The organism is Alcanivorax sp. HI0007 (genome assembly GCF_001635525.1).
In the GTDB taxonomy this organism is placed as follows: domain Bacteria; phylum Pseudomonadota; class Gammaproteobacteria; order Pseudomonadales; family Alcanivoracaceae; genus Alcanivorax.
Window position 1 is genome coordinate 1 of record NZ_LWEJ01000085.1, and the last position, 57018, is coordinate 57018.

The 57018-nt window shown below is 58.9% G+C and carries 58 protein-coding genes, 2 tRNA genes and 1 riboswitch (1 of these 61 only partly in view); of the genes, 22 read left to right on the top strand and 38 right to left on the bottom strand.

Going from position 1 to position 57018, the window contains the following annotated elements; all coding sequences use genetic code 11:
• Positions 1-205 precede the first annotated feature (205 nt).
• Positions 206-562 carry a hypothetical protein gene (locus A3714_RS04530; RefSeq protein WP_063508260.1) on the top strand — a complete coding sequence of 119 codons (357 nt, stop codon included), beginning with the start codon at positions 206-208 and terminating at the stop codon, positions 560-562.
• A gap of 233 nt (positions 563-795) precedes the next feature.
• Here A3714_RS04530 and A3714_RS04535 read toward each other — a convergent pair whose 3' ends face one another.
• The 3 genes from A3714_RS04535 to A3714_RS04545 form a co-directional block, all read right to left on the bottom strand.
• Complete coding sequence (locus A3714_RS04535; protein WP_063508261.1) at positions 796-993, bottom strand: AlpA family transcriptional regulator; 198 nt, start codon at positions 991-993, stop codon at positions 796-798.
• Positions 994-1042: 49 nt separating this feature from the next.
• Positions 1043-1753 (bottom strand): inovirus Gp2 family protein, encoded by a 711-nt coding sequence (locus A3714_RS18390; RefSeq protein ID WP_082844632.1) that lies wholly within the window; start codon positions 1751-1753, stop codon positions 1043-1045.
• Positions 1754-2129: 376 nt separating this feature from the next.
• Positions 2130-3245, bottom strand: a complete 1116-nt coding sequence (locus A3714_RS04545) for a winged helix-turn-helix domain-containing protein (RefSeq protein WP_196220376.1) — start codon at positions 3243-3245, stop codon at positions 2130-2132.
• A gap of 422 nt (positions 3246-3667) precedes the next feature.
• Between A3714_RS04545 and A3714_RS04550 the strand changes: the two genes are divergently transcribed.
• Entirely contained in the window at positions 3668-4366 is a 699-nt protein-coding gene (locus A3714_RS04550; RefSeq protein ID WP_035249049.1) for a hypothetical protein, read from the top strand.
• 346 nt (positions 4367-4712) lie between these two features.
• On the opposite strand, the gene A3714_RS04555 is transcribed toward A3714_RS04550, so the two are convergent.
• The 10 genes from A3714_RS04555 to guaB form a co-directional block, all read right to left on the bottom strand.
• Positions 4713-4789 (bottom strand) — tRNA-Pro (locus A3714_RS04555).
• A 374-nt stretch (positions 4790-5163) separates the two neighbouring features.
• The gene (locus A3714_RS04560) at positions 5164-5523 is read right to left on the bottom strand and encodes a MerR family transcriptional regulator (protein ID WP_035249051.1); all 360 of its coding nucleotides are present in this window, start codon (positions 5521-5523) and stop codon (positions 5164-5166) included.
• Positions 5504-5806, bottom strand: a complete 303-nt coding sequence (gene ihfA / locus A3714_RS04565) for an integration host factor subunit alpha (RefSeq protein WP_062817366.1) — start codon at positions 5804-5806, stop codon at positions 5504-5506. The genes A3714_RS04560 and ihfA overlap by 20 nt, the downstream gene beginning before the upstream one ends.
• A gap of 25 nt (positions 5807-5831) precedes the next feature.
• Positions 5832-8207: a phenylalanine--tRNA ligase subunit beta gene (pheT, locus tag A3714_RS04570; protein WP_063508263.1), complete on the bottom strand. Its 2376-nt coding sequence runs from the start codon at positions 8205-8207 to the stop codon at positions 5832-5834.
• Between the two features lie 98 nt (positions 8208-8305).
• On the bottom strand, positions 8306-9325 hold the full coding sequence (gene pheS / locus A3714_RS04575) for a phenylalanine--tRNA ligase subunit alpha (protein ID WP_063508264.1): 1020 nt from the start codon (positions 9323-9325) through the stop codon (positions 8306-8308).
• 262 nt (positions 9326-9587) lie between these two features.
• The gene (gene rplT / locus A3714_RS04580; protein ID WP_062817369.1) at positions 9588-9947 is read right to left on the bottom strand and encodes a 50S ribosomal protein L20; all 360 of its coding nucleotides are present in this window, start codon (positions 9945-9947) and stop codon (positions 9588-9590) included.
• Positions 9948-9973: 26 nt separating this feature from the next.
• Positions 9974-10168, bottom strand: a complete 195-nt coding sequence (gene rpmI / locus A3714_RS04585) for a 50S ribosomal protein L35 (protein ID WP_062817370.1) — start codon at positions 10166-10168, stop codon at positions 9974-9976.
• A 38-nt stretch (positions 10169-10206) separates the two neighbouring features.
• A complete protein-coding gene (infC, locus tag A3714_RS04590) occupies positions 10207-10752 on the bottom strand; it encodes a translation initiation factor IF-3 (RefSeq protein WP_369799169.1) in 546 nt (181 codons plus the stop codon).
• Between the two features lie 354 nt (positions 10753-11106).
• Positions 11107-12678, bottom strand: a complete 1572-nt coding sequence (gene guaA / locus A3714_RS04595; protein WP_063508265.1) for a glutamine-hydrolyzing GMP synthase — start codon at positions 12676-12678, stop codon at positions 11107-11109.
• A 97-nt stretch (positions 12679-12775) separates the two neighbouring features.
• On the bottom strand, positions 12776-14245 hold the full coding sequence (guaB, locus tag A3714_RS04600) for an IMP dehydrogenase (RefSeq protein ID WP_062817379.1): 1470 nt from the start codon (positions 14243-14245) through the stop codon (positions 12776-12778).
• 479 nt (positions 14246-14724) lie between these two features.
• Here guaB and xseA point away from each other — a divergent pair, with 479 nt between their 5' ends.
• Positions 14725-16083 carry an exodeoxyribonuclease VII large subunit gene (gene xseA, locus A3714_RS04605; protein WP_062817380.1) on the top strand — a complete coding sequence of 453 codons (1359 nt, stop codon included), beginning with the start codon at positions 14725-14727 and terminating at the stop codon, positions 16081-16083.
• Here the strand turns inward: xseA and A3714_RS04610 are convergent.
• The 12 genes from A3714_RS04610 to ndk all read right to left on the bottom strand — a co-directional run bounded on the left by A3714_RS04610 (position 16028) and on the right by ndk (position 30273).
• Positions 16028-17959, bottom strand: a complete 1932-nt coding sequence (locus A3714_RS04610) for an ATP-binding protein (protein ID WP_063509319.1) — start codon at positions 17957-17959, stop codon at positions 16028-16030. The genes xseA and A3714_RS04610 overlap by 56 nt on opposite strands.
• Positions 17956-18813 carry a hypothetical protein gene (locus A3714_RS04615; RefSeq protein WP_063509320.1) on the bottom strand — a complete coding sequence of 286 codons (858 nt, stop codon included), beginning with the start codon at positions 18811-18813 and terminating at the stop codon, positions 17956-17958. Before A3714_RS04615 ends, A3714_RS04610 begins: the two co-directional genes overlap by 4 nt.
• Before the next feature lie 2 nt (positions 18814-18815).
• Positions 18816-20897 carry a TonB-dependent siderophore receptor gene (locus A3714_RS04620; RefSeq protein ID WP_231867825.1) on the bottom strand — a complete coding sequence of 694 codons (2082 nt, stop codon included), beginning with the start codon at positions 20895-20897 and terminating at the stop codon, positions 18816-18818.
• A 74-nt stretch (positions 20898-20971) separates the two neighbouring features.
• Positions 20972-22378, bottom strand: coding sequence for a ribosome biogenesis GTPase Der (gene der, locus A3714_RS04625; RefSeq protein ID WP_063509321.1), 1407 nt, complete (start codon positions 22376-22378; stop codon positions 20972-20974).
• 128 nt (positions 22379-22506) lie between these two features.
• The gene (gene bamB, locus A3714_RS04630; protein ID WP_062817384.1) at positions 22507-23646 is read right to left on the bottom strand and encodes an outer membrane protein assembly factor BamB; all 1140 of its coding nucleotides are present in this window, start codon (positions 23644-23646) and stop codon (positions 22507-22509) included.
• Positions 23646-24287: a tetratricopeptide repeat protein gene (locus tag A3714_RS04635; RefSeq protein WP_062817385.1), complete on the bottom strand. Its 642-nt coding sequence runs from the start codon at positions 24285-24287 to the stop codon at positions 23646-23648. Before A3714_RS04635 ends, bamB begins: the two co-directional genes overlap by 1 nt.
• Before the next feature lie 177 nt (positions 24288-24464).
• On the bottom strand, positions 24465-25733 hold the full coding sequence (gene hisS, locus A3714_RS04640; protein WP_082844742.1) for a histidine--tRNA ligase: 1269 nt from the start codon (positions 25731-25733) through the stop codon (positions 24465-24467).
• Positions 25734-25784: 51 nt separating this feature from the next.
• Positions 25785-26903 carry a flavodoxin-dependent (E)-4-hydroxy-3-methylbut-2-enyl-diphosphate synthase gene (ispG, locus tag A3714_RS04645; RefSeq protein WP_062817386.1) on the bottom strand — a complete coding sequence of 373 codons (1119 nt, stop codon included), beginning with the start codon at positions 26901-26903 and terminating at the stop codon, positions 25785-25787.
• A 20-nt stretch (positions 26904-26923) separates the two neighbouring features.
• Positions 26924-27838 carry a RodZ domain-containing protein gene (locus tag A3714_RS04650; protein ID WP_062817387.1) on the bottom strand — a complete coding sequence of 305 codons (915 nt, stop codon included), beginning with the start codon at positions 27836-27838 and terminating at the stop codon, positions 26924-26926.
• Entirely contained in the window at positions 27835-28617 is a 783-nt protein-coding gene (gene pilW / locus A3714_RS04655) for a type IV pilus biogenesis/stability protein PilW (protein ID WP_062817388.1), read from the bottom strand. The genes A3714_RS04650 and pilW overlap by 4 nt, the downstream gene beginning before the upstream one ends.
• Complete coding sequence (rlmN, locus tag A3714_RS04660) at positions 28614-29759, bottom strand: 23S rRNA (adenine(2503)-C(2))-methyltransferase RlmN (RefSeq protein WP_062817389.1); 1146 nt, start codon at positions 29757-29759, stop codon at positions 28614-28616. Before rlmN ends, pilW begins: the two co-directional genes overlap by 4 nt.
• 82 nt (positions 29760-29841) lie before the next feature.
• Positions 29842-30273: a nucleoside-diphosphate kinase gene (gene ndk / locus A3714_RS04665; RefSeq protein WP_062817390.1), complete on the bottom strand. Its 432-nt coding sequence runs from the start codon at positions 30271-30273 to the stop codon at positions 29842-29844.
• Positions 30274-30582: 309 nt separating this feature from the next.
• Here ndk and sufB point away from each other — a divergent pair, with 309 nt between their 5' ends.
• The 7 genes from sufB to A3714_RS04700 all read left to right on the top strand — a co-directional run bounded on the left by sufB (position 30583) and on the right by A3714_RS04700 (position 36958).
• Positions 30583-32022, top strand: coding sequence for a Fe-S cluster assembly protein SufB (gene sufB / locus A3714_RS04670; RefSeq protein WP_062817391.1), 1440 nt, complete (start codon positions 30583-30585; stop codon positions 32020-32022).
• A gap of 141 nt (positions 32023-32163) precedes the next feature.
• Positions 32164-32919 carry a Fe-S cluster assembly ATPase SufC gene (gene sufC, locus A3714_RS04675; RefSeq protein ID WP_063508919.1) on the top strand — a complete coding sequence of 252 codons (756 nt, stop codon included), beginning with the start codon at positions 32164-32166 and terminating at the stop codon, positions 32917-32919.
• The gene (sufD, locus tag A3714_RS04680; RefSeq protein ID WP_063508918.1) at positions 32916-34142 is read left to right on the top strand and encodes a Fe-S cluster assembly protein SufD; all 1227 of its coding nucleotides are present in this window, start codon (positions 32916-32918) and stop codon (positions 34140-34142) included. The genes sufC and sufD overlap by 4 nt, the downstream gene beginning before the upstream one ends.
• The gene (locus A3714_RS04685; RefSeq protein ID WP_063508917.1) at positions 34142-35356 is read left to right on the top strand and encodes an aminotransferase class V-fold PLP-dependent enzyme; all 1215 of its coding nucleotides are present in this window, start codon (positions 34142-34144) and stop codon (positions 35354-35356) included. The genes sufD and A3714_RS04685 overlap by 1 nt, the downstream gene beginning before the upstream one ends.
• A 149-nt stretch (positions 35357-35505) precedes the next feature.
• Positions 35506-35865 carry an iron-sulfur cluster assembly accessory protein gene (locus A3714_RS04690; protein ID WP_063508916.1) on the top strand — a complete coding sequence of 120 codons (360 nt, stop codon included), beginning with the start codon at positions 35506-35508 and terminating at the stop codon, positions 35863-35865.
• Position 35866: 1 nt separating this feature from the next.
• The gene (gene sufT, locus A3714_RS04695; protein WP_062817396.1) at positions 35867-36412 is read left to right on the top strand and encodes a putative Fe-S cluster assembly protein SufT; all 546 of its coding nucleotides are present in this window, start codon (positions 35867-35869) and stop codon (positions 36410-36412) included.
• A gap of 99 nt (positions 36413-36511) precedes the next feature.
• Positions 36512-36958, top strand: coding sequence for a SufE family protein (locus A3714_RS04700; RefSeq protein WP_156478296.1), 447 nt, complete (start codon positions 36512-36514; stop codon positions 36956-36958).
• A gap of 28 nt (positions 36959-36986) precedes the next feature.
• On the opposite strand, the gene A3714_RS04705 is transcribed toward A3714_RS04700, so the two are convergent.
• The 4 genes from A3714_RS04705 to iscR form a co-directional block, all read right to left on the bottom strand.
• On the bottom strand, positions 36987-37550 hold the full coding sequence (locus tag A3714_RS04705) for a heme NO-binding domain-containing protein (RefSeq protein ID WP_063508915.1): 564 nt from the start codon (positions 37548-37550) through the stop codon (positions 36987-36989).
• 334 nt (positions 37551-37884) lie between these two features.
• Entirely contained in the window at positions 37885-38451 is a 567-nt protein-coding gene (locus tag A3714_RS04710) for a heme NO-binding domain-containing protein (RefSeq protein WP_063508914.1), read from the bottom strand.
• Between the two features lie 95 nt (positions 38452-38546).
• A complete protein-coding gene (locus A3714_RS04715; RefSeq protein ID WP_063508913.1) occupies positions 38547-39698 on the bottom strand; it encodes an IscS subfamily cysteine desulfurase in 1152 nt (383 codons plus the stop codon).
• A gap of 135 nt (positions 39699-39833) precedes the next feature.
• Positions 39834-40298: a Fe-S cluster assembly transcriptional regulator IscR gene (gene iscR, locus A3714_RS04720; RefSeq protein ID WP_062817401.1), complete on the bottom strand. Its 465-nt coding sequence runs from the start codon at positions 40296-40298 to the stop codon at positions 39834-39836.
• A gap of 215 nt (positions 40299-40513) precedes the next feature.
• Between iscR and A3714_RS04725 the strand changes: the two genes are divergently transcribed.
• Positions 40514-40590, top strand: a tRNA-Met gene (locus tag A3714_RS04725).
• Positions 40591-40680: 90 nt separating this feature from the next.
• On the opposite strand, the gene A3714_RS17690 is transcribed toward A3714_RS04725, so the two are convergent.
• The 9 genes from A3714_RS17690 to A3714_RS04775 all read right to left on the bottom strand — a co-directional run bounded on the left by A3714_RS17690 (position 40681) and on the right by A3714_RS04775 (position 46969).
• A complete protein-coding gene (locus tag A3714_RS17690) occupies positions 40681-41304 on the bottom strand; it encodes a hypothetical protein (RefSeq protein ID WP_063526063.1) in 624 nt (207 codons plus the stop codon).
• Positions 41305-41403: 99 nt separating this feature from the next.
• The gene (locus A3714_RS04735; protein WP_063508911.1) at positions 41404-42642 is read right to left on the bottom strand and encodes a type II toxin-antitoxin system HipA family toxin; all 1239 of its coding nucleotides are present in this window, start codon (positions 42640-42642) and stop codon (positions 41404-41406) included.
• A complete protein-coding gene (locus A3714_RS04740; protein WP_063508910.1) occupies positions 42635-42874 on the bottom strand; it encodes a helix-turn-helix domain-containing protein in 240 nt (79 codons plus the stop codon). The genes A3714_RS04735 and A3714_RS04740 overlap by 8 nt, the downstream gene beginning before the upstream one ends.
• Positions 42875-43548: 674 nt before the next feature.
• Complete coding sequence (locus A3714_RS04750) at positions 43549-44076, bottom strand: hypothetical protein (RefSeq protein ID WP_063508908.1); 528 nt, start codon at positions 44074-44076, stop codon at positions 43549-43551.
• A 164-nt stretch (positions 44077-44240) separates the two neighbouring features.
• Entirely contained in the window at positions 44241-44453 is a 213-nt protein-coding gene (locus tag A3714_RS04755; RefSeq protein ID WP_063508907.1) for a hypothetical protein, read from the bottom strand.
• A 282-nt stretch (positions 44454-44735) separates the two neighbouring features.
• Positions 44736-45347, bottom strand: coding sequence for a TPM domain-containing protein (locus A3714_RS04760; RefSeq protein WP_062817405.1), 612 nt, complete (start codon positions 45345-45347; stop codon positions 44736-44738).
• Positions 45348-45361: 14 nt separating this feature from the next.
• Positions 45362-46078 (bottom strand): YgcG family protein, encoded by a 717-nt coding sequence (locus tag A3714_RS04765; RefSeq protein WP_231865978.1) that lies wholly within the window; start codon positions 46076-46078, stop codon positions 45362-45364.
• Positions 46075-46665: a LemA family protein gene (locus A3714_RS04770; protein ID WP_062817406.1), complete on the bottom strand. Its 591-nt coding sequence runs from the start codon at positions 46663-46665 to the stop codon at positions 46075-46077. Before A3714_RS04770 ends, A3714_RS04765 begins: the two co-directional genes overlap by 4 nt.
• Positions 46649-46969, bottom strand: coding sequence for a GIY-YIG nuclease family protein (locus tag A3714_RS04775; protein WP_062817407.1), 321 nt, complete (start codon positions 46967-46969; stop codon positions 46649-46651). The genes A3714_RS04770 and A3714_RS04775 overlap by 17 nt, the downstream gene beginning before the upstream one ends.
• 69 nt (positions 46970-47038) lie before the next feature.
• Between A3714_RS04775 and A3714_RS04780 the strand changes: the two genes are divergently transcribed.
• The 11 genes from A3714_RS04780 to uca all read left to right on the top strand — a co-directional run.
• Entirely contained in the window at positions 47039-47434 is a 396-nt protein-coding gene (locus A3714_RS04780) for a hypothetical protein (RefSeq protein ID WP_062817408.1), read from the top strand.
• A gap of 191 nt (positions 47435-47625) precedes the next feature.
• Positions 47626-47988, top strand: coding sequence for a HopJ type III effector protein (locus A3714_RS04785; RefSeq protein WP_062817409.1), 363 nt, complete (start codon positions 47626-47628; stop codon positions 47986-47988).
• A 71-nt stretch (positions 47989-48059) separates the two neighbouring features.
• The gene (locus A3714_RS04790) at positions 48060-48602 is read left to right on the top strand and encodes a glutathione peroxidase (protein WP_103917608.1); all 543 of its coding nucleotides are present in this window, start codon (positions 48060-48062) and stop codon (positions 48600-48602) included.
• A gap of 78 nt (positions 48603-48680) precedes the next feature.
• Complete coding sequence (locus A3714_RS04795; protein ID WP_062817484.1) at positions 48681-48995, top strand: hypothetical protein; 315 nt, start codon at positions 48681-48683, stop codon at positions 48993-48995.
• 82 nt (positions 48996-49077) lie between these two features.
• Positions 49078-49863 (top strand): dienelactone hydrolase family protein, encoded by a 786-nt coding sequence (locus A3714_RS04800; RefSeq protein ID WP_063508460.1) that lies wholly within the window; start codon positions 49078-49080, stop codon positions 49861-49863.
• A 232-nt stretch (positions 49864-50095) separates the two neighbouring features.
• Positions 50096-50237, top strand: a riboswitch (guanidine-I (ykkC/yxkD leader).
• A gap of 56 nt (positions 50238-50293) precedes the next feature.
• Positions 50294-51358, top strand: coding sequence for a putative urea ABC transporter substrate-binding protein (locus A3714_RS04805; protein ID WP_063508461.1), 1065 nt, complete (start codon positions 50294-50296; stop codon positions 51356-51358).
• A gap of 61 nt (positions 51359-51419) precedes the next feature.
• Entirely contained in the window at positions 51420-52238 is an 819-nt protein-coding gene (locus A3714_RS04810; RefSeq protein ID WP_063508462.1) for an ABC transporter permease, read from the top strand.
• Positions 52239-52240: 2 nt separating this feature from the next.
• Positions 52241-53032 (top strand): ABC transporter ATP-binding protein, encoded by a 792-nt coding sequence (locus A3714_RS04815; protein WP_063508463.1) that lies wholly within the window; start codon positions 52241-52243, stop codon positions 53030-53032.
• Between the two features lie 16 nt (positions 53033-53048).
• On the top strand, positions 53049-53765 hold the full coding sequence (locus A3714_RS04820) for an urea amidolyase associated protein UAAP1 (RefSeq protein ID WP_063508464.1): 717 nt from the start codon (positions 53049-53051) through the stop codon (positions 53763-53765).
• Between the two features lie 10 nt (positions 53766-53775).
• Entirely contained in the window at positions 53776-54417 is a 642-nt protein-coding gene (locus tag A3714_RS04825; RefSeq protein ID WP_063508465.1) for an urea amidolyase associated protein UAAP2, read from the top strand.
• An 86-nt stretch (positions 54418-54503) separates the two neighbouring features.
• A protein-coding gene (uca, locus tag A3714_RS04830) for an urea carboxylase (protein ID WP_063508466.1) crosses the window boundary here: on the top strand, positions 54504-57018 show its 5' portion. It continues 1073 nt past the right edge of the window; 2515 of the gene's 3588 nt are visible here — the first part of the coding sequence; it begins with the start codon at positions 54504-54506; the stop codon falls past the right edge of the window.

The following is a 57018-nucleotide window of genomic DNA, read 5'->3' on the forward strand; positions in this document are numbered from 1 at the left end:
AGATACCATCGAAGAAACGCCACACGAGAACATACAGTCCGCCCTCTACCTAATTTACAACGAAAACTTCGACACACTATTTGCTTATGAAGATGCCCTACAGCAAATAGCGGAGCTTTGATCATACTTCAATAAGACCCAGTCGCTGACTAGAACGGGCAGCGAATCTGCCCGTTTTATCATCTCCTCAAACTAGGACAACTCAATGAGCAAAGATATTGACATCGAAAAATACACCTCCGAAGACATCACTACTGAAAAGCTCTCCGAACTCATTGCCAAGAAAGCTTCCTTTCAAATTGTCGCGGTCAAGAACATCAGCTCCGTGGTAAATAAAGTCGAGGGAGCCATTGAAAAAAAAGGGCTACGTTGCCGCGTGTACACAGAATACAGAGCGGCCTCCTTAGCCAGCTTCGCTATCCCGACTGGCTTTACCCAGGTTACTGGCTTTGCCTCAGTGATTGGCATCGCCGCTCATAATCTCGCCACTTTCAACCCTGATTATGAGATAGGCAAGAACAAACCTGCCGGCAAAGTGACAGTGCTGTATAAGAAAGATTAGCGCCTTATTGGTAACAGCACCGTCACGTCGTGTGTGGATACCCGAGCAGAACATCCTCTCGGATAGTCCCCGTTTTCCTCGCCTACTACGCTCCAAGGTCTCGATCAATTGGCATTAAACCTCCCCGGTCCTATTGGTACCGGGGTCTACCATTACAAATTGGAGCCCCCTCCTGCTTTCATCTGATACAAAACCTCGCAGCCATCCATGAACCACGAAAGCCCAATAGCCGGTCAATGAGGCACTTCCTGGCAATCCCTCTCCTCAATCCTCTCCAAAATCCAGGCCTCGATTTCATCAGATACCCAGCCAACCGTTCTTCCACCAAGCGGTACTGGCTTGGGGAATACACCCTCAGCAATACGCTTGTAGATCGAAGAACGGCCAAGACCGGTATCTCGTATCACTTCTGTTAGCCTCATGAATCGCATGAAATTCTCCTCGTCATTCGTTCATGCGATAGCGCAGCAACGTAAAAACTTACTCACCTCCTCTCTGGCTACAGCCAAAGTTCCTAAACCCATCGTCATAAAGCTTGGTATCCACCTTTGCCAAGTAGCTCATGCGCCTGAACACCTCATGATATTGCGCGGTATACATAGACGATCCTTTTGAAATCAGCTGGACCGGGCTATCAGGGAAATGGACTAAACCGATTCCTTGACTCCCAGTCAGACCAAGAGTGCGACCCCAAGCTCGCTGAATACGCTCTGCCATGTTGCTAACTGCTTGTTCTTCCGCCAACCACCAGGGGAAGTCCGGCTCTTGCTGACCTAAGATACGCCCCAACGCGGAGTAAGCATCCCTATTGACCATAATGGCAATATGATAATGGGGCTGCCCTTCCCCACCGAACTCGCGACACCAGATCATACGAACATGGCAGTCATGAACCCGTTTTCCCTGGCCGCGCTTACGCTTCGAGTCGCACCTGATCTGCGAACGAAGAGAGTTGATGAAGCCGCTTGCCTGCCCCCCTTTGGGACCTGACCAACCGTACGGCAGCCTAGCAACGAAATGGATGACACAGGTTCGTGGATGCTCATTTAAGGCCCGGTCCAAAGTAGACCGGATAGATTTGAGGTAATTCACCGCGAGTGGACGGTCAGGCCTTGCCAGTACCGGCAAGCCCTCCCAGACTGATTCATAGTGGAGTTTGAGGTTGGTGTTGCTTGAATGTCGTTTTCTCATTGTCTGGCACCTATGGTTTCTTCATAGGTACCAGCGCACTGGTTGAAATTTACTCATGAGCAGGCTGGTTTGGTCCAGCCTGCCTGTTACTCAACCAACTGCACTTACCAGCCTTCACAAGTGGGCTGGCTAAGTGACTTTATGACTATATATATCTATTACCGACACTCAGAGCGGGTTATCAAGTACTGAAAGCCCACAACAGGGCCTTTACCCCACAGACGGGAGCCCAAATAGCGCTATCCAGTTAAAACAATCGATTACGAGTTCTGGAACGGGGTTATCGTACCCAGAAGGCCCACAAACCAATAACACTATTGAGCTTGAAGGCTGACATCAATTCACAGCTTAAATCAGTGCTATCCACGGTATGTAACTACCCCTCATCCTCAATACCAACTTCCGTGTCTACAACCTCCTTTTTGGTCTTTACACTTGGCTTAACAAGCAGGCCAATTTCATACTGCTCTTTTGTAGACAAGTCTACACGGTTGATTTCCTTAGTTGATTTTACATAATCGATTGAAGCCCCTTGGTAAATCCCCGGAGTAACATTTCTGCCTGGCGGCGGCGCAACCACAGCCTTTAAAATCAACAACTTACCATTCTCTGTTGATCGCAATATCGATATCCTACCATCTGGTGGCATAAGCAAACGCATCACCCCTAGTTTTTTGCTTAGCACTTCAGATTTCATGCACGCAGCCCTCCATATCCAGCCAGATAGGAACATCGCCGCTCTAGAGGCCGCCTCATCGCTACCCTTTCTCTCCTTTACACATAGCAATGCCTCCATTTCTAAGCGCAGATTGATGCTTGGTTCTGGTAGAAATTGACTGCCAATGAATAAGTATCTATCGGTCAATATTTGACCTACATAATCGTCTAAAACAGCCTGCAGATATTCTTCAAGCCCATCGAGCACAGCATCTTTGAGTCTTTTAGCAACGTCATCTTCACACTTCACCGGCAACAAATAGTTTCTACGGTCATATTCAATGGCAACGTAGGAATCATCCTCACAACCATTACTGAGAATCCTTATCAACTGAGGAATCTCTCGGCCCGGGTGGTACTGATCTTTTTTTTGTATATGAAGGACAAACGCCCGACCACACCAGCTAGCCTCAAAAATAGGGTGAGCCAGGTTGAGAAAATAGATGCTCGGGCACTTGCCGATTCCTATATCACTCACAATCCCAGCAACCACATCTCGCATGTACCCTAAGCGCCAAAGCTTCCTCAAATGCCGGCGTACTCTTTGAACTGACATCCCCACCTGCTTGGCCAAGCCAAAAGTCGAACAATTTCTGACTACACCGCAGGAATCCGCCTCAGTCAGCAACACTATAAGAACCAGCTTGCTACCGACACTCAGGGCATCAGGGTTGGGAGGGCCAAAAGTACGACCTTTCTTTCTCGTGACCTCCAACCCTCCAGGTGAGGGAATACTGAGCAGTGACTTTACCAGCCCCTCATGTCCCACACTCACTGGCCCAACCTGGAGATTCAACCGATCGGCAACGAGCTTTGAAAGTCGATAATCGTAAGACGGCCTTCCGGTCCTACCTTCAACGCGCCGGGCATCAAGAAGACCTTGGTCAACCAGTACCCCTATCGAATGACGGGCTAATCTCTCACTAACTCCCAACTTCCCCGCCAAACGGTCCAGAGACGTTTGAGCCCATTCGCCTATACCAAATTGATAGATAAAGGCAGTCAAAAAATATCGCTCAGCGGCCTGCAGCTCTTCAGACGACAAGCAGTTAAAGCTGGATACTAGAGCATTGCCAAGGTACATATTTGCACAAATGATATCTATTTTTGCCCATTATCAATTATGATCATATTTACGTCAATTCATACGGTATGATTTACTTGTCATGAAAATCTCAAGCATTAGGAGCATTGAAAGTGAAGAAACCAATCCCACCGAAAGAGTGGCTTGGCTCCGACAAGGACAAGTCAGATTGGGCCAGGCACTATTTGCGAAACAACCCCCCATCAGCCCTTTCAGTAAAAGCTCCCCACGAAGAGAACGAGCCGACCTTGATGACACTGGAAAGAATTTGGAATAACGGATTGGGGGCAGATGCTTTTGCACGCATCAAACGAGCATGGAATGCTTACAGCTACCGGAAGAACAAAAACAAGCGGACTTTCAGTTTTGTGCTACCCGTAGAAGAAGCTCTGTTTTTGAAACGTACGTCCAAATATCTAAAGGTGTCACAAAGCGCCCACCTGACAGCTCTGATTTGCCAGGATAGAACACATATCGAGAAACTGAGAAATGAGCATCAACAAAGACTCGAAGGCGCCAGAAAAACGCGCAATTCACTGGTAGAGGACAGAAAAACCAAAGAGCTAGGTCGCCTGCGGAAAGAAAATACGAGGCATGCGGGCATTCTCAAGCAATATGAAGAACTTATAAGAAAGCTAGTAGAGAAAGACCTTGTAAGGCAGGAATTAGAAAGGCAGGGATTGCAGGACCCCATACAACTCGATGCGAACAAAAGGGACGACCTGGACTCTCAAGCCAAAAAGCTGGCAGCAAGACACCTTGAGGATGCTCGAATTGACGCGTCTCGCACTTCTAACTACTCAGCGCCCTGACACCACCTCCAAGTGATCCACCCAACGCTGCAACTACAAGCGTCACCCAGCCTCATAGCTATGGAGTACCCTCAACCCCTTTTCTAGAGTGATCCGGCACAGCTTCAGCCATCTTGCCGGGCATCCAATACGCGCCAGGCCTTTGTAAACGGACCGCCTGACCAATCAGGGAAAACTAAAGGTCAGTGGCGCGTAAAGTAAAGGAGACAGGCCAGCCACAGGGATTAGCTATTGAGAAACGGTGACGGAACGGTGACGAAACACAGAAAAGCATAAGCGACGCCTAAAAACCAAAAAGGCCAGTCATCCATGACTGGCCTATCTCTTTGTTTTTCCGACCTTAATTTGGTCGGGACGGGAGGATTCGAACCTCCGACCCCTTGCACCCCATGCAAGTGCGCTACCAGGCTGCGCTACGCCCCGAGATGTGCTTGGCAGGCAGAGCTACCAAAGCGGCGGCAATCATAGCGGATTTGGTGGGGGGATGGAACCGGTAAAGTGCTGATTGGTCAGGGTTTGAGCGATGGGGGCAAGTTTCATGTTGCAAGGGGCAACGCGGGAGAGGCCGTGCCGACTGGAGTGCCTCGGCCCGCTTCCATTAGCGTCGGAGCGCGGGGTGAGCGGTGGCTATGTGTTTGGGCAATAGGGTCTTTTCTGGTGGGCCCGGTGAGGGCTGCTGGCTCTTCGCCATGCGAGCATGGGCTCCAACGGCGACTCGCGGGTATGAAAAAGCCCCGGGAGCGGGGCTGCCGGGGCTTTTTCGCCATCGGGGATGGCGGGGAACGGTTGGTGCCGGATCAGGAGGCTTTGAGGACGTCGAGGACCTCTTCCATCTCCACGATCATCTGCTTGATGAGCTGGTGGTACTGGGTGGCCTGTTCGGCATTGGCGCCGCCGGTGAGCTGCTGGCGGGCACCGCCGATGGTGAAGCCCTGATCGTACAGCAGGCTGCGGATCTGGCGGATCATCAGCACGTCCTGGCGCTGATAGTAGCGACGATTGCCACGGCGCTTGACCGGCTTGAGCTGGGGGAATTCCTGCTCCCAGTAGCGCAGCACGTGGGGCTTTACGTCACACAGGTCGCTGACTTCACCGATGGTGAAATAACGTTTCCCTGGAATCGCCGGCAATTCGTCGTTATGACTTGGTTCCAGCATAGGCCTCAACCCGTTGTTTTAATTTTTGTCCTGGACGGAAGGTGACAACCCGGCGGGCGGTGATGGGAATTTCCTCACCGGTTTTCGGGTTGCGCCCTGGCCGTTCACTCTTGTCCCTGAGATCAAAGTTGCCGAAGCCGGAGAGTTTCACGGGCACGTTGTTTTCCAGCGAATGGCGGATCTCTTCGAAGAACATCTCCACCATTTCTTTCGCTTCACGTTTGTTCAGGCCAAGCTCTTCGAACAAACGCTCGGCCATGTCCGCTTTGGTCAGCGCTCCCATCAATAGCTCCCTAACCCTTCCTTAATCAGTCCCTTAAGGCGGCGTTAAACTGTTGTTTTAACTGGGATACTACGGCATCCACCAGGTCGTTTACCTCTTCATCCTTAAGAGTGCGCGAACGGTCCTGGAAGGTCAAGCCCAAAGCAAGGCTTTTACGATTTTCACCGATGCTATCACCTTGATATATATCAAAAATCCGAACCCCTGTGAGACGTTCGTCACAGGCATTGCGGACCGCCGCCACCAGCTCGCCGGCGGGCACGTTGTCTTCCACGACAAAGGCCAAATCGCGACGCATGCGGGGCTGGTCGGAGACTCCGGCAAATGCCGGTAATACGCCCTGCTGCAGGGGCGCGAGGGCCAGTTCGAAGGCGTACAGCTGGGTCGGCAGGTCCAGATCGGCGGCCAGACGCGGGTGGATGCGACCCAGGTAGCCGACCACCTCGCCATCGCGTTTGAGGGCGGCGGTCTGGCCCGGGTGCAGGGCCGGATGCTCGCCGGGCTCGAAGCGGAAGGCGTCGGCGTCGGACAGGGTCAGTAGCGCTTCCACGTCCCCTTTCAGGTCAAAGAAGTCCACCGGACGCTTGCCTTCCCAGTTCTGCGGCTGGGCGCTGCCGTAGAGCAGGCCGGCGATCATGGGAGTCTGTTCCAGCCCCTGCTCGGTCGGTACGAAGCGCAGGCCGGTTTCGAACAGGCGCAGGCGGTCGGCCTGGCGGTTCAGGTTGTGGCGGGCGGTGCTGAACAGGCCGGCCAGCAAGGTGGTGCGCATGACGCCCAGGTCCGTGGAGATGGGGTTAAGCAGCGGCAGCGGCTCCACCCGTGGCTCTACCTGCTTGAGCAGACCCGGCTCCACGAAGGTGTAAGTGATCGCTTCCAGATAACCACGGTCAATCAGGGCATCGCCCAGGCGGCGCTGGTTGACGGTCTGCTCGGCCATCGGCTCGCCGGAGGGGGAACCGGCCGGCACCCGGCTGGGCAGCTTTTCATAGCCATAGATGCGCGCCAGTTCCTCGATCAGGTCGGCTTCGATGGCCATGTCGAAACGCCAGCTGGGAGCGAGCACCATCCATTCCTTGCCGCTTTCCTGGGTGGACACTTCCATGCCCAGGCGGCTGAGGATGTCTTCAACCTGTTCGGCGGGCAGGCCCATGCCCAGCAGGCCTTCGATGCGGTCGGCACGCAGGGTGATTTCCGCCTGGCGCGGCAGCTTGCTCTCGTCTACCGCTTCGCTGACCGGGCCCGGTTGGCCGCCGGCGATCTCCAGGATCAGGGCGGTGGCCCGTTCGATGGCCTCGTTCTGCAGCTGCGGGTCCACGCCCCGCTCGAAGCGGTGGGAGGAATCCGTGTGCAGGCCGTAGGAGCGGGCCTTGCCGGCGATGGCCAGGGGCGCGAAGAAGGCGCATTCCAGGAAGATGTCCCGGGTGTCGCTGGTGACGGAGGACGGCTTGCCGCCCATGACACCGGCCAGGGCCAGGGCATCGCTGTCGTCGGCGATGACCAGGGTGTCGTCGCGCAGGGTCAGCTCCTGGTCGTCCAGGGTCAGCAGTGCTTCCTCGGCCTTGGCCTTGCGCACGGTGATGCCGCCGTTGAGCTTGGACAGATCGAAGGCATGCAGGGGCTGGCCCAGCTCCAGCAGCACGTAGTTGGTCACGTCGACGATGGGGTCGATGGTGCGCAGGCCAGCGCGGCGCAGGCGCTCGATCAGCCACAGGGGGCTGTCGGCGTTCACGTTGACGCCCTTGATGACCCGGCCCAGGTAACGGGGGCAGCCCTCGCTGTCCGCCAGGGTGACGCTGAGGGTGTCGTCGATGGCCGGGGCCACCTTGTCGATGTTCATGTTGGCCAGCGGGCTCTGGTTCATCACCCCCACTTCCCGGGCGATGCCACGCACGCTCAGGCAGTCGGCACGATTGGGCGTCAGGTCCACTTCGATGACCGCATCGTTGAGCTGCAGATAATCACGGACATCGGTGCCCACCGGGGCGTCTTCCGGCAGTTCCATCAGGCCATCGATGAGGTCTTCCAGGCCCAGCTCGGAGGCACCGCAGAGCATGCCGTTGGATTCCTGGCCGCGCAGCTTGGCTTTCTTGATCTTGAAGTCGCCGGGCAAGACCGCGCCCACCTGGGCGAAGGGAATTTTCAGGCCGGTGCGCACGTTGGACGCGCCGCAGACTACCTGCACGGTGTCGGTGCCATTGGTGACCTGGCAGACGCTGAGCTTGTCCGCATCCGGGTGCGGTTCGCAGCTTTCCACCTGACCGACCACCACGCCGGTGAAGGCCGGGGCGGCGGGTTCCACGGCGTCCACTTCCAGGCCGGCCATGGTCAGTTGCTTCACCAGGGTGTCGGTATCGATGGCGGGGTTGACCCATTCCCGCAACCAGGCTTCGTTAAAACGCATTGTCGAATTCCTTTAAATCATGGGAGTTTCTGTATGGCCGCCGGGGAATTCGCCTTGTGAACAAGGCGCCAACGGCGGCATCTTGGTACAGAAACGCCTTAACCGAACTGGGACAGGAAGCGGGTGTCGTTTTCGAAGAACATCCGCAGGTCGTTAACGCCGTAGCGCAGCATGGTGAGACGCTCCACACCCATGCCGAAGGCAAAACCGCTGTATTCACTGGCGTCCACACCGCCGTGCTCCAGCACCTTCGGGTGCACCATGCCGCAGCCCATCACTTCCAGCCAGCCGGTATGGGAACACACCCGGCAGCCTTTACCGCCACAGCTGACACAGCCCACGTCCACTTCGGCGCTGGGCTCGGTGAACGGGAAGTAGCTGGGGCGAAAACGCACCGGCAGGTCTTCCACTTCGAACACAAACTTGAGGAATTCCGCCACGGTGCCGCGCAGGTCGGCAAAGGTGACGTCCTTGTCCACCAGCAGCCCTTCCACCTGGTGGAACATGGGAGTGTGGGTCAGGTCGGAGTCACAACGGTATACCCGGCCCGGGGCAATGATGCGGAACGGCGGTTTGCCCTGCTCCATCACCCGTACCTGCACCGGCGAGGTGTGGGTACGTAGCAGACGGCCGTCACCGAAGTAGAAGGTGTCGTGCATGGCCCGCGCCGGGTGGTGGGACGGAATATTCAGGGCTTCGAAGTTGTGGAAGTCATCTTCCACTTCCGGCCCTTCGGAAATATCAAAGCCGAGACGCAGGAAGAAATCTTCAATGCGGCGACGCATGCGGGTGACCGGGTGCAGGTTGCCGGGCAGTTCGCCCCGGCCCGGCAGGGTCACGTCCACGGTTTCACTGGCCAGCTGCTGGGCCAGGGCCGCTTCTTCCATGGCATGCTTGCGGGTGGCGATGGCATCCTGGACTTTCTGTTTGCCCTCGTTGATCACCGCACCGGCCTGGGGGCGCTCTTCCGCGCTCAACTTGCCAAGGCCCTTCATCAGGGCGCTGATCTCGCCTTTCTTGCCCAGGTACTTCACCCGGACATCGTCCAGGGCCCGGATATCGCCAGCCTGTTCGACGTCTGCCAGGGCAGCATCAACCAGGGCGTTGAGATTTTCCATTGAAGACTCCGCAGTCTTTAGAAAACGGCAAGCTGCAAGCTACAAGCTGCAACGCGGTTCAGAACCCTGCCAACCGACTACCACTTGAGCCGCGCCGACACATTGCGGCACGGGGAAAGCGTTTTCGTGTGGCTGCATGGAGGAATCGTGTTGCAGCTTGCAGCTTGTCGCTTGCCTCTGGTCTTTTTTCAAACAAAAACGGGGGAAGAGCGCGAGCTCTTCCCCCGTTGAGTATGCTGTTTTGTCTAGGACGAAACAGTAATCAGGCGGTGAGACTCGCTTTGGCTTTTTCGGCCAAAGCGCTAAAGGTTGCCTGATCGCGGACAGCGATGTCCGCCAGTACTTTACGGTCAACTTCGATGGACGCTTTTTTCAGACCATCGATCATGCGGCTGTAGGACAGGCCGTTCAGACGCGCAGCGGCGTTGATACGAACAATCCACAGACGACGGAACTGACGCTTGCGAACCTTACGGTCGCGGTACGCGTACTGACCGGCTTTGGTAACGGCCTGAACCGCTACACGGAATACACGGCTGCGGGCACCGTAGTAGCCTTTAGCCTGCTTGAGAATCTTCTTGTGCCGGCGACGGGCCTGCACACCACGCTTTACTCGTGCCATTTTTCAGTCTCCAAAAACCGTATCAGTTATGCGTAGGGCATCATGCGTTTAACCAGAGCTACATCAGAATCATGTACCTCGGTTTTCGGACGCAGCTGACGGATAGTCTTGGAAGACTTCTTGGTCAGGATGTGGTTTTTGAATGCCTGCTTGCGCTTGAAACCGGAGGCGGTTTTCTTGAAACGCTTGGCAGCCCCACGATTTGTCTTGATTTTAGGCATGGTACCTTCTCAAGTTGGTGAATTAATTAAACAGTCGATCAGGACTGCTTCTTCTTTTTGCCCGGGCTGAGCACCATGATCATCTGGCGCCCTTCCATGTTCGGACGTTGCTCAACGGAACCGTATTCTTCCAGGTCCTTCTCGACACGTGCGAGAAGCTCCCGGCCCAGTTCCTGGTGAGCCATCTCCCGGCCGCGGAAACGGACGGTGATTTTCGCTTTGTCGCCGGCCTCGAGGAAACGAATGAGGTTACGCAGTTTCACCTCATAGTCACCAATGTCGGTGCCGGGACGGAATTTGATTTCCTTGACCTGGGTCTGGCGCTGTTTCTTGCGCCCTTCCTTGGCCTTCTGTTTGGCTTCAAACAGGTGTTTGCCGTAATCCATGATTCGGCAAACCGGCGGTTCCGCACCAGGGGAGATTTCCACCAGATCCAGCTGTTTTGCGGTGGCTTTCTCCAGCGCTTCCTGCAGGGTCACAATACCGACCTGCTCACCGTCCACATCAATCAACCGTACTTCGGTTGCCTGGATTTGCTGATTTATATTGGCGCGCTGCTCGCGGCCTTTGCCTCCACGCTTAATGTCGTGAACCTCCAATCTGTTATCGAAAACGAGACGAGTCGCCTCATCGCCTCAGTAAATAGGCGCGCATTGTATGCCACCACAACGGGCACAACAACCCCGACCCCTGCGGCCGGCGTGCGCAACTGACTGAAACGGAATGAATTCTGGCCGGTTGAGCGGTCTCTCTCCTGCCAGGCCACTGCATAACAGCGCCTGAAAACCGGCAAGGGAGCGTATTTTAAGCAAATCCGGACACTTTTCAAGCGCCCGGAACGGTATATTCCCATGGCTGGCGGCGGGATGCTTGCCGCCGGGAAGGCGAATCGCACCGCCAGCCACGCTCCTACAGGGTGGGTTAAGCCGGTTTCAGACTTATTCCCACTCAATCGTGGCCGGTGGCTTGGACGAGATGTCGTAGGTGACGCGGCTGATGCCGGGGATCTCGTTGATGATCCGGCTGGAGACCAGCTCCAGGAACTCATAGGGCAGATGCGCCCAGCGAGCGGTCATGAAGTCGATGGTTTCCACCGCGCGCAGGGCCACCACGTATTCGTAGCGACGGGCATCGCCCACCACGCCCACGGACTTGACCGGCAGGAACACGGCAAACGCCTGGCTGGTCTTGTGATACAGGCCGGCAGCGCGCAGCTCTTCAATGAAGATATGGTCAGCCAGGCGCAGGGTGTCGGCGTATTCCTTTTTCACTTCACCCAGGATGCGCACGCCCAGGCCCGGCCCCGGGAAGGGGTGACGGTAGACCATGTCATAGGGCAGCCCCAGCTCCAGGCCGATCTTTCGCACTTCGTCCTTGAACAGTTCACGCAGGGGTTCTACCAGCTTGAGCTTCATGTCTTCCGGCAGGCCGCCCACGTTATGGTGGCTCTTGATCACATGGGCGCCACCGGTCTTGCTGGCGGCGGATTCGATCACATCCGGGTAGATGGTGCCCTGGGCCAGCCAGTTGGCGTTCTTCAGCTTGCCGGCTTCCTCGTCGAAGATGTCGATGAAGGTGTTGCCGATGATCTTGCGCTTCCTTTCCGGGTCCGCTTCGCCGGCCAGCTTGCCCAGGAAGTTGTCTTCCGCGTCCACGCGGATCACTTTCACGCCCATGTTGTCGGCGAACATTTCCATGACCTGGTCACCTTCCTGGTGACGCAGCAGGCCGTTGTCCACGAACACGCAGGTGAGCTGGTCGCCAATGGCCTTGTGCAGCAGCGCCGCCACCACGGAGGAATCCACCCCGCCGGACAGGCCCAGGATCACTTCATCGGTGCCCACCTGCTCGCGGATGGTGTCGATGGCATCGTTGATGATGTTGCTCGGGGTCCACAGGGCTTCACAGTCGCACAGTTCACGCACGAAGCGCTCCAGCAGACGGCCGCCCTGCAGGGTGTGAGTCACTTCCGGGTGGAACTGGATGCCATAGAAGCGTTTTTCGTCGTTGGCCATGCCAGCGATGGGGCAGCTGCCGGTGGTGGCGGTAGTGACGAACCCGGCCGGCATTTCGCCGACACGGTCACCGTGGCTCATCCAAACATCCAGGTATTCCTTGCCCTGTTCTTCGTGGTCGACAATGCCGTCCAGCAGGCGATTCTTTTCCGCCTTTTCCACGCGCGCGTAGCCGAATTCATGCTTTTCACCGGCAATCACCTTGCCGCCCAGCTGCTCGGCCATGGTCTGCATGCCGTAGCAGATGCCCAGCACCGGGATACCGGCCTCGAACACCGCTTCCGGGGCACGGGGGGTTTCTGCGGCGGTGACGGATTCAGGGCCACCGGACAGGATAATGCCCTTGGGCGCGAATTCGCGGATCTCCTCGGCGGTCATGTCGAAGGCCCGGATTTCGCAGTACACGCCGATTTCCCGCACCCGGCGGGCAATCAGCTGGGTGTATTGGGAACCGAAGTCCAGAATCAGGATGCGCTGGGCATGGATATCTTTCATGGCTCGCTTTCCGCTGGCGCCTGGCTGGCAGGCTGTAAATACAAGGGCCGGCAGCGCCGGCCCTGAATCAATAAAACATGTCGAAGCGTGATGGACTTCAGCCCACCGGGTAGTTCGGCGCCTCTTTCGTGATCGTCACATCGTGCACGTGGGATTCCTTCATACCCGCGTTGGTGACTTTCACGAATTCCGGCTTGGTGCGCATCTCTTCGATGGTGGCACAGCCGGTGTAACCCATGGAGGCACGCAGGCCACCCATCAGCTGGTGAACGATGGCACTCATGGGGCCCTTGTAGGGTACCCGGCCTTCGATGCCTTCCGGCACCAGCTTCTCGATACCGGCGGCAGCATCCTGGAAGTAACGGTCGGAGGAACCGGTGGAGCCGGACATGGCGCCCATGGAACCCATGCCACGGTATGCCTTGTAGTAGCTGCCCTGGAACAGTTCCACATCCCCCGGCGCTTCTTCCGTGCCGGCCAGCAGGGAGCCGATCATGATGGCGCTGGCGCCGGCGGCAACGGCCTTGGAAATGTCACCGGAGAAGCGGATGCCGCCGTCAGCGATCAAGGGAACATCGGTGCCCTTCAGCGCTTCGGCCACATCAGAAATGGCCGTAATCTGCGGCACGCCGATACCGGCCACGATACGGGTGGTACAGATGGAGCCCGGGCCGATGCCCACTTTCACAGCATCCGCACCGGCGGCAACCAGATCCTTGGCGGCGGCGGCGGTGGCAATGTTGCCGCCGATCACCTGCACCTCGGGGAAGTGCTTCTTCACCCAGGCCACCCGGTCGATTACGCCCTGGGAATGACCGTGGGCGGTATCCACCACGATCACGTCCACACCGGCTTCTACCAGAGCGGCAACGCGCTCGTCGGTACCGGCACCGGTGCCAACGGCTGCACCGACCCGCAGGCGTCCCTGGGAGTCCTTGCAGGCGTTGGGGTATTTGGCTGCTTTTTCGATGTCTTTCACGGTAATCATGCCGCGCAGCTCACCGCTGCCATTCACCACCACCACTTTTTCGATGCGGTGTTTGTGCAGCAACGCCTGGACTTCATCTGCACCGGCGCCTTCCTGCACGGTCACCAGCCGGTCCTTGCCGGTCATGATGTCTTTCACGCACTGGTCGTAATTAGTGATAAAGCGAGTGTCACGGCTGGTCACGATGCCCACCACCTGATCGCCTTCCACGACCGGCACACCGGAGATCTTGTTGGCTTCGGTGATGCGCAGCAGCTCGGCCACGGTGGTGTCCGGGCTGACGGTGATCGGATCTTTGACAACGCCGGATTCGTATTTCTTTACCATCCGCACGTTACGGGCCTGGTCGGCAATTTCCATGCTTTTATGGAGAATGCCGATGCCCCCTTCCTGGGCCATGGTAATAGCCAGGCGGTGCTCGGTGACCGTATCCATGGCTGCTGACGCCAGCGGAATATTGAGGGCGATGTCCCGGGTCAGTTTCGATTTCAGGGACACATCCTTGGGCAGCACATTGGAATGGGCGGGTACAAGCAGAACGTCGTCGAACGTCAATGCTTCTTGCACGATTCTGAGCATATTGCACCGTAGGAAGTGAGAGGGTTCCCGGCCAGAACCGCTGATTGGGGTTCTGTCGGGCGCACCCGGAGTTAAGGAGGAGGACCGGGTGCCGCCGGTTAAGGCGGCAGTGGGAGTCTCTGAATAGCCCCTTGCGTGCTCAGCGTGGCCTGAAGCGTGCAGCTGTTGTGCTTTGGCTCGACGGGAAGGGTGGTTCCCTTTTCAAGAGCCAAAGCGCAGCAGATGTGCGTTTCAGGCCTCGCCCTTCGGGTCTTCCAGGCTGGCCCACACTCGTTGTTGCACTTTCTCGACAGGCAACCAGCCTGCCTTCAAAAGTGCGCCTAGATTGTGAGCCAGCCTGAAAGACTGAGTACGCAAGGGGCTATCCAGAGACTCCCTGGGCCACCCCCGGAAATTAGGCGGGCGATTATACGTCAAACCCACCGTGGTACACAATCAGAGCGCTGGCAAGGTCGGAGGAAAATCGCTACCCTCCCGCGATGACCTTTTCATCCCGCGCCGAACCGCTATCGATCAGCCGACTGAACCTGGAAGCCCAGGGCCTGCTGGAAGGCTCCTTTCCGCTCATCTGGCTGCAGGGAGAACTGTCCAACTTTTCCCGTCCGGCTTCCGGCCACTGGTATTTCAGTCTGAAAGATTCGCGTGCCCAGATTAATGGGGCCATGTTTCGAAATCGCAACCGGCTGCTCGACTTTAATCCCCAGAATGGCCAGCAGGTGCTGGTGCGCGCCAAGGTCACCCTCTACGTGCCCCGCGGCAACTTCCAGATCGTGGTGGAGCACATGGAGCCCGCCGGACAGGGGGCACTGAAAGCCCAGTTCGAGGCGCTGAAGGCCCAGCTGCAGGCGGAGGGCCTGTTCGCCCAGGAACACAAACGCGCCCTGCCCGCCTGGCCTGGCCAGATCGGCGTGATCACCTCCCCCAGCGGCGCCGCCATCCGCGATATCCTGCAGGTACTCAAACGTCGCTGTCCGTCCATTCCGGTGGTGATCTACCCGGCGGCGGTTCAGGGAGACGATGCCCCGGGGCAACTTTGCCAGGCACTGGATCTGGCGGTTCGCCGGGACGAATGTGACGTGCTGATCATCGGTCGTGGCGGTGGCTCCCTGGAAGATCTGTGGGCTTTCAACGATGAGGCCCTTACCCGGGCCGTGGCCGCCTGCCCGATTCCCATCGTCTCTGCCGTGGGCCACGAGGTCGACACCGGCCTGACCGACTTTGCTGCGGATATGCGCGCACCGACCCCGTCCGCCGCCGCCGAACTGGTGAGCCCGGATCTGTCGGTGGTCACACAACGGCTGGGCGGCCTGCACCGGCGTCTGCGCTGGGTGATGGCCCAGCAGCTGCGCGCGCCCCAGGAACGGCTGCGTCACCTGAGCCAGCGCCTGCGCTCGCCGCGCCACTCTCTGGAACAGAGCAGCCAGCGACTGGATGAACTGCAGGGGCGCCTGCAGCGGCACATGCAACAACGGCTGGCACTGCTGCAGAGCCGCCTGCGCCCCAGTCAACAGCGGCTGGTCAGGCAGTCTCCACAACGGTTGCTGGCCGACCGCCAGCAACGGCTGCAGACCCTGGAAAAACGCTTGCCCCAACCCTTGCTGCGTCTTATCCAGCAACAGCAAGTGCAGTTGGGCAATCTGGGCAAACGGCTGCACACCGCCAGTCCCCTGGAAACCCTGGGACGCGGTTACAGCATTACCTTCAAGGGCGAACAGGCGGTGCGTTCCGTTGCGCAGATTGCGGCCGGCGATATGCTCACCACCCGCCTGGCGGACGGCGAGGTCAGCGCCCGGGTTGAGCGTGTTCAGGGGTCAGATAAGGGCTCAGCACCCGAGTAAGCTGCTGGCGCCGAAAGGGTTTTGCCAGGTGGGCGTTCATGCCTGCCACCATGCAGCGGTCGCGCTCTTCGTCCATGGCATTGGCGGTGAGCGCCACCACCGGGATCGGCGCCCGCCCCCGTTCGCGCTCCCATTGCCGCAAGGCCCGGGTGGCTTCCAGGCCATCCATCACCGGCATCTGCACATCCATGAGAATGCAGTCAAAATCCCGCTGACGGACTTTTTCCAGGGCTTCGTGCCCGTTTCTGGCGGTCACCACGGTGACGCCCATATGTTCCAGCAAACGCCGCGTCACCAGCTGATTCACCTCGTTATCCTCCACCAGCAACACCAGGCCGAACAGCAGCCCGCCGCGGCGGTCTTCCTCGTGCGCGGGTACCGCCAGCGGCGCCGGCGCCTGGCTGCGATAGAGCAAGCGCAACGACAGGGTAAAGGTGCTGCCCCCACCCTCCGCACTGCTCACGGTCAGGGTGCCGCCCAGCATTTCGCTGAGCCGGCGGGCGATGGCCAGCCCCAGGCCGGTGCCCCCAAAGCGCCGGGAGGTGGACGAATCAATCTGCGAGAAAGCCTTGAACAGGTCGCTCTGGCGATGCTGGGGGATACCGATCCCGGTGTCATGTACCGCCAGGGTCAGATCCAGCCAGTCATCGCGAATCTGCTCTGCGGTGATTTCCAGGGCCACGCCTCCTTCCTGGGTGAATTTCACCGCATTGGAAATCAGGTTGTTGAGCACCTGCCGTAACCGGGTCGGGTCGCTGCGCACCATTTTGCCGGCCAGCATCCCGGCATTGTCCAGACGCAGGTACAGCCCCTTGCTCTCCGCCATGTAGCGGAAGGTGGCCACACAATTTTCCAGCAATGGCAACAGCTCGAAAAAGACCGGATCCAGATCCATGCGCCCGGCTTCGATGCGGGAAAAATCGAGGATGTCGTTGATCACATCCAGCAGATGCCCGGTGGATTCCAGCGCTGCGCGGGTGTATTCGTTTTGCTCTTCGCTCTGGGCGGTTTCTTCCAGCAATTGCAGCATGCCCAGCACCCCGTTCATGGGCGTGCGCAGCTCGTGGCTCATCATGGCCAGAAAGTCGCTCTTGGCCTGGCTGGCCGTCTGCGCCTGACGATGGGCATGGCGCAGTTTATCGATGGCCGTCTGCTGCTCCCGATGGGCCCCTTCCAGGCTACCGGCCAGCTCGTTGATATCATCCTGCAGCTCGGCCAGCTCGCCGCGCAGATAACTGCTGCCACGCACCTGATAATCGCCATTGCGCAGGGTGCGCAGCAAACCGGAGAGATACCCCAGGGGGGAGGCGATCTGGCGAGCCAGATAATGGGCGATCCACAGGCCAATGATGATGGCGAACAGGGCGGGGAGCAGGCTTGCCAATAAGATTTCTTTCTGCCGCGCCAGTAACCGGGCGCTGGACATGCCCAGCACGACTTCACCGATCCGCTCGGGATTGCTGTCTGCGGCCTTTTCCTGGAGCGGGTCACCGTCGGAGACCGGCTGGCGGTAGATGCCAGAGTGGAATTCCAAAACATCGCTGTGATCCTGCTTCTGGTCTCGCCCTTCGTAGAGCAACACCTTGCCCTCGCCATCGTGGAAGACCACGTACTGCAGGTCCGCCTGCTGCATGGCCAGCCGTGCCTGACGGCGCAGGTCATTGTAGTTGCCTGCCAGCACCCCGTACTCCGAGGAGGAGGCAATCTGCTGGGCCAGATAACTGCCCAGTTCCCGCAGCTCCCGGTCCGCATCCTCGAAGCGCTGCCAGGTCAGGGCAACCAAGAGCAGCAGCAGCATGATCAGAGCCGGTACCAGGCCGAGAAGCTGCAGCTGCTTGCGGATTCCCGCCCCCTTTTTCACGGTGCCTTTTCTCATGGAGAGGCCTCCATGGCGTCACGGAGGGATTCGATGTCGTGGAAAACCATGTCAAAGCTGTTAGCCACGTGTTCGTTGACGGCGATGGTCGGGGTGTGAACAAAGCCGGAGCGGCGTAACCGCCGGCTGTTGTGAAAGAACTGCAGATGCACCAGCGTCTCCGCCACCAGATCCGCACCACTGGCATACAGACTGGCCACACTGCCCGCCTGGACATAGGCCTGGTCCGGACCGAACACAGGCCGGCGCAACCGGTAGCTGGTCAGCAGAATCAGCTTGGCCGTATCGGGACCGAACAGCTGGCCATCCACCGGCAGTAACAGGGCGTCGAAGTCGGCCAGGCGCTCCCGGAGCCGATCCCCCAACACTTCAACCGACGACACGGGCAACAGGGTGAGGCCCAGCCGCCCCTGATAATCCTGAACCATGCCCGGGGTCCAGGCACTTTTCGGGCCGACAATGACTCCCACCCGGCGGGCCAGAGGCATCATCACTTCCAGCATGGCTAACTGATCGTGCAACGCCACCCCCGCCCAGATGCCCTGACACTGGCAACGCTTGCGCTGAGCCAGGGCAACTGCCGAGCGGCTCACGTAGACGCCGAGCAAGGGCTTGTCCAGTTTCTGGGCGCGACGGAACTGTCGATCACCGATGGCGATCAGCAGTTCTGCCTGTTGCGGATCCGCCACCCGGCTCAGGGGTGGTATGGCGGCGGCGTCCAGCGCCTGAATAAAACTGTCCCGGAAGGGACCCTCATCGGCGAGAACGTGAATCGGCAACAGGGTCTGGGCACACAGGGACGGGGCCAGCCAGGCCAGCCACACCAACAGGATGAGGCGTCCCTGCCTGTTCATCCCTAGATCCTCACCGCCAGTCCCAACCAGAAACGGTCTTCCTGATAACGGTTTTCCTGGAAGACCACGGGCTGCTTGTTCAGAGCATGCTGAACGACCCCTTTCCATTCCAGCTCCGTGCCGCCTACGCGATGCCGCAAACGCACCTGCAGGTCCACACGCTCGAACACATTGTCGTTGTAGTCGTTGGCGAGATAATAGGCGCTGGACAGGCCCCAGTTGTCGCTCAACTGCCAGGCCCACAGGGCACTGGCACTATCCCGGGCAGCCAGACGTCCTTCTGTCTTCTTGTTGACGCGGGTATGGATGTGGGCCCCGGTCAGTCTCAGTAAATGGTTCACGCCCGGCCGCCAACTCAACTGGGCTTCGGTACCCTGATGGTCCACACGGCCTTCGTTATTGGGCTCGAACTCGAAGGGGTTGAGGGCATGGCTGAGCAGGTCGGTGAGTGCTTCCTGGAAATAGCGCACATCCAGCTCCAGGCCGGAGAACTGCCCATAGTATCCCAGCTCCCAGGAGCGAATGCGCTCCGGCTTGAGCGTGCCAGGGCTGGTCTGGGTGATAAAGAAATTGGCCGGGGACCAGCCCAGCAGGGCTTCCGTATTGGCCGCAAAAGGCGGCGACAGCTCGCGGGCCCGAATATTGGTCCGCGCCTGGTCCTCATAAATATCCGGGGTGCGCAGGGCCTTGGAAAATACATAGCGGAAACTGTGGCCCGGCGCGGCTCGCCAGTTCAGCCCCAGGCGGGGGCTGAAATGCTGCCCGGAAATGCGATCCCGCTCCCAATAGCCGCCCAGATTCAGGGTCAGCGGACGAAGCAGATCCACTGCCAGGTTACCGAAAGCGCGGTAGCTGACGTTGTCGTAGGTGCCGGACAGATAGCTGTCGGAGCTCACCCGGTCATGGCGCAAATTCAGGCCGCTGACCAACCGCACCCGGTCGCCCATCTGCAGGGTATCCTGGATTTCCAGGTCATAGCGTTCTTCCTCGATATCCAGCGCACTGCCGGCACAGAAAGGTGCATTGGCTGCCTGCAAGGTCGCGTAGCGGTTGGCGAAATCCGGATCCGTCTGGGCCGCCGCAAAGGTGGCCCCCACATCCCGATCATTTTCCAGATACAGCTCGCGCAGCTCCCGGGAAAACAGCACACCCCCGCCCGGCCCGAACTGGCCGGTGAGCGGATCCCGGTAGCACACGGAAAAATCGGTCACATCCCGGGTGTACTGGCCATAGCTGGTCACTTGCAACTGGTGGGACTGATTGAAGGTGTGTTGCCACTGCACGGAGGCAAAGGTGCGCTGGCCCTGTTGCACCGGGTCCTGCTGGTAGCTGCCGAGATCCTGCACCCCCGCTTCCTGCTGGCGCTCCAGCCGGCTCTGGCTGCCGCCGGCCTGCAGGATCAGGGTATTCTGGCCATCCAGTTCATGAACCCATTCCCCATTGAGGGTTTCAATCCGCTTGGCGTCGTTGAGCTCGCGGCCTTCAAAGGGTTCGTCGTAACCGTCATCGGCGCGGCGGGACAGGGACGCCCGCCAGGCACCGCTGTCCGTGCGGCCGGCGGCGGAGGCATAGCCATCACGGATGCCGTTATTGCCGCCCTGTATCGCCAGGGTGTGTTTGCTGATATCACGGGGATCGCGGGTAATGATGTTGATGACCGCGGTAAAGGCGTTGGCACCATAGGCGGCGGCGGCGGGCCCACGGGTGACTTCGATGCGCTCCACATCACGGATATCCACCGGCATGTCATTCCAGTTCACCCGTGCCAGGCCGGGCTGATACTGGCTACGGCCATCCAGCAGCACCAGCATGCGGCGTGAGTCCCGGGCCTGGGTACCGTGGTAGGCCACCGTGGGCACGTTGCCATCCACTTTGACGGCTGACATGCCCGGCACCAGCCGCAGCACCTCATAAAGCTCACGGGCGCCGCTGGCTTCGATCAGATTACGGTCAATGACGGTGACGCTGGCAGGCGCCTCGGACTGGGGCTGGCTGAGACGGGCGGGGGTCAGCACCATGGCCGGGGCATCCGCCAGTGGCATCATGGGCTCCATGGCCTGCACGCTCTGCCCACAGGCCACCACCAGCAAACCTTGCCCCCAATGTTTGCCCCACGATCCCCGACGTTTGATGCGACCCCCTTCCCCGTGCTGCGGGGTTACTTCTTGAAGCGCTTTATCATGCGCTTGCGTTTGTGCACCTGGCGATCCGTCAGTACGTTCTTGCGCCCTTCAAAAGGATTGGAACCGGATTTGAATTCCAGCCGGATGGGCGTGCCGTCCAGTTTCAAGGCTTCCCGGAAACGGTTTTCCAGAAAACGCTTGTAGCTGATTGGCAACGATTCGGTACGGTTGCCGTGCAGGATGATGGTGGGCGGATTGTTGCCGCCCAGATGCGCATAACGAAGCTTGGCACGGAAGCGGCCATTACGCGGCGGCGGATGGCCGGCGGTAATGCTTTCCATGATCCGCGTCATCTCGTTGGTACCCACCTTGATAAAGGCGGAATCCCAGGCTTTTTCGATCATGCCCCACAGATCGCCCACCCCGGTACCGTGCAGGGCGGAGATAAACTTGATCTTTACCCAGGGGGCGAATTCCAGGCGCCGTCCCAGCTCCACGCGCACCCGTTCCTTGTGGTCCGCATCCAGCCCATCCCATTTGTTTACGGCGATCATCAGGGCACGGCCACTATCGAGCACATAACCCAGCAGGTGCAGATCCTGGTCGGTGATGCCTTCACGGGCATCGATCACCAGCACCACCACCTGGGCCGCGTCCACCGCCTGCAGGGCCTTGATCACGGAGAACTTTTCCACCATTTCGGCGACCTTGCCACGGCGCCTTACCCCGGCGGTATCGATCAGGGTATAGGCCTTGTCCATGCGCTCGAAGGGGATCTCGATGGAATCCCGGGTGGTGCCGGCGTGATCGAAGACCACCACACGCTCTTCCCCCAGCATGCGGTTGATCAGGGTGGACTTGCCCACATTGGGCCGGCCCAGCACGGCCACACGAATGCTGCCGTCGTTGGTATCCACCGGTTCGCCCTGTTCATCGTAATAGGGCTCCAGGTCCGGAAAGGCCGCCAGCACGGTTTCGATCATGCTGCGCACACCCCGGCCATGGGCAGCTGCGATGGGCAACACCTCATTGAGGCCGAGGGTATAGAAATAGGCCATGGCCGTATCCGGGTCGATGCCATCGGTCTTGTTCACCACCAGATAGGTGGGCTTGGGCAGCTTGCGCAGCTCCATGGCGATCTGCTCATCGGCGGCGGTCAGACCGGCCCGGCCATCCACCAGGAACAACACCAGGTCCGCCTCTCCCACCGCCATCAATGACTGCTCTGTCATGGGCGCATCAATGCCATCATCGTTCTCGCCGATACCGCCGGTGTCCACCACGGTGTACAGGTAGTCCCCCAGTCTGCCGTCACCGTATTTGCGGTCACGGGTCAGGCCCGGGTAATCCGCTACCAGGGCGTCACGGGTTCGGGTGAGTCGGTTGAACAGGGTGGATTTGCCCACATTGGGCCGCCCCACCAGGGCGATGACCGGTTTCATAGATGTCTCTGCAAGGATGTCTGGGCGCTATGGTAACGCAATTCGGTGGTAGAGGCGGAGAGAAGAAAATCAGGAAAACAGGGGAAGGCACAGAGGGAGCGGCCACTGCGCCGCTCCCTCTGTAAAGATTAACGTTCTTTCAGTTGGTACGCGGCCAGTTTGCCATCATAGCTGAGCACGTAGAGCACACCGTCGTAGCTGACCGCGGTGCCGGCAAAGCCATCACGATCATGACGTTTGCGGGCGACGAGGCTGCCGTCATCCACATCCAGCCAGTGCAGGTAGCCCTCGAAATCGCCAACCGCCAGGTGGTTGCCTTGCACAGAGGTCCCGGTAAGACGGCGACCATAGAGCTTGTCTTGCTTCCACAGAACGCTGCCACTGCGCATATCCACTGCGCGCACCACGCCCTTGTCGTCTGCCACGAACAGGCTGCCATTGCGGGTGCTGATGGTCTGGGCGCTGGACATTTCCTTGTCCCAGTACGGACGACCGTTTTCCTGGTCGACCACGGCGACCTTGCCCTGGAAGGTCACCGCGAACACACCGCCGCCTTCCACGATCAGGTTACCGTCCACATCCACCAGACGATCCAGTTCGGAACGCCCGGTGGGCTCGGCAATACGCTGTTCCCAGAGGGGAACGCCATTTTCCAGATCCAGCGCCGCCAGCTTGGCATTGGCGAAGCCGGCATAGACTTTGCCGTTGTCCAGGGTAGGCTGCGCCAGGCCGCGTAACGTCAGGGTCGGCACAGGGGTTTCATAGTCCCAGATCTGTTCCCCGGTCTCGGCATCCAGGCCATTTACATGGCCGTCCTGGGTCTGGAAAACCGCAATGCTGCCATCGCTGGTCGGGATGGCCAGGGCCTCACCGGATAACCGGGTGCGCCAGAGGGTCTCACCGGTTTCCATGGACAGGGCCACTGCCATGCCTTCACGGGTACCGTAAAGCACCATGCCGTAACCGGCATAAAAACCACCGGCAATGCGGTCTTCGGTCTTCACCCGCCACTGGCGCTTGCCCTCGTCACGGCTGACCGCATAGACGTTGCCGAACACATCGCCGGCAAAGACCTGCTGTTCGGTCACCGCCGGGCGCAGGGACAGCTGGCTGTCTTCCACCCCGTCACCCACACCTTCTTTCCAGAGCCGCTTGACCTTGTAAGTGGCCTCGAAGTCCGGCAGGTCATTGGGTTCAATGGCATTGGGGTTGGAGCTACAGCCGGCCAGCACCAGGCCGGCCAGCACGATGGGGAAGAGAAATTTCATCAGGAAGCGCTTTTCAAGTCGTCCAGTTTCATCTGCACACGGTCTTTTTCACCACCGTCCTGCAGGACATCCAGGGCCTGCGCATACAGATCACGGGCCTGCTCTGCCTCGCCCTGAGCCTTGGCCAGATCCCCTCTCAGCTCCAGCGCCATGCCATTGAAGGCGTCCGGGAAACGCCCGGAAAGCTGGGCATCGGCCTTGTCCCAGGCCTGCTGTTGCAGAAACACCCGCGCCAGACGCAGGCTGGCGGTGTAACTCAGCGCATCGGTGGCACCGTCATCCGCCACTGGCTGGAGCAAACTCACCGCCGTATCGTAATCGCCGTCCTGTACGGCCAGGCTGGCCTTGGCAAGACGCGCATAATCCGCATAAGCACTGCTGCCGAAATCCTCAATCAGCAGGTCTGCCTTGTCATTGATCACCGCCTTGTCCATGGGATTGGCAGACAGGGCTTCCAGCATGACCTGGTATTCGGTGGAAGCCTCGGCCGCCTGCTCACCCTGGTGGCCCTGCCACTGGCGCCAGCCGATCAGTGCCGCCACCGCCAGCACCACGGTGATGACTGCCGCAGTCCCGTTTTCCTGCCACCAGGCCTTGATGCGTTCAACCTGCTCTTCTTCGTCGCGGATGTAATCGACCACCCTGCTCTCCTTTCGTTTTTATTGCCGGGAAGCATTCTTCCCGGCGCTTGGGTATTGCGTTTACCCGGCATTGCCATTCACGCCGGCGAGGAACACGTTTCACACGGCGACACGATCAGCGCCGTCGCTGTTCCTGTGTGATCGCGTCATGACGTTTGCCGCCTGCCGCAAATCGTTTTATTCCAGAAATGATATCAGCGCGTTGGTGACATCGCCCTGGGCGACCTGTTTCTGTTCGGCCTGCCCGCGTAACGGCTTCACCGTGACCACACCGCTGGCCAGTTCATCTTCACCCATGATCAGGGCGACGGCAGCACCGCTGCGGTCCGCCTTTTTCATCTGGCTCTTGAAGCTTCCACCGCCGCAATGCAGCTGGATGCCGCGACCGGGCAAAGCATCGCGCAACTGTTCAGCCAGGGCCATGGTCGGTGCCAACACATCGCCCATGGCCATCACATAGACGTCCACAGGGGCAGACAGTTCCGGCTTTTCCTGCTCAATCAACAGAATCAGCCGTTCCACGCCCATGGCAAAGCCTACACCGGGGGTGGGTTTGCCGCCCAGTTGTTCCACCAGACCATCGTAACGGCCGCCGGCACACACGGTGCCCTGGGCGCCCAGCGCATCGGTGGTCCACTCGAACACGGTCTTGCCGTAATAATCCAGACCGCGCACCAGATAGGGGTTCACTTTATAAGCAATGCCGTTGGCATCCAGCAAGGCTTTCAGGCCGTCAAAGTGCTCGCGGGCATCGGCGTTGAGGTATTCCGCCAGCTGCGGCGCATCCTGGAGCACTTCGCGGGTACCCGGGTCCTTGCTGTCCAGTACGCGCAGGGGGCTGCGCTCCAGACGCTTCTGGGAGTCTTCATCCAGACGGTCGAAATGGGTCTTCAGGTATTCCACCAGGGCATCGCGATAGCGGGCACGGTCTTCACTGTCGCCCAGGGAATTGAGCTCCAGGGTGACCTTGTCTGCCAGGCCCAGGGCTTTCCAGAGTCGGGCGGTGAGCAGGATCACTTCGGCATCGATATCCGGGCCGCCAATGCCGAACACTTCCACACCGATCTGGTGAAACTGGCGGTAGCGGCCAGCCTGGGGGCGCTCGTGGCGGAACATGGGGCCGGTATACCAGAGGCGCTGGGTCTGGTTATACAACAGACCATGCTGCTCGCAGGCACGCACGCAGCTGGCGGTTCCTTCCGGGCGCAGGGTCAGGCTGTCGCCGTTGCGGTCCTCGAAGGTGTACATCTCTTTTTCGACGATATCGGTGACTTCACCGATGCTGCGCTTGAACAGGTCGGTCTGCTCGACCACCGGCATGCGGATTTCCTGGTAGCCGTAGCTGGCCAGCACGCCGCGCACCCTGTCTTCCAGCCACTGCCAAAGACCGGTCTGTTCCGGCAGGATGTCGTTCATCCCGCGGATGGAGGTAATCTTCTTGCTCACTGAATGTCCTTGGTAAAAAAGTCGGACGTCCGACTCGCGACGTCCGACTTGTTATTCGCTTCTGGCAATAATGCCTTTGGCTTCGTCTTCGCGCTGTTTCTTCACCTTGGCCCGCACCATGCGCTCCAGTTCATCGACCAGATTCTCCGCGGTCACATGGTGGCTTTTCTTTCCGTCTTCATAGGACAGGTTGTTGGGCGTGCCGCCGGTGAGGCCCACATCCGCTTCCCGGGCTTCGCCGGGGCCATTCACCAGGCAGCCAATGACAGCCAGATCCACGGACTCATTGATGTCCTCCAGGCGGGCTTCCAGCTCGTTGACGGTCTTGATCACGTCGAAGTTCTGCCGGGAACAGCTGGGGCAGGCGATGATATTCACGCCTTTCTTGCGCAGGTTCAGACTTTTCAGAATATCAAAACCGACCCGCACTTCTTCCACCGGGTCGGCGGCCAGGGAAATGCGGATGGTATCGCCGATCCCTTCCATGAGCAGTGCGCCCAGCGCCACGGCGGATTTCACCGTGCCGGAACGGAAGGTCCCCGCTTCGGTGACACCCAGGTGCAGGGGCTGCTCCAGCTGGGCAGACAACTTGCGGTAGGCCTGCAGGGTCATGAAGACATTGGAGGCCTTCACACTGACCTTGAAGTCCTGAAAATCATAGCGGTCGAGAATGTCCGCATGGCGCATGGCGGATTCCACCAGGGCATCGGACGTGGGCTCGCCGTATTTACGTTGCAACTCCTTTTCCAGGGAGCCGGCGTTGACGCCGATACGGATCGGCAATCCCTTGTCCTTGGCGCACTGAATCACTGCCTTGATGCGGTCCTCGCGCCCGATGTTGCCCGGATTGATACGCAGGCAATCCACGCCCCGTTCTGCCACGGCCAGAGCAATCTTGTAGTCGTAGTGAATATCCGCCACCAGCGGCACATCCACCTGCTGGCGAATCTTTCCGAACGCCTCGGCAGCCTCCATGCTGGGCACCGATACCCGCACGATATCCACACCGGCATCCTGCAAGCGGCGGATTTGGCCAACCGTGGCGTCCACATCGCAGGTTTCAGTGTTGGTCATGCTTTGCACGGAGATGGGGGCATCGCCGCCCACCGGGACATTGCCAACAAAGATCTGACGGGTCTTGCGGCGCTGGATTTTGACTTCCGGTTCCATGGTGTTTCTGCCCTCGCGAATCAGGGAATGGAGACTCGCACAACTGTACCGGGGGAATTCGTCGGTAAGGTGACAACCTCACCGTTGAGGATCAATTCATCAACGGCACCGGCATCACCCAGGGTCAGGCTGAACGGCCCTTTGCCATCCAGCTGCAAAGAGGTGCCGCCCTGCTGCTCACCCTGGCGAAGGGTGCGGCCGGTGGCGTCCTTGACGCTGATCCAGCAGTTGCCGGAGAAAGCCATCAACAGGCGGTCCAGGCCGTTTTCGGCCAGCATGCTCGGGGCCGGTTCGTCGCTGCTTTCGACTCGGTCCGCACTGTCTGCACTCTCTACGCCTTCGCCGTCTACCGCAGCCCCGGTCTCTTCAGGCTGGTCGTCGTTGGCGGTATCGTCAAGGGATTGAGGGGCGAGCGGGTCACCGGCGCCCTGCTCCGGGGCCGGCTCCTGCTCACTGGAAAAAGGGCCAGTTTCGCCGCCGACCTCTTCATCGGCCGGAACAGACGCACGCTCTTCCGGTGTATTCATGCCAGAGTTGGACAATGGCGCCAGCGCTTCCTCTTCCGGCCACAGCCAGATCAACAACGCCACCACGACCAACAGCGCCACCACCGCCAACAACGGCTTGCGCCACACGGACGGCGGCGGGGCCATCTTGGGCAGATCCAGCGGCTTGTCGAAGGCATCATCGTTCACCATCTGCTGGAAGGTATTGGCGATTTCATCCGCCGGCAGTCCCAACAGCTTGGCGTAATTTTTCAGATACCCTTTAACGAAGGTTGCTTCGGGCAGACGCTCGTAATCATCGGCCTCCAGAGCCACCAGGTAACTCTGGGAAAGGTGCATGCGCTTTGCCGCTTCGGCAGGGGTCCAGCCCAGTGCCTCACGGGCTTTGCGACAACGTTCACCCGGTAGCACGACCATGTTATCGCTCATTTCCCGCTCTCCTGAGAGGCTTTCCAATTCTGCCACTCGCGGTATTCCGCTGAGCGACGATAGATATTTTCCAGTGCCAGCTCATAGCTGGACTGTTGATCCGCGTACCCCAGATCGCTGGCAAGGCGAATGCCCAGCCATAGTGACCGGGCACTCTGGCGGCCACTGCGCTGCAGATACTGCTGGTAATAATCCCAACCCAGACGCATACGGTCCTGCCGGAAATACAGCTCCGCCAGTTCCAGATTCGGCATCACGGCCCGGGGGTCGAGGCGAATGGCTTTCACAAACGCCTTTTGTGCCGCCTCGTCATTACCGAGCTGGCGGTAACAGCGGCCTATATTCGACCAGGCACTGCCGCGGCCCTGGTAGGACGGGTCGTTCGCGGCGCGCTTGAACTTTTCCAGCGCTTCCTGATAAGCGCCCCGGCTGTACAGCATGGTGCCGTAGTTGTTCAGCGCCGGCGCGTAATCACGATCTGCCCGCAAAGCTTTTTTGTAGTGGAATTCTTCCCGCTCCGGGTCATTCTCGTATTTGTAGAGCAGAGCCATGGCATTGTGCGCCACGGCGCTGTCATCTTTATGCTCAAGAGCCCGGGAGAAATGACGACGGGCCTCGGCAGGATCGCCTTGCTGCAGGTACTGCAGCCCGGCCGCCACGCGGCTGCTCACCGCATCATCCAGATTGACTTCCCGTTGCCCCGATTCCACCGTGACACACCCGGTGGCCAACAGGCCTGCGATCAGCAGACCTGGAAAAACCCGAAAAAAACGTCTCATTGCGCTTGCGCTGTGTTGTTATCGGTTTGTTCGGAGCGATGAAAAATGGATTGCTTCCAGCGCTCACTGCGCCGGGTCCGATCTTGCACCTGCCCCACCAGCTGACCACAGGCGGCATCGATATCGTCACCGCGCGTTGTCCTTACGGTGGTCAGCAATCCATTGTCATTCAGGTACTTATGAAATTCCAGAATATCGCTTTTCCGTGACCGTTCGTAACCGGCATGGGGAAAAGGATTGAACGGGATCAGGTTGACCTTCACCGGAATACCGTTAAGCAGCTTGACCAGCTGACGGGCGTGTTCCGGTTTGTCATTCACATCACGCAGCATCACATATTCCATGGTAATGGTGTTGTGACGGTGGGTGATGTTGTCGCTGTAACGCTTGCAGGCCGCCATCAATTCTTTCAGCGGGTACTTGCGATTCAGCGGCACCAATTCGTTGCGCAGCTCGTCATTGGGTGCATGCAGGCTGACGGCCAGCGACACATCCAGATCCTGGCTGAGCTGGTCCATCCTCGGAATATGGCCGGAGGTGGACAGGGTAATGCGCTTCTTGCCGATACCGTAACCCAGGTCATCTTTCATGATGCGCATGGCGGTAAGCACATTGTCATAATTGAGCATGGGCTCGCCCATGCCCATCATCACCACATTGGTGATGGGGTGTTCGCCGAGATTGCGACGGGGACCGAAGGCACGGCTGGCCTGCCATACCTGGCCGATGATCTCGGCGCTGGTCATATCGCGTTGGAAACCCTGCTTGCCCGTGGAGCAGAAGCTGCAGTCCACGGCACAGCCCACCTGGGACGACACACACAAGGTGCCACGGCGACCATCAGGAATAAAAACGGTCTCAACAGAACCACCACCGCTCAGTTCGAACACCCATTTGCGGGTGCCATCGCGGCTGATGCTCTCATGGGCGACCTCCGGGCCACGGATTTCCGCCACCTCGGACAGTTTCTGGCGCAATGCCTTGCCCACATCGGTCATTTGCTCGAAGGAATCCGCCTGATGGTGGTGGATCCATTTGAGTACCTGCTGGGCACGAAACTTCTTCTCGCCCATCGCCAGGAAGAATTCTTCCATTTGCGGACGGGAAAGACCGAGCAGATTGACCTTCTGTTGGGTTGTCATTGCATTCTCCAGTAGGAAACCGGGTTTCCTTTAAACGCCAACCACGGCCAGAGGCCGTGGCTGGAGGTGCTCACTCGCTATCTTAGCGGGTGCGCGGGCAGAGTTCTTCGTCAGCGAAGAAGTAAGCCACTTCACGGGCAGCAGACTCGGTGGAGTCAGAGCCGTGTACCGCGTTCTCGTCAATGGTCTGAGCGAAATCGGCACGGATGGTTCCGGCTTCCGCATCCTTGGGGTTGGTAGCACCCATCAGGTCACGGTTCTTGGTCACGGCGTCTTCGCCTTCCAGAACCTGCACGATCACCGGACCGCTGGTCATGAAGGACACCAGATCCTTGAAGAAGGGGCGTTCCTTGTGCTCGGCGTAGAAACCACCGGCCTGTTCGTCGCTCAGGTGTACCATTTTCATGGCAACCACTTTCAGATCAGCCTTCTCGAAACGGGATACGATGTCGCCAATTACGTTCTTGGCCACGGCATCAGGCTTGATGATAGAGAGGGTGCGCTCAACAGCCATCAGTCAGTTCACTCCAGAATTTACGTTAAATGGTCCCCGGGAACCCAAAACAAGCTCCCCCAGGCAGAGAAGGGGCAATCCGGCACCTTGCGGACGCAAAGACCACTGCCACCCCTTTGGAACCGGCGGATTATACGCAAGCAGGGTGAATTATGATACCGTTGCCGCCCCCGCCACGGGCCTGCCGCCCTGCCACCACCGGGAGCCGGCCGAAAGCCCGTTTCTCCCCGGCCAGTGGTCGACAGCGCTCACGAATGGCGTATAATACCTGACTAAATTACTCTGGTATTCAACATCAGGCCCTGACCTATGAGCCAAGCTGAACTGGACAAACTGATCCGCTCCAACTACGAGGCCGGTTTCACCACCACGGTGGACACCGAAACCCTGCCCCCGGGGCTGAGCGAGGAAGTCATCCGTTTCCTGTCCGCCAAGAAGGAAGAGCCGGAATGGATGCTCGAATGGCGCCTGGACAGCTACCGCAAGTGGCAGGAAATGCCCTCCCCGGGCTGGGCCCATCTGCACCACGACCCTATCGACTTCAACAAGGTGTCCTACTATTCCAAGCCCAAGAGCCTGGATGACGCCCCGAAGAGTCTGGACGAAGTGGACCCGGAACTGCTGGCCACCTATGAAAAACTGGGCATTCCCCTGCACGAGCAGGAAATGCTCGCCGGCGTTGCCGTGGATGTGGTGTTCGACTCCTCCTCCGTATTCACCACCTTCAAAGAGAAGCTGTGGGAAGCGGGCGTGATCTTCTGCTCCATTTCCGAGGCCATCCAGAACCATCCGGAACTGATCCAGAAATACCTGGGTTCCGTGGTGCCCCAGGGCGATAACTTCTATGCCGCCCTGAACAGCGCCGTGTTTTCCGATGGCTCCTTCGTCTACATCCCCAAGGGCGTGCGTTGCCCCATGGAGCTGTCCACCTACTTCCGTATCAACGAGGCCAACACCGGCCAGTTCGAGCGCACCCTGATCATCGCCGACGAAGGCAGCTATGTAAGCTACCTGGAAGGCTGCACCGCGCCCCAGCGGGACGAAAACCAGCTGCACGCGGCCGTGGTGGAGCTGGTGGCCCTGCCCGGCGCGGAGATCAAGTACTCCACGGTGCAGAACTGGTACCCGGGCGACGAAAACGGCAAGGGTGGCATCTACAACTTCGTCACCAAGCGCGGCGTGGCCCACGAAAACAGCAAGATCAGCTGGACCCAGGTAGAGACCGGCTCCGCCATCACCTGGAAGTACCCCTCCGTGATCCTGCGTGGCGACAACAGCATCGGTGAATTCTACTCCGTGGCCCTGACCCGCCACATGCAGCAGGCGGACACCGGCACCAAGATGATCCACCTGGGCAAGAACACCAAGAGCACCATTATTTCCAAGGGCATCTCCGCCGGTCGCAGCAGCAACAGCTACCGCGGCCTGGTGCGGATCAGCCCCCGGGCGGAAAACGCCCGCAACTTCACCCAGTGCGACTCCCTGTTGCTGGGCGACACCTGCGGCGCGCACACCTTCCCGTACATCGAGTCGAAAAACCCCTCGGCCACCATTGAGCACGAGGCCACCACCTCCAAGGTGAGTGACGACCAGATGTTCCTGTGCCGCCAGCGCGGTATCGACCCGGAAAAAGCGGTCTCCATGATCGTGAACGGCTTCTGTAAAGAGGTATTCAAGGAACTGCCCATGGAGTTCGCCGTGGAAGCGGGCAAGTTGCTGGAAGTGAGCCTGGAAGGGGCCGTGGGCTAAGCCCCTGCCCTGAAAACAACATTGTAGGAGCCATGCTCGCATGGCGAACCATCGCGACCCCTTCGCCATGCACGCATGGCTCCTACAACACCCTGATTAACCGGGGCTGTAACCCAGCCCAACCGAAAGGCGCATCAAAACATGCTGGAAATTCGTGATCTGCACGCCACCGTAGCGGACAAGCCGATTCTCAAGGGCCTCAACCTGACCGTGAACCCGGGTGAAGTCCACGCCATCATGGGCCCCAATGGCTCCGGCAAATCCACCCTGGCCAATGTGCTGGCCGGCCGTGACAACTACGAAATCACCGGTGGTGAAGCCCTGTTTGAAGGCAAGAGCCTGGCGGACCTGGAACCGGAAGAGCGCGCCCAGGCGGGCCTGTTCCTGGCCTTCCAGTACCCGGTGGAAATCCCCGGCGTCTCCAACATGGAATTTCTCAAGGCCGCACTGGAATCCGTGCGCTCTGCCCAGGGCAAGGAAGAGTGGGACTCGGTCACCCTGCTCCGCCAGGCCCGCGCTGCCTGCAAACAGGTCAATCTGGACGCCAGCTTCCTCAAACGCGGCGTCAACGAAGGCTTCTCCGGCGGTGAGAAGAAGCGCAACGAAATCATGCAGATGCTGCTGATGGAGCCGAAACTGGCGTTGCTCGACGAAACCGATTCCGGGCTCGACATCGACGCCCTGCAAACCGTGGCCAAGGGCGTCAACTCCCTGCGCAGCCCGGAACGCGGCATCGTGCTGGTCACCCACTATCAGCGTCTGCTGGACTACATCGTGCCGGACTTTGTGCACGTACTGTCCAACGGCCAGATCATCAAATCCGGTGGCAAGGAACTGGCCCTGGAGCTGGAGAAGAAAGGCTACGGCTGGCTCACAGGAGAAGAGGAGTCCGCATGACACTCTCTGCAAGCGACCTCGCCATTGACCTGAAAACCCAGGCCCTGGCCAACGCCCGCCGCCACGGCAGTGACGGCGATGCGCTGACCGACCTGGAGGCTGCCAGCTTCCCGGAACGCAAGACCGAACGCTGGAAGTACACCTCGTTGCAGGCCCTGGCCGACGGTCACCTGAACGCGGTTGCCAATGGCGAGATCCGCCAGCCCCTGCCGGCACTGAGCGAGTTTGTGGTCACCATCAACAATGGCCAGCTGCAGGGCAGCACCCTGCCCGCCGGCGTCAATCTCCATCGTGACGCACCCGCGGTAAACGGCCTGCAGACCCCCTTTGCCACCTATAACGGCGCCGTCTGCGGCCAGCCGGTGGTACTGGAAGTGGCCGCCAATACCCGTATCGAGCAGCCGATCCACGTGCAGATCCAGAGTGCCAGTGACGCGCCGGCACACTGCAATCCCCGCGTGATCGTCAAACTCAACAGCGGCGCCGAAGCTACCGTCATTGAGCATTATCACGCGGAAGGCCAGGCCCTGACCAATGCGGTCACTGCCCTGATCACCGCCGACAACGCCCAGCTCACTCACTACCGCTTGCAGGGTGAGCAGGCCAGTACCCTGCACATCGGCACCCTGATCATTGATCAGCAGGGCGTCAGCAAGGTGGACAGCTACCAGCTGATGACCGGCAACCGCCTGCGCCGCAACGACGTGCGCGCCCTGGTCAGCAAGAGCGGCGCCGAACTGAATATGAAAGGCATCTTCGTGGTGCGCGACAAGAGCCACGTGGACAACCAGCTGTGCGTGGAGCACGCGGTGCCCAATTGCCAGTCCGATCAAAACTTCAAGGGCCTGGCCGGTGAAAGCGGCAAGGCGGTCTTCAATGGCCGCATCCATATTCACCCGGGCGCCAGCGGTACCAATGCGGAGCTGTCCAACAAGAACCTGTTGCTCAACCCCGGTGCCGAAATCAACACCAAGCCGGAGCTGGAAATCTACAATGACGACGTGAAGTGTGCCCACGGCACCACCGTCGGCCAGCTGGATGCCGGTCAGCAGTTCTACCTGCAATCCCGCGGCATCCCCGCTGCCGAAGCCAAGCGCATGCTGAGCCTGGGCTTCGTTAACGAATTGCTGATGGCCCTGCCCCATGGGGCCGTGACCGAGTGGGCCCAGCCCTGGCTGGAAGCAGAACTGACCCATGCCAACCCGGCCGGAGACGCCGCGTAATGACGTTTGATGTGGCAGCCCTTCGCGCGCAGTTCCCGATCCTGGATCAACAGGTTAACGGCAAGCCGCTGGTGTATCTGGATAACGGTGCCACCACCCAGAAACCGGCCGCGGTGCTGAATGTGCTGGAGCAGTACTACCGCACGGTAAACTCCAATGTGCACCGGGGCGCCCACCATCTCAGTGATCTGGCCACCGGCCAGTTCGAGGGTGCCCGGGAAACCGTGGCCCGCTTCCTGAACGCCAGCCGCGAAGAGATCCTGTGGACCAAGGGCACCACCGAGTCCATCAACATCGTCGCCCATTGCATCGGCCGTGAGCGCCTGCAGCCCGGCGACGAAGTGCTGATCAGCACCAGCGAACACCACGCCAATATCGTGCCATGGCAACAGGCCTGCCTGGCCACCGGCGCCACCTTGAAAGTGATCCCGCTGCGCGAGGATTGCAGCCTGGATATAGAGGCTTTTGACCAGCTGCTCAGCGAGCGCACCCGAATCCTGGCCATCGGCCATGCCAGCAATGCCCTGGGCACCCTGAATCCGGTGCAGGAGATGGTCGCCAAGGCCCGTGAGGCCGGTGCGATTACCGTGATAGACGGCGCCCAGGCAGTCAGCCACTTTCCGGTGGATGTGCAGGCCCTGGACGTGGATTTCTACGCCTTCTCCGGCCACAAGCTGTTCGGGCCCACCGGCATCGGTGTGCTGTACGGCCGCCGCGAATTGCTGGAAGCCATGCCGCCCTATCAGACCGGTGGCGAAATGATCGAAACGGTGAGTTTCGAAAAGAGCACCTGGAATCAGCTGCCCTACAAATTCGAAGCCGGCACCCCCAATATTGCCGGGGCTATCGGCCTGGCCGCCGCTATCGACTGGTTCAATCAGCAGGACCGGGAGGCACTGCAAGCCCATGAAGACGCCCTTTTGGTTAACGCCACCAAACAGGCAGAGGCTTTCGACGGCTTGAAAATCATCGGTACCGCCGCCAATAAGGTCAGTGTGCTGTCCTTCCTGCTGGAAGGCGCTCACCCGGCGGACGTGGGCATGCTGCTGGACAAACAGGGGGTGGCGGTACGTACCGGCCATCACTGCACCATGCCGCTGATGGACACGCTCGGCATTCCTGGCACAGTCAGGGCGTCATTCTCGATTTATAATACCCTTGACGAGGTGGATCGCCTGTTCGAGGCGCTGGAGAAGGTGAAGACCTTTCTCTGATAACGCCAGACGCAACAGGCGGCACGCAACACGGAAAACCTTTCCGTAGGAGCGTCGCTGGCGGCGCGATAAGCCAGCGCTGATCGCAAGTCATCGCGCCGCCAGCGACGCTCCTACGAACCATGCGCTAATGCAAGGTAGGTAATTTCATGACAGTTCAGACATTCCAACCCGGCCAGGTCACCCTTCACCTGACCGAGGCTGCCAACAAACAGGCCCTGCGGGAAATCCAGCGCGCCAGTGCCAGCGGCATCCGTCTGGATCTGGACGAATCCGGCTGCTCCGGGTTCATGTACACCCTGGACTTTGTGGAAGAACCCACAGACGGCGACAAGCTGTTCGAGATCGACGGCGTGAACCTTTACGTGCCGGAGAAATGGCTGCCCATGCTCAATGGCCTGGTCATTGATTACGTCACCGAGGGCGTCAACAGCCTGTTCAAGTTCCGCAACCCCAATGCCACCGGCGAATGCGGTTGTGGCGAAAGCTTCACCGTGGACGAGGTCTGAATTGGCGCAAGAACAGAGAACCGTCGTCGTTCAGCGTGACGTGCCGGCCCGCAAGGTGCCGGACGGCACCCGCATCACCATCCCCAAGAACAGCTTCGTGAATCTGCGCCAGGCCCTGGGTGGCACCTACACGGTGACCATCAATGGCAATATGGCGCGCATCGACGGCACCGACGCGGACGCCATCGGCCAGGAACCCCTGAAGCTGGACTTCGCCCCCGCCAACGAGGACGGCAGCGTGCGCCAGGACGATCTGGACAGCACCCTGCAGACCATCTTCGACCCGGAAATTCCGGTCAGCATCAAGGAGCTGGGCCTGGTCTATGGCTGTGATGTGATCCGGCGCGATGACCAGAACGTGGTGCAGGTGCGCATGACTCTGACCGCCCCCAACTGCGGCATGGGTCCGGTACTGGTAGGCGATGTGGAAGACCGGCTGGGCAAGGTGCCCAACGTGGACAAGGTGGAAGTGGCCCTGGTGTTCGACCCGCCCTGGAGCCGCGATATGATGAGTGAAGAGGCTCAGCTCGAGCTGGGAATGTTTTAAAAGCTGCAAGCCACAAGCTTCAAGCTACAACGGGGAACCCCGGGTTTAGCTTGAGACTTGGGGCTTGTAGCTTGCAGCTATCTCTGGAGTGCAAGCGACGTGTTCGATATCCACAGCATCACCCTGGGCAAAGACATTACCGCCGAGGACATCAGTGAAGACCTGGAATTCCTGGATGACTGGGAAGAGCGCTATCGCTACATCATCGACCTGGGCAAGCAGCTGCCCGAGCTGCCTGATGAACTGAAAACCGAAGACCGATTCGTACGCGGCTGCCAGAGCCAGGTGTGGCTGGAAACCGATTACGACAGCGACGCGGACACCCTTTATCTGGCGGTGGATTCCGACGCCCTGATCGTCAAGGGCCTGGCTGCCATCGTGCTGTCCGCCCTGAACCGCCAATCCCCCCAGGCGATTCACGATTACGACATGGACGCCTTCTTCGACCGCATTGATCTGCTCAACCACCTGAGCCCCACCCGCGGCAACGGCCTGCGTGCCATGGTCGGCAAGATCAAACAACAGGCCCAGTCCCTGACAGCCTGACCCGCTACGGGGCCCTGCGACCCAGACGCTATACCGCTTCCCGGGCCTGGGTCTTGTTTGGCTGAATGTGGAATACAAACCGCTGTTCGCCGCCCTCTCCCGCCTCCGAACCGAGCAAGCTGGCCGTTTCATTGAAATAAGCGGCCACCCCCTTCACCGAGCCATGAATCATCGCCGCCATATTGCGCTGGGAGAGGTAGTGGATCTCCAGGGTATCGTCGCCGCGCTTGTGCACCTGGATCTTCGGCGCCGTCGCCGCCGGGTCCTTGAGTTGCAGAATCCGCTCGTGGATTTGCTGCATGTTGAGCAGGAAGGTCATGGCGTCCCAGCCCGCAGGAATCATGGCCTGGTACATGTCAATCAGCGGCCCGATCACCCACTCGCCGAAATCCGCCAGCAGATCATCCCGGCGCAGGCCGGTGGCAGATTCCGCCGCCCGCAGCAGCGCCTCCATTTCCGCATCCGGATACAGTGCCACCGGCAGGTAGGTCTTGCCCTGCAACCCGGCGGTGGAGACCACCTCCTTCCAGGCTTCGATGCCGATGAATTCATCCAGATACCGCTTGAAATTGGTCACGATCACGCCATGCATGTCATTGCTCCCGAGCCGGCTCTTCCGTTAACACAGCAAGAGCTGTGCCGCCGGCACGACCGTCCAACCGACCGGCGCCACCACTAGCGCCACCACTGGCGCCGGGATCAACAGGCGACTCGACGCCGGGTGACATAGGCGGTCACATTTTTCGGTTTTTGCGCGATTCATCCCCTGACGGGAACGCATCAGGGCGAGGCATGAAAGGACCGCTGGCGCGTTGCCCGCAACGCGAAGGGGGTTGGTCTGGCACGGTGCCAGCGGTCTGCCCTTCGCCTTGCGAGCAAAGCGCCAACGGATAATGGGTTAACGCTGCCTTTAGCTTCAGCGCCGTTCAGACCGCATCCCGCTGGGCCTGCTCCCCGGCAGAGATCCGCATGATGAAGGTCCTGTGGGTACCCACCACCCGCTTCTCCTCCATCAGCGTGGCCTTCTGGCCATAATAATCGGCCACACCGTACACACATCCCAGCGCCAGATAGCTCATATCCCGATGGGATTGATACTCCACCTCCAGCAGACCCGGGGAAATTTCTGACACGTTGATATGGGGCGGCTTGGCACTGGCATCTTTCATGCGCACCACCCGCTCGTGAATCCGCTCTTCGATATTTTTCAGAAAGGTCACCGCATCCCAATCCTCGGGGATAAAGGAACGGTACATTTTCATCAATGGCGGGATCACCCAGGCACCGAAATCCTTGAGAATGTCATCACGGCCTTGCCCGGTGATTTCCACCGCCGCCGCCAACAGATCATCCAGATCGCTGTCCGGGTACATGCTGATAGGAATAAAGGCCTTGCCGGTCAGCCCGGCCTTGTCGCGCAGACTATCCCAGGCGTCCTCGCCCAGTTTTTCTTCCACGTATTTTTTCAGGTTGGAAATAATGACGCCGTGCATAGAACCCCCTCCCATTCAGGTGTGTATTCACCATAGCAGGGAGGTACTACCGTGCAGAAAACCGCTCGGGGGATAAAACCCGCCGCCGGTTAGGATTAACCCGCCACCTTTCTCAATCGCGGGATCACCTGGGCCACATTGTCGATCACCCGGTCGATATCCGCCTCCGAGGTAAAGCGCCCCACGGAGAAGCGAATGGAGCCGTGGGCCAGTGTATCCGGCACGCCCATGGCCTTGAGCACATAGGACGGCTCCAGGGACGCGGACGTGCAGGCGGAACCGGAAGACACCGCTGCCTGATTCATGGCGGTAAGCAGCATTTCGCCATCCACATCGGCAAAGGCCACATTGAGGTGCCCCGGCAAGCGCGGCGCCCCCTCACCATTAAGGCTCACCCCGTCCAGCTGGCTGATGCCCTGCCACAAACGATCACGCAGCCCGGCAATACGGGGACCTTCCTCGTCCCGCAAACGGGCTGCCAGGGCAACCGCTTCGCCCATACCGACGATTTGATGGGTGGCCAGGGTGCCGGAGCGCATGCCCCGCTCATGGCCACCGCCATGAATCTGGGCGGCCACCTTCACATCCGGTGCACGGCGCACATAGAGGGCACCAATCCCTTTGGGCCCATAAATCTTGTGGGCACACACGGACAACAGATCCACCTGCAGGGCCTGCACATCCAGATCCAGCTTACCCACACTCTGGGCCGCATCGGTATGGAACAACACGCCGTTTTCGCGGCACAGGGCGCCGATAGCGGCGATATCGTTGATCACCCCGGTCTCGTTATTGGCGTGCATGACACTCACCAGCACGGTGTCCTCACGGAACGCCTCGGCCACACTCTGCGGATCAATACGACCATCCGCAGCCGGTTTCAGGTAGGTCACCGGGTGGCCCTGCTTTTCCAGCCAGCCACAGGCATCCAGCACCGCCTTGTGTTCCGTGGCACTGGTAATCACATGGCCACCCCCTCGGGCTTCGATCACGCCCTTGATGGCCAGATTGTTGGCCTCGGTGGCACCGCTGGTCCAGACGATCTCCCGCGGGTCCGCCTGCAGCAGGTCCGCCACCTGACGGCGGGCAGATTCCACCGCTTCCTCCGCCAGCCAGCCATACAAGTGGCTGCGGGAGGCCGGGTTGGCAAAGGTCCCTTCAGGACCGAGATGACGGACCATCACATCAACCACCGCCGGGTCTACCGGGGTCGTTGCCGCATAGTCGAGATAGACAGCTTGGCTCATGGCGACTTGGCTTGTAACGATTGGGAGTTGGCGAAGCAACGGAGACGAAATTATACCTGAATCCACACCGTCAGCGTGGCGGCCGGGCAAAGACCCGCCGTCACCACGGGATAACGGTGAGGGTGTAGAAATCGCTTACAGGCTACTGACGGGCAGGCGCTGGTGCTGACGGTCCTGACGCTGGGCCACCTGCTTCACTTCCTGGCGAGCTACCAGCTCCCCCAGGGAAATGCCACTGAGGAACGCCTGAATCTGGTCGGAAAGATCGCACCACAGGTGATGGGTCAGGCAGGTGTCGCCCTCCTGGCAATCCCCGTGACCGCCACAGCGAGTGGCATCCACGGATTCATCCACCGCCGCAATCACTGCAGCCACATCAATATCCTCGCTGGGCCGGCTGAGCTGATAGCCCCCGCCCGGCCCACGCACGCTGTTCACCAGGCCACTACGACGCAACTTGGCGAACAACTGCTCCAGATAGGAAATGGATATGCCCTGGCGATCGGAAATATCCGCCAGCGATACCGGGCCCGTGGCCGCATGCAATGCCAGATCCAGCATCGCCGTCACCGCGTAGCGACCTTTTGTAGTCAAGCGCATATCCACACCCTTATTGCGTGTATTTGACGTGAAGCGTAGTAATCCTGAGCGTTTTGGTCAAGTATTAATGGCTTACAATTAAGAATCATTTTCATTTGACCTGCAACTATGGCAGAAATTCCCTCCCCCTGCCAACAACTGATCAAACATTGTCCACACAGGCACCCAGCGCTTGACACCCACCCCTCCCTCGCGGAAAATTCGCGGCCTCAAATGGCAAGGTAGCTCAGCTGGTTAGAGCACAGCACTCATAATGCTGGGGTCGGCGGTTCAAGTCCGCCCCTTGCTACCAGATAAAGAAAAAAGGGTTAGAGAGCCATCTCTAACCCTTTTTTTGTGGTTGCCTACTGATCGCCATATAGTGACCACATTTATCTGAGAATCAGAAAGCTAGAACTCCCGCTAAAACACCTACCGACTCATCTATGCTTGAGAACACTGCCAGAAGAGCAACAATCACAGGGGCAATGAGTTCAAGCACGGTAAATCGAATTAAATGAACAAAGCCGAGAAATTTTCCTTGGATAGTGATGAAGGCACGCTGGGGCTTTTCAGAGAGTATTGCGTTTTTCCAGCGCTCTACTTCCACCAATTCATGGTCATGGACACCATAAGAATCCATATCACGAGAAAAGGTGCTTATCAGGGAATCACACTTACTAGAGAGCCGAGTCAATTCAGATCTTGAGATTTCATATCTAGCAACCGACTTAGAGAGCCTCCATCGAAGATAATCATTGAAATACGAAATACAGTAAGAAAATAGCGTATATACGTTACAAAGCCCCAGGACCCCAATAAATATAAAATCTTGCTCAGGTTCCATGGGCATATTGAGAAGAGGGAGTGAATCCGGGTAAATCTTGAAGCTATTCGAAATTACAATAACCCCAGATATAAAGAAAAGAATGAATCTGAGTCGCGATGTTCGAGAAGACGTTACGTCTTTGAGATGCGCTTCTTGATATTTTCCAACATAGTCTGTGGTGTCTATAACTAGAGACATGCAACGCCTATAGAGTTGTATTTAACATCTCGGATACTGGTTTATGGCACAACGGTCATCAACGGCAAGTCGCACCCATTAATCATCTACTTCCCAAGCCTAGACCTTGATCACTCGGGATACCTTCTCAATATCCTCATCAGCAACCCCAACATCTGCGGCAAACTCCACCCACAGCTCAACTGCACCAATCACCTCCCGCGCTGCCTTCTCCACCTTGCCACGGGGTAATTTAAAAATTCTCCCCTCGTTTAGCGCCTCGGTAGGTGTTGGCGGGTAAGCCTGATACTGGTAGCTGGCGGCATGGTGCATGTTGGTGGTCAGGCTCGGCACCAGATCATAGGCCGGTGCCAGGTGATAGCCTTGCTCGCTGTGCATCAGGCTGAAGTTGCGCTCGTGATCATCGGTATTGTTGATGGCGCGATTGAAGAGCATGAGTTTGAGTAGCTGTATCAAGTCCTCTTCTACCTGACAGGAATATTTCTTGATCAGGTCGCTGACATGGTCGTAACGGAAGGCTTGGCCCAGGTCCATCTGGGAGGCAGGTTCCTTGAGAAGCCCATTGACGGTGATAAGGTGCTTTCTCGCCGGGCCATCAATATCAAAACGGTCCAGCAACAACACTTCACGGCCGTTGATCCCTTCAATGATCTTGCCGTCATGCATCCGGATGCCCGCCGCACGGGCCATCTTCAAGCAAGCCAGCTCTACCCGGGCATTGTTATAGCTGTCATGGGTGACGCGATTGAATTTGGCCAGGTACTGCCCACTGTCATCAAACAACAGGGCTTTCGGGCGGGCGCCGCCCACGCCGGTTCCTGCATTGGCCAAGTAAAGCAGGCTCATTTCATCAAGATCAACACCACCCAGGTCTATCTGATCGATCTGCTGAGCCGCCTGCTCCGCAGCGCCCAGTTGGTCACTGGCATAGCCCGAATCAAAGTGCGGCGCCTCACCCTGTCTGACCAGTGATATGGCGCCAATGCGGCTGCTGCCCAGCATCGCCAGCGTATCGATGACGCTGTAGGCATTGAGTTTTTCCCTGTCCCTGAAAAGCGCCAGCTGCACCAGAATCTTGCGACCCCAGTTATCCGGCAGGTAGTCGTCCAGAAAGGCAGGGCTTGCCCCCCTGTGACATTCGAATTCAACGGGGGCGCTTTGCAGGGGAAGTTGAACCGGGTCGATGGGGAACGCCGAGGGCTCGCCCAGATAGTCCGGCCGATATCGAAAGCCCACCCGGGTCAGGAAACCGGATTCCTCCACCAGCACCACGTCAGCGGCATGGACGATGCCGGTCTGCCGGGTATTCAGGTACAGGTCATAGCGCTGCCTAATCATCGAACAAACTCTGCTTTGGCTTCAGCAAGGTATGGAAAGGCGCATCCAGGCCCAGCAGCGCTGCCGCCTGGACGTATTTGCCCAAAGACACGCTGAGATCCCCCTTCTCCATCCGCTGCAGCGTGGCCCTGCTCACACCAATGCGCAGGGCAAAGTCCTCCAGGGTGTCATCGGGGTATGACTTGCGGCGCGCCAGGCGGAGGTTTTGGCCTATCTGGGGAATAGTTTCCATGGACAGATAATTACTTATATATGAGTAATTATCAACATAAAGGCGTCAATTTACTCATATATGAGTAATTCCATATGGGCCATCTTACACAATATCCATGCTTCAAGCCTACCTAAGCCTGCCCCCTAACTTAGCCCGCGACGCCATAAGCTCTCGTACGTGGTAATGCAGCAACAACCAAACGACTTCGAATATGTAAATTGGTGCGGTAATGAGGTACTGGACTGACAGAGGCAACTCACTCAGCCCCTTCAGAGGGCCAATACTCATTAAAACGATGTAGAAGCCGATGGAAAAAATGAAAAGGACAAAATACGTGTGCACACGGATTACTTTGAATAACAGATCATCGCTATTCCACCGGAGCCTCCGAATCCTTCTTAGGTGCCGGCACTTACTGGCTCTAAGTTGACTCCGAACAAAGCTGGGTGATGTCCTTAAAACCGCCCACAGAAACTCCCTAACATTACGAATTACTGGCTCAATAAAAACAAGTGCGATAGTTACTACCACACCGGCAACAACTTCCGGCTGTAGCAATGCATTCAAGAGTGTTGCCACCGATATTTTCCCTTAAACCGTCCCCAGTAGAGCCTGTCTTCCCCATCAGGAATGAAGAAATACACACCATTTGAATCTCAATAATTTTATTAAGCTCGGTTTATCCCGGCCAATCAGTTAAACCGATACTCCAGCCCCAGCGTATACGCCTCCACATCCGCGTCATCCAGTGAATAGCGGTCCACGCTGCCGCGGAATTTCAGGTTATCGAGGCCATAGCTGAAGCCGACACCCCAGAAACCGTCGGTGCCGTCTTCGTCGCTGCCGTGGTCGAATTCCGCGTCCCAGCGCAGGGCGCCGGCGCGCAGGAACAGATCGGTGCCGGTGGCGATGCGGGCCTTGCCGATGGCGGCGGCTTCGATGCCGGAAATATCGACTTCATTGCCGTCGCCGTAGTCACCTAGCCACACCGCGCCGCCTTCTACGCCAACGGAGAAGCTATCGCGGGCCAGGGGAAAGCTGACGCCACCCAGCAGCGAGACGGTGGTGTCCGTGGTGTCCACTTCGGAGGGGATATCCCGGTCATCCAGATCGGTCCAGCCGCCTTTGAGCACGCCATAGACACTGTGAGAGGCAAAGACCGGGGTGGAAAGAGTGATAGCGCCGAGGATGGCGGTGGTAGCAAGCAAAGGGGTTTTCATGTGTCGCTCCCTGCGATCATTGTTGATTCAGGTACGACTTTATCACGAGGCAGGAAGGATACCAGAGTGGTGAGCGCCGTCTCAGGCGTCGCGTTCTTCGCCTGTAACGGTTGACTCCACGCCGGCTACCCACATCACGGTATATTGCAAGACGCCCCGCACTCTCAGGGACGGATCACGAAGTAATAGTCGCCGCTGAGTTTCAGGCGCATGCAGCCGTGATCATCGGGGAGGTCGTTTTCCCATTCCACCTTCTGGACACCCAGATCGAAGGCGGCGGTATTGCGGGCAATGGCTTTGAGGCGCTCCACGTCGTTGGATTCGGTGATCAACACCGGGGGGATGGCAGCAGCGCTCTTTTCGCGAAACAGTCTCATCGTCTCTCTCCTCGCTGTGTCAAAGCAGCTACATCAAGGCCCATGGCGACCCTGCTTTGAGGTGACGACCGTCCACCCTTTTCTCGGGGTGTATCGGTATTTTTTATTCGTGCATTTTACGTTTGCTTTACCTTGTTACCGGAAGCCGTTACAGGGTGCAATAACCCTGTTTGCTCATATTCAAGAAAATGCGAAGTGCGTCAACTGCCTGATTTAACAGTAAAAAAGCCTGCACAGGGCAGGCTTTTTCTCAATAAAATTAAGCAGTTAACCATTCATCGGTCAGAGCACGATCAAGTGGTTGGGCAGCTCGTTTTTGGACTCCGTGGCGGGCACGTGGGTGGCCAGTTTGTCACCGCAGGCGGCCACGCATTCCTGGAAGCCTTCCGCCACCCGGCCGGCTTTCACCCGGGCGATGAAGGCATCCACAATGGTCTGCCACTCGCTGTCGTCCACATGGCGAGCAATGCCCTGATCCGCCAGGATTTCCACGTAGTGCTCCGCTTCGCTGACGAAAATCAGCAGGCCGGTGCCGCCACGGGTGCGATGCAGGCCCTGCTCCAGAAACGCCTGCCGGGCCAGGCCGGCGGCACGCATCCGTTGCAGGCGACGGGGCACGACCCGGAACTGCACCGGCTTGAGGCGGAACAGTACCGCCAGCACCAGCAGGACGCCCCATTGCAGCAGCAAGGCTTCAAAGGGCGTCAGCCAGACCGGCAGGAATAACAGCGCCACCGGCACCAGCAGGGACAGCAGCGCGGCCCACAGCAGGGTCACATAACGATAGTCATCCGCCTGGCGAGCCAGCACGGTGACCAACTCGGCATCCGTGCGTTTTTCCTGGGCGTTGATGGCCTGGGCCAGGGCATCCTGTGCATTCTTATCCAGCAACATTCTCAATCTCCCCGTTACCAACCACCGGAAGCGCCACCGCCTCCGAATCCACCACCGCCGCCGCCGAAGCCGCCGCCACCGAAACCACCACCGCCGCCAAAGCCGCCCATGGGCACCGGCATAAACATGCCGCCACGTCGGCCACCCCGGCCCCCGCCGCCACCAAAGGACAGCAGGAAGGTGACCACGACCATGCCGATCAGTATCAGCAGAGCCTTGAGCCCACTGGGTTTATCACGGGGTTGGCGCTCGCCTTGATATTCGCCCTTGATGGCTGCCTGTATAGCGGTGACACCGGCCTGGATGCCACCGTAGAACTGGCCCTGGCGGAAGGCGGGCAGGATTTCCTGCTGGATGATGACGCTGGAGAGGGCATCGGTAAGCACCCCCTCCAGGCCGTAACCCACTTCGATACGCACCTTGCGATCATTGGGGGCGACGATCAGCAGGACCCCGTTATCGGATTCCTTGCTACCGATGCCCCAGTGACGACCCAGCTGGTAACCGTAATCAGCGATCTCATAGCCCTGCAGATCTGCCAGGGTGACCACAACCACCTGGTTGGAGGTGTTCTGTTCCTCCGAGGCCAGTGCCTGGCTCAGGCTCTGACGCTGGGCGGCGGTCATCAGGTTGGCGTTGTCCACCACCCGGCCGGTGAGTTCGGGAAATTCCGGCGCCGCCCACAAGGGCGACGCCAACAACAGGATCAGCAGCGTGAATAAGCGCATCATTCGAAGCTGACGGCCGGCGCCTGATCCGCCTCTTGGGCGGTGGCTTCGTAGGTTTCACGGATTTCCATGTCGCTGTACAGGAAGCTGTGCCACAGCCGCCCCGGGAAAGTCCGGATTTCGGTGTTGTACTGCTGCACGGCGGCGATGTAATCACGGCGCGCCACGCTGATGCGATTTTCTGTACCTTCCAGTTGCGACTGCAGGGCCAGGAAGTTCTGATTGGCCTTCAGGTCCGGGTAGCGTTCCGCCACCACCATCAACCGTTGCAGGGCGGAGCCGAGCTGACGCTGGGCCTGCTCGAACTGTTTCAGTTTTTCCGGGTTATTGAGTATGTTGCCATCCACCTGGATGGAGCCCACCTTGGCCCTCGCCTCGGTCACGTCCACCAGCACCTCTCTCTCGTGACTGGCGTAGCCCTTCACGGTATTGACCAGATTCGGGATCAGGTCGGCCCGGCGCTGATACTGGTTTTCCACCTGCGACCAGGCGGCCTTTACCTGTTCGTCATAGGTGGGAATGTTGTTGATGCCACAGCCGCTGAGCCAGCCGGCCAGCATGACCAGAAAAAGGCTACGCCAAAGTGTCATGGTTCTCTGCTCCTTCAATCCAGAATGACAGCGGTTCCTTGCGCTTGTCATCGCGCAGGTTCGCCAGTAACTGCTGTTTTTCGCTACGGGTCAACCGCTTGAGCCGAGCTTCCAGCCGCGAGGCCGACGCCCGGTCTCCCGCAGGCACCAGCAGCACCGGCTGTACCGGCCGGCGGGCACGGGTGTAACGTGCACCTTTCGGGCTGTGGTTGTGCTCGTAAAGGCGTCGAGCCGGCTCGGTGCTGATACCGGTATAGAGCGTCCGGTCCGCACAGCGCAGCATATACACCCACCACTCTTGCATGGTTTTTACATCCCGCTTTTTACTGGCTGCTATGATGCCAGAGACGATTCAGACAACAAGGAAGAAAACATGATTACCTACCTTTACTGGTTTCTCGTTGCAGTACTTGTCATCGGTGCCCTGTTCGGCATCGGCGTTCGCCTGGGCAAATGGAAACCCGCACTGATTATTGCCGCCGTAATCTGGTTGGTGGCAACCCTGGCCTACTACTTCTGGCTGGAACAGATTTTTGTGAAACGCTTTGGCGGCACCATGAACATCAAGGTCCCCGAAGAGCAGTACCACATCGGTGCCACCTGGAAAGGCGACAACCTGTGGATCCAGAATTACAACCCGGAAACCAACGAGTGCATCTTCCAGGAATATTCCCGGGGCAACATGCTCGAAGGCAAGGTGGTGCTGAAGAACTGTGACCCGCTGCAGGGCACGGGCATGGTGATGCCGAAAGACCCGGCGCTACAGTAACGGGCTCTCCGAAAGAAGAACGGGCAGCACCCACCGTTGGAGCCTTGCTGGCAAGGCGAATACCCAAAGTGGTTTGGGAACCTCTTCGCTTTGTGAACAAGGCTCCAACGGGTAACCATGTCTCCCCCCTTCCCCTGTTCCGTTGATGCCGCTACCCTTTGCGCCTTTCTCTGACAGGAACAGGACTCCCCATGAGCAATTCCCTTCAAACCCTGCTGTTTGCTCTGAAACTGGTTCCCGATGCCGTTGCCTTCGAGCAGGTTCAAGAGGTCATCGCCGAGCACTATGACTACACCCCTGCCCGCTTTACCAATGGCAGTGGTGACGACCAGGTGGTGAATGAAGCCGGCACCAATGAGGGATCCTGCAAGATTTTCGCGTTCGCCAAGCTCAATAACCTGTCCGATGAGCAGACGCTCGCCTGCTTCGGGCATTTCTTCCGCCACGATGTGCTGGGGAACCCGGAAGGCAGCGACCACGCCAATATCCGTACCTTTATGCGCCATGGCCTGAAACAGGTGCATTTCGAGACTCCGGCACTGGTTGCCCGATAATCTGACTCTCTTCGCGCCATCTTGATCAGCTTTCATGAATCCTGTGCAGGCAATTTCATGGAGTGATCATCATGGTGCGTTACCTGGGCTTTCTTTTTGTCTTGTTACTGACCCCTGCGGCGCAAGCGGCGGATGAGTGTGCCGACGCCCTGGACACCACCGTCAGAAAGCTGCACTCCCAGCAGACACTGGATTTGTGCGCGCTGACCCGCAACAAGCTGACACTGGTGGTCAACACCGCCAGCCAGTGCGGTTACACCCCCCAGTTCAAGGATCTTGAGGCGCTGTACCAGACTTACCGGGAACAGGGGCTGATCGTCCTGGGTTTCCCGTCGGATGATTTTCGTCAGGAATTGGACAGCGAGTCCGATACAGCGGAAGTCTGCTATGTGAATTACGGCGTCACCTTCCCCATGGCAGCCACCAGCGCGGTGAAAGGCGACAGCGCCAACCCGGTATTCCAGGCCCTGGGCGCCGCCACCCAGGCACCGGGCTGGAACTTCAACAAGTACCTGATCTCCGCGGACGGTAAGGATATCCGCCATTTCCCGGCCTCCGCCGAGCCGCGAGGGGGAGAGCTGGAAGCGGCCATCCGCGATGCGCTGGCACAGTGAGCCCGGTCAGGAGGTAGATGCCTCCCCCAGAGGCTGATATTGTGAATGGTCACCCATTATTATCCGGCGGTGAGTCCTGTGAAGGTTCGCAGCAGCAAAGAACAGCAACGCCACCAGCTTGAGCGCGACATGGAGCGCTATCTGTCCAAGGGCGGAAAGATCAAGGAGATCCCCCGTGGCGTGAGTGGCACGGATCCTGTCCACGGCAAGGGACACCAGACTGTCCTGTTCAACGGCCCACGACAGCCCGAACGCACGGACCTGAGCCAGGTGGCCGCGGCTATTGATGCGCGCAAGCACAAACCTCGCCGCCAACGGCTGACCCCACGCCCCAGCCGCAAGCTGATCTACGACGATTTCGGTGAACCGCTACGCTGGGTATGGCACGACTAGGAAGTCTCCGAATATCCTGCAAGCCCGCCTTCGCAATCGGTGATCGAGAGGCGCCCCAACCCACTACCACGATGGACCTGCAATGAAACGACTGCTGCTGATGGTATCCCTGTTTATGATGAGTCAAACCGTATTCAGCGACATCATTGAAACCCGTGTCACCCTGCCCGACGATCTCGGCACCGGCATCATGTACCTGAATGACAAACAGAAAAAACCCGGCCCGGGGGTGATCGTGATCCACGAATGGTGGGGACTGAATGACTATGCCCGCGACCGTGCCCGTATGCTGGCCCGGGCCGGTTATACTGCCCTGGCGGTGGACATGTATGGCACCGGCAAGGTCGCCACTCACCCGAAGGATGCGGAAGCCTTCATGAAATCTGCCATGGCCGAGCCGGAGAAGATGAATGCCCGTTTCGAAGCCGCCCGCAGGATGATGCTGAAACAGCAACAGGTAGAAGCCGGTCGCCTGTTCGCCATCGGCTATTGCTTCGGCGGTGGCGTGGTCCTGAACCAGGCCCGCATGGGGACCGATCTGGCCGGTGTAGCCAGCTTCCATGGCACCCTGGGTACCGACACACCCGCCCAGTCAGGTGACATCAAGGCGCGTATTCTGGCGGCGACCGGCCAGGCCGACCCGATGGTTCCTGCCGAACAGGTCACCGGCTTCGTCAAGGAAATGACCGAGGCCGGTGCCGATTTCCAGCTGCTCAGCTTCCCCGGCGTCAAACACAGTTTCACCAATCCGAAGGCGGATGCGGTGGCGGAACGCTTTGACATGCCGGTGGGCTACGATGCCCATGCGGACCAGGTGAGCTGGCAGGCGCTGGTGGATTTCATCGAACATCAACCGCACGCGGAATAACCGCACCAGTTGGGGGCATTGCTGCTGGCAATGCCCCGTCACTGCCCACCTTTCTTCCCGATTCGTTTTCCCTCTGCGCCAACCTACTGATTTTTCTTACTATCGCCACTTGGCATCCCCTTTGCTTCGTTTCAAAGAGAGGAATCGAATGGCCACGTTGCCATTAGGAAGCTTCTCAATGACTCCTTGCATGCCCAGTCATTCAGAGGCTTCCAACTCAACACAATTTGAACCAATAGACCGCTAGGGTTCCGGTCGCCTGCGCCGACAGACAGCGCGCAGCCGATGCCTGGTCCGAGAGCAGTCGACCTTCTTGCAGTCGTTGGCATGATTCACGGCTGAAGGTTACACGGCGGGACAAAAGCCCGGGAGGACACGATGACCACGTTGTCATTGGATTCCTCATCGTCCGTAGCCAAGGAGGTCCGAGATGACCCTTTCCGTACGCAAGACCGCTGCCGTTGCAGCAATTGCCCTGTTCACTTCCCTCATGCCGGTGACCGCACTGGCCAAAGACTCCTTCAGCATCTGCTGGTCCATCTATGTGGGCTGGATGCCCTGGGATTATGGCGCCCAACAGAAGATCGTCGACAAATGGGCCGACAAGTACGACATCGAGATCGACGTGGTGCAGATCAATGACTATGTGGAATCCATCAACCAGTACACCGCCGGCGCCTATGACGGCTGCGCCATGACCAACATGGACGCGCTGACCATTCCCGCCGCCGGCGGCGTGGATTCCACCGCCCTGATCGTGGGTGACTTCTCCAACGGTAACGACGGCGTGGTCCTTAAAGGCACCGACAAGCTGGCCGACATCAAGGGGCAGCAGGTAAACCTGGTGGAACTGTCCGTTTCCCACTACCTGCTGGCGCGGGCACTGGAAACCGTGGGGCTGACTGAGCGCGACCTGACCGTGGTGAATACCTCGGATGCGGATCTGGTTTCCGCCTTCACCACCAAAGGTGTCACTGCCGTGGCCACCTGGAACCCGTTGCTCAGCGAAATCACCGCCATGCCGGACAGCCACAAGGTGTTCGACTCGGCGCAGATCCCCGGTGAAATCATCGACCTGATGGTGGTCAACACCGACACCCTGAAAGCCAACCCGGAATTCGGCAAGGCACTCACCGGCGCCTGGTACGAAATCATGGCCACCATGTCCGCCGATGATGAGGCCGGCAAGGCCGCCCGGACCTTCATGGCCAACGCCTCCGGCACTGACCTGGCCGGCTATGAAGCGCAACTGGAATCCACCCGCATGTTCTATCAGCCCGCCGAGGCCGTGGCCTTCGTCAACAGCCCGGAGCTGAAAGACACCATGCAGAAAGTGGCGGAATTTTCCTTCCAGCATGGGCTACTGGGCGAAGGCGCCCCTGACGCCGGCTTTGTGGGCATTGAAACGCCCGCAGGCATCTACGGCAGCGACAGCAATGTGAAGCTGCGCTTTATCCCGGATTACATGGCAATGGCAGCGGAAGGAACGCTGTAGAGAAAAACCGTCAGACGCCGGATCAAGGCGTCTGACGCTTCAACCATTACCGGGAATTGCCATGAAAAAACTGATCAACCGTCAACCGGGACGCGTGGGCACCTGGGCATTGGGTCTGCTGCCTTTCGTGCTGTTGCTGATTGTCTATATGGTGGCCTCCGATGCGCGTCTGACGGCAAACCCCAACGACAAATTGCTGCCGGCGCTGGGCAGTTTTGTGGATGCCATCCAGCGCATGGCATTCGAACCCAGCAAACGCAGCGGCGACTATCTGTTGCTTAACGACACCCTGGCAAGCCTGCAACGGCTGGGCATCGGCGTGGCCATCAGTGCCCTGATTGCCCTGGTGGTGGGGATCGGCAATGGCACCATTCCCTATATCCGCTCCACTCTGTCCCCCCTGGTTACCGGTTTGTCATTGGTGCCACCCATGGCGATCCTGCCGGTGCTGTTCATTATTTTTGGCCTGGGGGAATTGGCCAAGGTGATGCTCATCATCATCGGTATTACCCCGTTTCTGATTCGTGATCTGCAACAGCGTGCCCTGGAAATCCCCAACGAGCAGATCATCAAGTTACAAACCCTGGGCGCCAATACCTGGCAGATCATCACCCGGCTGGTCTGGCCCCAGCTGATGCCACGGTTGATCGGTGCCGTACGGCTGTCGCTGGGCCCGGCCTGGCTGTTCCTGATCGCCGCCGAGGCTATCGCCGCCACCGAAGGGCTGGGTTATCGCATCTTCCTGGTGCGGCGCTATCTGGCCATGGATGTGATTCTGCCCTATGTGGTGTGGATCACCCTGCTGGCGTTTGCCATCGACTTCCTGCTGCGTCGCTATTCGCAATGGCGCTACCCCTGGTTCCATCAGCAAGGACACTGACCATGGCCATTATCGAAATGAAAAACCTGTGGAAGGAGTATGGCGATCAGGTGGTGCTGGAACGGCTCAATGCCACTGTGCGGGAAGGCGAATTCGTCACCGTTGTCGGCGCCTCCGGGTGCGGCAAGACCACCTTCCTGAAAATGCTGCTGGGCACCGAGTCGCCCAGCCGCGGTGAGCTGTTGCTGGATGGAAAGCCCCTGCCCAGCGAGCCGGATGAAAGCCGCGGCATCGTGTTTCAGCGCTACTCGGTGCTCAACCACCTGACCGCACTGGAAAACGTGATGCTGGGTGGCGAACTGCAAGCCAGCCGCTGGCTGGGCATCAGCATGGGCAAGAAACGCAAACAGCTCCGCCAGGCCGCACTGCAAATGCTGGAATCCGTGGGGCTGGATCACGCTGCCGATAAGTATCCCCATGAATTGTCCGGCGGCATGCAGCAACGCCTGGCGCTGGCCCAGGCACTGATCAAACGTCCCCGTATCCTTCTACTGGATGAACCCTTCGGTGCCCTGGATCCGGGTATTCGGGCGGACATGCACAAACTGGTGCTGAGCCTGTGGAAAGAGCAGAACCTGACCGTATTCATGATCACCCACGATATCACCGAGGGGTTCTACCTTGGCACTCGCCTGTGGGTGTTTGACAAGCCCCGGCTGGACCCGCAGGCACCGAATGCCTATGGCGCCAAGGTTACCTATGACCTGCCGGTAGGGGACTGCGCCAGCGGCACCCTGAGCAATATCAACCAGAACGTGGGCGAGACCAGCCGCGCTCTTAACAACATCCTGTGACAACTAGGACTTGGCCATGAACGAAAGCCTTTACACCACCCTCCTGCCTGGCAGCGCCCACTGGTCGCTGCGGGTACGACGCGGCATGCAGCTGCGCTTTACCGACCAGGAAGGCGGCGCCAACCTGTCGGTGCTGATGTACAACCCGGAAATGCTGCTGGAACGCTATAACGCCCCGGACAGTCTCAAGGGCCAGCACACCTTCAAGCTGAGCAAAGGCAACTGCCTGTACTCGGACATGGGCCGGGTGTTCGCCTCTATCGTGGAAGACGATTTTGGTTGGCATGACACCGTATGCGGCACCCTCAGCGAGAAAACCCTGAAGGAAAAATATTCGGTGCGTTCCTACCAGGATTGCCACAACCAGTGGACGCTGAGCGGCGAGCACAGCTTTCTTACCGAGCTGGCCAAATACGGCCTCACCGAACGGGACATGGCCGCCAACCTGAACCTGTTCTCCAGAGTGACCACCGATGACGACGGCAACCTGGTGTTCGATGCATCTGCGGCAACGCCCGGCGCCAGCATCACTCTTCGCTTTGAGATGGACACCCTGGTGATTCTCCACACCTGTCCACATCCGCTGAATCCGTCAGAGGAATACCCGATGAAACCGGTACAGATTGAGATGCGGAAAGCCGATCCGGTTGCTGACGATGACTATTGCAAGAACTTCCGTCCGGAAAACGGTCGCGCCTTTGAAAACAACCGCCTCTATCATCTGGGTTTATAAGGATCTGACCATGATCAAGGAAAGCACACGACAACCGGAACAGGCCTGCTTCCGTGAAGTGGTGGCTGCCGGTGATTATTTTATCCGCACCATCAAGAAGGATCAGACCGTGCGTCTGCTGGACCTGGAAGGTAACCAGGCCGCCGACACCCTGTTCTACAGCGCCGAGGATCCCGCCGAGCGGTACAGCGCCATGGACACCATCCGTGAACAGGGCAATGTGTACCTCACCGCCGGCACTACACTAATGAGCAACCGCATGAATCCGCTGTTGGAGATTGTCGCCGACACCTGCGGTCGTCATGACACCCTGGGCGGAGCCTGTGCCACGGAAAGCAACACTGTCCGTTACGACCTGGAAAAGCGCTGCATGCATGCCTGTCGCGACAGCTGGATGCTGGCCGTGAACGAACACCCGGAATTCCATCTGGCCAAGCAGGACATCACCCACAACATCAATTTCTTCATGAATGTGCCGGTGACTGCCGACGGAGGACTCACCTTTGAAGACGGCATTTCTGCACCGGGCAAGTATGTGGAACTGACCGCCCGTATGGATACGGTGATCCTGATTTCCAACTGCCCGCAGCTGAACAACCCCTGCAACGGCTATAACCCGACACCCATTGAAGTCCTGATCTGGAACGACTGAGTACCGATCAATTTCCCCGGGGACGACCTCGGCGGCCAAGGTGTGAATCGACGGGACGACCCGTCGCCTGTCGAAGAGACAATGCCATGTTCAACAAGGTTCTGATTGCCAACCGCGGCGCCATCGCCACCCGTGTCACCCGCACTCTCAAGACCCTCGGCGTGAAAGCCGTTGCCGTCTTTGCCGAAGCGGATCGGGATTCCCTGCATGTGAGCCAGGCCGATGAGGCTTACTGTCTTGGCGAGGGAAGCGCCCGCGAGACCTACCTGAACCAGGACAAACTGTTTGCGCTGATGGAACAGCACGGCGTGGATGCCGTCCACCCCGGCTATGGTTTCCTCAGTGAAAACCCGGATTTTGTGAAAGGTTGTGAGGCCCGTGGCATTGCCTTTATCGGCCCCACGCCGGAGCAGATGGATACCTTTGGCCTCAAGCACACCGCCCGGACACTGGCACAAAAAACCGGTGTGCCCCTGCTGCCCGGCACCGATCTGCTTACCGACAAGAATGCGGCCCTGAAAGCGGCTGAAGAGATTGGCTATCCGGTGATGTTGAAAAGCACCGCCGGCGGTGGCGGTATCGGTATGCAGATCTGCGAAAACGCCGACAGTCTCGACAAGGCCTGGGATAGCGTGCGCCGTCTCAGTGCCAACAACTTTTCCAATGACGGCGTCTTTATCGAAAAATACATCGCCCGCGCCCGCCATATCGAAGTGCAAGTGTTCGGCGATGGCAAGGGCCGGGCCATCACCCTGGGCGAGCGCGACTGCTCCGCCCAGCGCCGCCATCAGAAAGTGCTGGAAGAAACCCCGGCACCGAACCTCCCCAACGAGGTCCGCATCCAACTGCAGGGCACCGCCCGGGCCCTGATGGAAGCGGTGCAGTACCGCAATGCCGGCACCGTGGAATTCATTCTCGACCAGGATTCCAACGCGTTTTATTTTCTGGAAGTAAACACCCGCCTGCAGGTGGAACACGGTGTCACCGAACAGGTCTTCGGCGTGGATCTGGTGGAATGGATGGTCAAGCTGGCCGCCGGTGATCTGCCACCACTGGATTCCCTCGGCCCCTTTCATCCTGACGGCCACTCGATTCAGGCACGGGTGTATGCGGAAGATCCCAACAAGGATTTCCAGCCCAGCGCCGGCCTGCTCACTGCCGTGGAGTTTACGCAGGCGGATGGCAATGCACTGCGTATCGATCACTGGGTGGAAGCCGGCCTCACCATCTCTCCCCTGTTCGATCCCATGCTGGCCAAGGTGATCATCCACGAAGGGGATCGTGACAGCGCCCTGGCCGCACTCAGCGACACGCTGGACAGCATCACCCTGGAAGGCATCGAAACCAACCGGGACTATGTCCGCGCCATCCTCGCCGACCCGGTGTTCGCAGAAGGCCGCATGACCACCCGCTACCTGAATGCTTTCAGCTACGCCCCCTTTACCCTGGATGTACTGGCCGGCGGCACCATGACCACGGTGCAGGACTACCCGGGTCGCAGCGGCTACTGGCCGGTGGGCGTGCCGCCGTCCGGCCCCTTCGACAGCTTCAGCTTCCGTCTCGGTAATCGTCTGCTGGGCAATGATGAAGATGCCGCCGGACTGGAATTCACCCTTAACGGCCCGACCCTGAAATTCAATCAGGCCACCCGTATTGCCCTCACCGGTGCGGACATGCAGGCCACCCTGGATGGCATGTCGCTGAAAACTTACCAGGCCATTACCGTAAAACCTGGCCAGGTACTGAAACTGGGCAAGGTCAGCGGCGAAGGCGCCCGGGCCTATCTGTCCATCGCCGGTGGCATCCAGTGCACTCCGTACCTGGACTCACGCAGCACCTTTACCCTGGGCCAGTTTGGCGGCCACGGCGGTCGTGCACTGCGCACCGGCGATGTGCTGCACTTTTCTGAAGATAGCGGCGCCGCCAGCAAGGTGACGATCCCGGAAAGTCTCAAACCCAGGCTGGGCAAACAGTGGACCCTGCGGGTGATCTACGGCCCCCATGGCGCGCCGGATTTTTTCACCGACGACGACATGGCCATGTTCTTCGCCACCGACTGGCAGGTGCACTACAACTCCAGCCGTACCGGTATTCGTCTGGTGGGCCCAAAACCCGAATGGGCCCGCAGTGACGGTGGTGAAGCAGGCATGCACCCGTCCAATATTCATGACAACGCCTACGCCGTGGGTACGGTGGATTTCACCGGTGACATGCCGGTGATCCTGGGCCCGGACGGACCGTCACTGGGGGGCTTTGTCTGCCCCGCCACGGTGGTCATGGCCGACCGCTGGAAGCTGGGTCAGCTGAAGGCCGGCGACACCCTGCGCTTCCAGGCCATCAGCCTGGCGGATGCGGACGCCCTGGCGGCTGAACAGGACGCCTGTCTGTCTTCACTCAGTGAGCCGAACAAACAGGTAGAAAGTGCGCCCATCACCACGCCGATTCTCGATACATTGTCAGAACAGGAAGTGGGCGTGGATGTGGTCTACCGCGCCGCCGGTGATCGCTACCTGCTGGTGGAATACGGCCCGCTGGTGCTGGACTTGCGTTTGCGCTTCCGGGCTGACGCGTTGATGTTGTGGCTGGAAGAACAGAACCTCG

Excerpts from the sequence above, each read along its gene's own strand:
- ndk (WP_062817390.1), bottom strand. The coding sequence starts at position 30,273 with ATGGCTGTTGAGCGCACCCTCTCTATCATCAAGCCTGATGCCGTGGCC.
- A3714_RS04610 (WP_063509319.1), bottom strand. The coding sequence starts at position 17,959 with ATGAGAAAAGGCACCGTGAAAAAGGGGGCGGGAATCCGCAAGCAGCTG.
- A3714_RS04705 (WP_063508915.1), bottom strand. The coding sequence starts at position 37,550 with ATGCATGGCGTGATCGTGACCAATTTCAAGCGGTATCTGGATGAATTC.
- pheT (WP_063508263.1), bottom strand. The coding sequence starts at position 8,207 with ATGCGTTTTAACGAAGCCTGGTTGCGGGAATGGGTCAACCCCGCCATC.
- A3714_RS04755 (WP_063508907.1), bottom strand. The coding sequence starts at position 44,453 with ATGAGACTGTTTCGCGAAAAGAGCGCTGCTGCCATCCCCCCGGTGTTG.
- A3714_RS04790 (WP_103917608.1), top strand. The coding sequence starts at position 48,060 with ATGGTGCGTTACCTGGGCTTTCTTTTTGTCTTGTTACTGACCCCTGCG.
- A3714_RS04780 (WP_062817408.1), top strand. The coding sequence starts at position 47,039 with ATGATTACCTACCTTTACTGGTTTCTCGTTGCAGTACTTGTCATCGGT.
- pilW (WP_062817388.1), bottom strand. The coding sequence starts at position 28,617 with ATGAGACGTTTTTTTCGGGTTTTTCCAGGTCTGCTGATCGCAGGCCTG.
- A3714_RS04785 (WP_062817409.1), top strand. The coding sequence starts at position 47,626 with ATGAGCAATTCCCTTCAAACCCTGCTGTTTGCTCTGAAACTGGTTCCC.
- A3714_RS04770 (WP_062817406.1), bottom strand. The coding sequence starts at position 46,665 with ATGACACTTTGGCGTAGCCTTTTTCTGGTCATGCTGGCCGGCTGGCTC.
- A3714_RS04810 (WP_063508462.1), top strand. The coding sequence starts at position 51,420 with ATGAAAAAACTGATCAACCGTCAACCGGGACGCGTGGGCACCTGGGCA.
- xseA (WP_062817380.1), top strand. The coding sequence starts at position 14,725 with ATGACCTTTTCATCCCGCGCCGAACCGCTATCGATCAGCCGACTGAAC.
- A3714_RS04805 (WP_063508461.1), top strand. The coding sequence starts at position 50,294 with ATGACCCTTTCCGTACGCAAGACCGCTGCCGTTGCAGCAATTGCCCTG.
- rpmI (WP_062817370.1), bottom strand. The coding sequence starts at position 10,168 with ATGCCTAAAATCAAGACAAATCGTGGGGCTGCCAAGCGTTTCAAGAAA.
- A3714_RS04775 (WP_062817407.1), bottom strand. The coding sequence starts at position 46,969 with ATGCAAGAGTGGTGGGTGTATATGCTGCGCTGTGCGGACCGGACGCTC.
- bamB (WP_062817384.1), bottom strand. The coding sequence starts at position 23,646 with ATGAAATTTCTCTTCCCCATCGTGCTGGCCGGCCTGGTGCTGGCCGGC.
- A3714_RS04765 (WP_231865978.1), bottom strand. The coding sequence starts at position 46,078 with ATGATGCGCTTATTCACGCTGCTGATCCTGTTGTTGGCGTCGCCCTTG.
- A3714_RS04650 (WP_062817387.1), bottom strand. The coding sequence starts at position 27,838 with ATGAGCGATAACATGGTCGTGCTACCGGGTGAACGTTGTCGCAAAGCC.
- guaA (WP_063508265.1), bottom strand. The coding sequence starts at position 12,678 with ATGAAAGATATCCATGCCCAGCGCATCCTGATTCTGGACTTCGGTTCC.
- A3714_RS04825 (WP_063508465.1), top strand. The coding sequence starts at position 53,776 with ATGATCAAGGAAAGCACACGACAACCGGAACAGGCCTGCTTCCGTGAA.
- A3714_RS04560 (WP_035249051.1), bottom strand. The coding sequence starts at position 5,523 with ATGCTGGAACCAAGTCATAACGACGAATTGCCGGCGATTCCAGGGAAA.
- A3714_RS04800 (WP_063508460.1), top strand. The coding sequence starts at position 49,078 with ATGAAACGACTGCTGCTGATGGTATCCCTGTTTATGATGAGTCAAACC.
- A3714_RS04715 (WP_063508913.1), bottom strand. The coding sequence starts at position 39,698 with ATGAGCCAAGCTGTCTATCTCGACTATGCGGCAACGACCCCGGTAGAC.
- A3714_RS04735 (WP_063508911.1), bottom strand. The coding sequence starts at position 42,642 with ATGATTAGGCAGCGCTATGACCTGTACCTGAATACCCGGCAGACCGGC.
- A3714_RS17690 (WP_063526063.1), bottom strand. The coding sequence starts at position 41,304 with ATGTCTCTAGTTATAGACACCACAGACTATGTTGGAAAATATCAAGAA.
- ihfA (WP_062817366.1), bottom strand. The coding sequence starts at position 5,806 with ATGGGAGCGCTGACCAAAGCGGACATGGCCGAGCGTTTGTTCGAAGAG.
- A3714_RS04760 (WP_062817405.1), bottom strand. The coding sequence starts at position 45,347 with ATGTTGCTGGATAAGAATGCACAGGATGCCCTGGCCCAGGCCATCAAC.
- A3714_RS04690 (WP_063508916.1), top strand. The coding sequence starts at position 35,506 with ATGACAGTTCAGACATTCCAACCCGGCCAGGTCACCCTTCACCTGACC.
- A3714_RS04615 (WP_063509320.1), bottom strand. The coding sequence starts at position 18,813 with ATGAACAGGCAGGGACGCCTCATCCTGTTGGTGTGGCTGGCCTGGCTG.
- sufB (WP_062817391.1), top strand. The coding sequence starts at position 30,583 with ATGAGCCAAGCTGAACTGGACAAACTGATCCGCTCCAACTACGAGGCC.
- A3714_RS04710 (WP_063508914.1), bottom strand. The coding sequence starts at position 38,451 with ATGCACGGCGTCATTATTTCCAACCTGAAAAAATACGTGGAAGAAAAA.
- iscR (WP_062817401.1), bottom strand. The coding sequence starts at position 40,298 with ATGCGCTTGACTACAAAAGGTCGCTACGCGGTGACGGCGATGCTGGAT.
- der (WP_063509321.1), bottom strand. The coding sequence starts at position 22,378 with ATGAAACCGGTCATCGCCCTGGTGGGGCGGCCCAATGTGGGCAAATCC.
- rplT (WP_062817369.1), bottom strand. The coding sequence starts at position 9,947 with ATGGCACGAGTAAAGCGTGGTGTGCAGGCCCGTCGCCGGCACAAGAAG.
- A3714_RS04685 (WP_063508917.1), top strand. The coding sequence starts at position 34,142 with ATGACGTTTGATGTGGCAGCCCTTCGCGCGCAGTTCCCGATCCTGGAT.
- A3714_RS04820 (WP_063508464.1), top strand. The coding sequence starts at position 53,049 with ATGAACGAAAGCCTTTACACCACCCTCCTGCCTGGCAGCGCCCACTGG.
- pheS (WP_063508264.1), bottom strand. The coding sequence starts at position 9,325 with ATGGAAAATCTCAACGCCCTGGTTGATGCTGCCCTGGCAGACGTCGAA.
- A3714_RS04530 (WP_063508260.1), top strand. The coding sequence starts at position 206 with ATGAGCAAAGATATTGACATCGAAAAATACACCTCCGAAGACATCACT.
- A3714_RS18390 (WP_082844632.1), bottom strand. The coding sequence starts at position 1,753 with ATGAGAAAACGACATTCAAGCAACACCAACCTCAAACTCCACTATGAA.
- rlmN (WP_062817389.1), bottom strand. The coding sequence starts at position 29,759 with ATGACAACCCAACAGAAGGTCAATCTGCTCGGTCTTTCCCGTCCGCAA.
- A3714_RS04535 (WP_063508261.1), bottom strand. The coding sequence starts at position 993 with ATGCGATTCATGAGGCTAACAGAAGTGATACGAGATACCGGTCTTGGC.
- sufD (WP_063508918.1), top strand. The coding sequence starts at position 32,916 with ATGACACTCTCTGCAAGCGACCTCGCCATTGACCTGAAAACCCAGGCC.
- ispG (WP_062817386.1), bottom strand. The coding sequence starts at position 26,903 with ATGGAACCGGAAGTCAAAATCCAGCGCCGCAAGACCCGTCAGATCTTT.
- A3714_RS04750 (WP_063508908.1), bottom strand. The coding sequence starts at position 44,076 with ATGAAAACCCCTTTGCTTGCTACCACCGCCATCCTCGGCGCTATCACT.
- A3714_RS04740 (WP_063508910.1), bottom strand. The coding sequence starts at position 42,874 with ATGGAAACTATTCCCCAGATAGGCCAAAACCTCCGCCTGGCGCGCCGC.
- A3714_RS04815 (WP_063508463.1), top strand. The coding sequence starts at position 52,241 with ATGGCCATTATCGAAATGAAAAACCTGTGGAAGGAGTATGGCGATCAG.
- guaB (WP_062817379.1), bottom strand. The coding sequence starts at position 14,245 with ATGCTCAGAATCGTGCAAGAAGCATTGACGTTCGACGACGTTCTGCTT.
- sufC (WP_063508919.1), top strand. The coding sequence starts at position 32,164 with ATGCTGGAAATTCGTGATCTGCACGCCACCGTAGCGGACAAGCCGATT.